Consider the following 53,882-nt stretch of genomic DNA (forward strand, 5'->3'; position numbering starts at 1 on the left):
CGTCGTCCGCGCTCCTGCTGGCGGGGGGTGTGTTGTCCCGGGTGGAGACACCCCGCCGGGACGCGCCCAGGCAGCACCGGGCGGGTAAAGGGGCGCGGGGTTTCGCGACAAGCCTCCCGCCATATCCGATGGATATGGCGGGCGCATTTTTTGGGATTTGTCGCGCCAGTGCGGCGGGCGTAGAGTGCTGGACAGTCCAAATGCCGCAAGGAGCCGTCATGACCAGCTGGTCCGCCAAACAGTATTCCGCCTTTGAAAACGAACGCACCCGCCCGGTGCGGGACCTGGTCGCTGCCTTGCCCAACCAGGACGTGAGGCGCGCGGTCGACCTGGGCTGCGGCCCGGGCAATTCCACCGAGGTGCTGGCCAGCCGCTATCCGGACGCCGAGGTCAGCGGCATGGACAGCTCGGAGGACATGCTCCAGTCGGCGAGAAAGCGCCTGCCGGGGATGCAATTCGAACTGGCCGACATCGCCACGTGGAATCCGCCCGGGACCTACGACGTGATCCTGGCGAACGCCGCCTTGCAATGGGTGCCGGACCACGCGACGCTGTATCCGCGCCTGGTCGGCAAGCTGGCCCCGGGCGGCAGCCTGGCCGTGCAGACGCCCGACAATCTGGAGGAGCCGGCCCACCGCCTGGCGCGCCAGGTGGCCGGCGAAGCGCCCTGGGCCGCCGCCATCGGCGGCTTCAAGCATCCGCCGCGGCATAGCGCCGCCTGGTACTACGAACTGCTCAAGCCGCATTGCGACCTGCTGGACGTGTGGCGCACGACTTATCACCATCCACTGGCGGGCGCGGCAGCCGTGGTGGAATGGTTCAAGGGCACGGCGCTGCGGCCTTACCTGGATCGGCTGGACGCGGCTGGACAGGCCAGTTTCCTGGCCCGTTACCAGTCGCTGATCGAAGAAGCGTATCCAGCTCTCGCCGACGGCACGGTGCTGCTGCCGTTCCCGCGGCTGTTCATCATTGCGGGGCCGAAGCAGGGCTGAGATCCCCGGCAGGGGGCTCCCAGCCGCCGCCCAATGACCGGTACAGGTCCACCAGCACCAGCGACACCGCGGCCTGGGTCGACACGCGCTCCTGGTCGCTGGCCAGCACTGCGTTCTGCGCGCTGAGCACATTCACGAAGTCCGACGCGCCCGCGGCATATTGGCGCTGCGCGTTGAGCAGAGCCTGGCGGGCGCTCTCGGAGGCGCGCTCCAGGCTGGCGCGGGTCAGCTGCTGCGCCTGATAGGCGGTCATGGCGTTGTCGACCTCGTGCCAGGCGTTCAGCACGGTTTTTTGATACAGCAGCGCCGCCTCTTGAGCCTGCGATTCGCGCAGCCGCAGCCTGCCTCGCAGCCGGCCGCCCTGGAAAATGGGAATCTGCAATGCGGGGCCGACGCCGAAGATGCCGGCGTTGTCGGTATCCAGGTCCCGCAGCTGCAAGGCTTGCAGGCCAAGGTTGCCGGAGAGCGTGATGCGCGGATAGAAATCGCCCTCCGCCACGCCGACCGCGGCCACGGCCGCATGCAGATTGGCTTGCGCGCGCCGGATATCGGGCCGGCGCCCGGCCAGTTCACTGGGCAGTCCGACGGGAACCTGCAGCGGGCCGCCGGGTATCGGCCCGATGGCGGCCAGGCGTTCCTGCAACGCGCCTGGCGGCTGCTCCAGCAGCAGCGCCAAGGCATTCATCAACTGGTCGACGCGCAACGCCAACGGCGGCACCCGGGCCTCGATGGCGGCGGCCTGCGCGTCGGCTTGCGACACGTCCAGTTCGGTGGCCACGCCTTCGCGCTGGCGCAAGCGGGTCAGCGCCAGGTTGCGTTCGGCATTGGCGAGCGTCTTGCGCAGCACGTCCAGCTGGTTCTGCGCGCCGCGCAGCAGGATGTAGTTGCGTGCCGTTTCGGCGCGGATGGCCAGGACCACGCCGCGTTGCGCCTCCAGCGCCGCCTGCGACTGGGCGCCGGCCTGCTCGACTTCGCGCCGCACGCGGCCCCACAGGTCCAGTTCCCAGCTGGCGTCCACGCCGGCCTGCCACAAATTGAATGAGGATTTGCCGCCGCGCCCCGAAGGGTCCGCCAGGCCGACCTCGCTGTTCTGGCCGCGCTTGTAGCTTGCGCCCGCGCCGATTCCAGGCAGGCCGTCGGCCTCGGTCACGCGCAGGGCCGCGCGGCTTTGCAGCAGGCGCTCGTGGGCGATGCGTATGTCCAGGTTGGCCGCGGTCGCTTCGATGATCAGGGCGCTCAGGGTGGGATCGCCGAAGCTGTCCCACCAGGATGTGTTCACGTCTTGGGGTACTGGGACGCTGCTTGCGGCGGACTCGTCGGGCATACGCCATTGCGCGGGCAACTGCGGCTGGGGAGCTTGAAAGTCGGGACCCACGGCGCAGCCCGCCAACACGGAAAGGGCGCAGGTAAATGCGGTATGGACCAAGAGGCGCGGGGTCATTGTGTGGACTCCTCTGCCGCCGCCGTATCGACCAAGGCTTCGACGGACATGCCGGCGCGCAGCGGCGGCGCGCCGTCGGCCGGCGCATCCAGCATGATCTTGACGGGCAGGCGCTGCGCCACCTTGGTGAAGTTGCCGGTGGCATTGCTGGGGACCACCGGCGAAAAGCTCAGGCCCGTGGCCGGCGCGATGCTCTGCACGCGGCCGCGCAGCGGCGTATCCGGATAGGCGTCGACCATGATGACTGCGGGCTGCCCCGGGCGCATGCGGGTCAACTGCTTTTCGCGGAAGTTCGCCACAACATAGGCTTGCTGCAGCGGCACCACCGCGAGGATGGGCGTGCCGGGGCTGACGTAGGCGCCCACCCGCAGCGAGCGCCTGCCCACGATGCCATCGATAGGGGAGACGACCTGGGTATGCGACAGATTGAGTTGCGCCCGGTCCTTCAGGGCCTGCGCGCGCAGCAGCCCGGCCTGCGCGGCCTCGCGATTGGCTTGCAGCACTTCGCGCTGCTTGCGGGCGGCCTGCAAGGTCGCCGTGTGTTCGGCCTGGCGCGCCTGTGCCATGTCCAGACGGCTGCGGGCCTGTTCATAGGCCTGCTGCGTGCCGGCACCCTCGCTGGCCAGCCTGCGGTGGCGCTGGGCTTCGCTTTCGGCATAGCGGATATCGGCCAGGTCGGCGCGCGTGACGGCGATGGCCTGGTCGATCACGGCCTGCTGGCGTTCCAGCGTTGCGGCCGCGTCCGACAGGCGCGCGCTGGCCACCGCGAGTTCGGCGCTTGCGGCCGCCAGCGCGGCCCGATGGTCGCGGTCGTCGATGCGCGCGAGCAGCTGGCCTTGCTTGACGGGCTGGTTGTCTTCGACCAACACGGCGTCGATGAAGCCGGATACCTGCGGCGCGACGATGGTGTGATCGGCGACGACGGTGGCGTCGTCGGTGGATTCGGTGGCGCCGGTGGCGGACCATGACCAGCCTGCATAGGCCAGCAGGGCCAGGGCGCCGAGGGCGCCGGCGCGTGGAAGGGGAGAAGTCAAGAGAGAGAAGGACATGATATGGACTCGATTTCAGGCCGCGGCGCGCGGAGGGTAGATCCGGGTCGCGACGAAGGGGATCAGCAGGATGAGGAGCACGGCGACGCCGGCCATGCACAGATAGAGATCGGCGGAGGTCAGCACGGCGGCCTGCTCCTGGATGCGGCGGGACAGCGCTGCCGCGCTTTCGCCTGCCGTGCTCAGCGGAAAGTTGCCCAGTTGGTCGGCCAGCATGCTGGAGTGGTAATTGCGGCGCGCGGTGGTCAGCGCGTCCAGCAGGCCGGTGGCGGCGACTGCGGCAAAGCCCTTGATGGTGTTGAACCAGGACGAGGCCCAGGGGCCGTCCTGCGGCGCCAGGCCACCGGTGGCCAGCATCAGTAACGGGATCACGGCCATGGGCTGGGCGAAGATCTGCACGGCTTCGAGCAGGTAGAACTGCTCGCGCGACCAGACCGGCGTCAGTTGCGACCCGAGCAGGCAGGACAGCGCCAGCAGTCCGAGCCCAGCAGCCAGCACCCAGCGGCAATCCACCTGGCGCAGGTTGCACAGCGCGGCGACCAGCGGCAGCGCAATCAACTGCGGCAGGCCCATGGTCAGCAATACCGGCGCTGTTTCCAGCGGGCGATAGCCGCGCAATTGCGCCAAGAAAGTCGACGGAATCAGGATCACGCCCAACAGCACGATCAGCACGCCGCCCAGTGTCAGCAAGGCATGGCTCAGGTTGCGGTGGCGCAAAAGCTGGATCTTGAAAAACGGCAAGGGGTGGGACCATTCGTTGATCATGAACAGCACCATCAGCGCGCTACCGCCGCCCAGCAGCACGGAGATCAGCGGTGAGTTCAGCCAGTCCAGCCGGTCGCCCTGCAACAGGCCGATGACCAGCATGGACAACGCCGGCGCGCCCAGCAGCAGGCCGCGCCAGTCGAACAGGCGCAGCCGTTCGAGCTTGAGCGGGTCCTGGGGCAGGCCGCGCCAGACGGCCCAGGCGGCGAGCGCCGCAGGGCCGACGATCAGCCAGAAGGCCCAGCGCCAGCCCAGCACCTCGGTGCAGAAGGCGGCCAGCGGTATGCCCAGGCTGGGGGCGAAGGTGGCGGTGAGGGCGTAGCCGCCCAGTCCGTAGAGCTTGATGCCTGGCGGCAGGAAACGCAGCGCCACTGTCATGAGCATGGGTGGCAGCGCGCCGCCCGCGAGCCCTTGCAGGGTGCGCAGGAGCAGCAGTACGGGCAGGTTGGGCGCAAACGGGCAGAGCGCGCCGAACAGCGCGAAGGCGGCCAGCGCCGCGACCGTGAAGCGGCGCAATGAAAACGTGACCGAGCACCAGGGCGCGAAGGCCATGGCGCATACCGAGGCTGCGGCGTAGACGGCCCCGAACCAGGTGCCCTGGTCGTAGCCGATGCCCAGCGCGCCGCGGATGTCCGGCAGCGCCATTTTGGTCACGTTTTCATTGAGCCCGGCGAGGATCACCGCCAGCAGCACGCCTAGCAATCCGGTCAGGATGCGCCAGCCGAAAGCCGCCGCGGCGGGCGGGGCGGGGGGAGCGGCGGCCGTCATGATCGTGGGCCGCTCCTGCCCGGGGATGAGGAAGACAACATGGAATAGCGTCCTTGGATAACAGGAGCTATTCAGTCTAGGTAGATGCGGGCGGCGGAAAAACCATTCCTGGATCAACCCACCCTTGCATGGGACGCAAGGGTGCGCGTGGCGCGGCGTCGGCGTGCGTAGAGGTTTGCACGCGGCACAACCTTCGATTGCGCCGCGCGGGATTTATCCCGGCGGGCCGCCGAACGAATAATGCGGCACTCGTTAACCGCAGAGGATTTCATGAATACATTCCGACTCTCCGTTCTGGCGCTGAGCATGGCGCTCGTGGGCGCCGCCGCGCATGCCGAAGGCAAGACCCGTGAACAGGTGCGCGCCGAATTGATGGAAGCCAAGGCCGCCGGCCTGGTGACTTACGGCGAACAGCAATACCCGGTGGATCTGCCTCATGTCAGCACCAAGACCCGCCAGCAGGTGCGTGAAGAACTCGACGCCGCGCGCGCGGCGGGCTTGGTCACGTATGGCGAACAAGACTATCCGCCCGCGCTGCCGTCGCAATCGGACCAGACCCGTGATCAGACGGTCGCGGAACTGCACGAGGCGCGCACGCGCGGCCTGATGAAATCGGGCGAACTGGACTACCCGCCCGTCGTCAATTGATACCGTCGGCCTTGTCCGCGAAGTAGCGGGCAGGCGTCTTGCCCAAGGTCTTGCGGAACATGGTGATGAAGGCGCTGACGGACTCGTAGCCCAGGTCTTCCGCCGTGCGCTGCACCGAAACGCCGGCGGACAGGCGCTGCAAGGCCTGGATGATGTGCATCTGCTGGCGCCAGCGGCCAAAGCTCATGCCGAGCTCCTGCCGGATCAGCCGCGCCAGCGTGCGCTCGCTCATGGCGACGCGGCGGCCCCATTGCGCCACCGTGCTGCGGTCGGCGGGATCGGCGTGCAGGGCGTCGGCGATCTCGCGCAGGCGCGGGTGTTCGGATATGGGCAGGTGCAGTTGCTCGGCCGGCATGCGCGCCAATTGATCTAGCAGCACCTCGGCCAGCTTGCGGTTGGGGGCCGTTGCCGTTTCCTCCGGGGGCAGGTCGGCCAGATAGGCCACCAGCTCGCGCACCAGCGGCGAGATGGCCAGTGTGCAGCACTGCCCGGGCAGACCCTGCGCGTCGGGCGGCACGAACAGGAAGCAGACGCGTCCGTTCTGCGTGACCCGGTTGCTGTGCGGCACGCCGCCAGGAATCCAGACGCCGCATTGCGGCGGCACCATCCACAGGCCCTGCGGCACCGAGCAGGTCACGCCGCCTTGCAGGGACAGCACCAGCTGGCCCATGGCGTGCCGGTGCGGCGGCGATTCCTGGTCGTTCTCGTCCGCATGCACGCGCATGGCATAGGTCCATTGCGAGCCGGTATCGGGATTGAAGAAGGGGGCGGGGTCGTCCAGGCGCTGCATCGAATGTGCTTTGACCGAATTTAGGGATAATTTGTCATTATCTCGAAATTCGGCGAGGACGGCGATGCTTAAGCTGACGGCATGAACTCGCATCCTCTCGCTTCCAAACACCCCGCCGCCAATCCCGTGTTGTTGATCGCGGGCATACTCTGCATGTCCATGGCGCTGCGCGCGCCCATTACCGGCGTGCCGCCGCTGACAGGCATGCTGCGCGAGCAGCTGGGGCTGAGCTCCATGGCCGCGGGCATGCTGATCACCTTGCCTTTGCTGGCCTTTGCCGTGGTGTCGCTGTTCGCCGCGGGCATGGCGCGCCGCCACGGCCTGGAGCGCAGCTTGTTTGCCGCCATGCTGCTGATCGCGGGGGGCATCCTGGTACGCACGCTGGGACCGGCCTGGAGCCTGTTCCTGGGTACCGCTGTCATCGGATCCGGCATCGCCATCGGCAATGTGCTGCTGCCCAGCCTGCTGAAGCGCGATTTTCCGCAGCAGCTCGCAAGCCTGACCTCGGCCTACGTGCTGACCATGAGCCTGGCCGCAGGCCTGGCGTCCGCTGTTGCCATACCGCTGGCGAACCTGTCCGACGCGACCTGGCGCTTTTCCACCGGCTGCCTGCTGCTGTTGCCACTGGCCAGCGCTCTGCTGTGGCTGCCGCAGCTGGCCAATCGCACCGCGCCCGCGGCATCCACGGCGCATGCGCCGCATGGACCCCGCCTGTGGCGCTCTGCGCTGGCGTGGCAGGTGACGCTGTTCCTGGGCATCAATTCATTCGTGTTCTATGTGGGCGTGAGCTGGCTGCCAGCTATTCTGCGTGACGCCGGCTATACGGCTGAACGCGCCGGTGCGCTGCATGGCCTGCTGCAGCTCATGTCGGCCGTCCCGGCGCTGTTCCTGGCCCCCGTGGTGCGGCGCCTGAAGGACCAGCGCGGTGCCGCCTTCTGCTCTGCCGCAGCCTCGTTCGTCGCGTTTGCTGGCCTGATCGCCGCGCCCGGCTGGGCGACACTGTGGATCGTCCTGATGGGCCTGGGGACGGGCGGCGGCATTATCCTGGGCCTGGCATTCGTGGGCTTGCGCGCCAGCCATGCGCAGCAGGCGGCGGCGCTGTCGGGCATGGCGCAATGCGTCGGCTACCTGTTCGCCGCCAGCGGACCGGCGCTGGTGGGCACGCTGCACGACGCGCAAGGTGACTGGGGCGTGGCGCTGGGCCTGTGCGCGGCCTTGTGCCTGGCGATGGCGGCCGTCGGCCTCTATGCGGGCCGCGCCATCCAGATCGGGCAATACCGGGACGCTGCGCTCAAGCCTGTCCGGCCCGGCTTTTCCACAAGCGCACCAGCGGCTCGGGCGCGTCGGTCTCCGGCACGTCGAAGCTGATGTCCGCCACGTCGTCGCCTTCGTAGATGACCTCCACGTGGAAATAGCGCTGGTCGCCGCCCGCTTCGGCGCAGCGCGGGACGGCGACTGGAGCGGAACGTTGCAGGGCGTCGCAGACCTCCTGCCGCAGGTCCGGCGGGCAGGTGACGAGATCGATGCTGCGCGGTTTCGCCAGCGCCGGCACATAGGCCAGTCCGCCTTCGCGGGTCAGGCGCACCAGCATCGCAAGGTCCAGGGAGGGCAGTTCGATCATGTCTGGACTCCCACGCCGGCCCAGGCCCGCGCGACGGCATCGCGCACGGCTGGACCATGGCGTTCCGCCGCTACCGCCAGCGTCAGTTTCGCGAACTGCGCGAAGTCGGCGTCGTGGCGCAGGCGCTTGTCGCACAGCGCGTCGTACCAGACGCGGCCCGCGCCGGCCCAGGCGGGGCCTTCCAACGCGGTGGCCGCCAGGTAGAAGGCGCGGTTGGGAATGCCGGAGTTGATGTGCACGCCGCCGTTGTCGTTGGGCGTGTCCACGTAATCGCGCATGTGGGCGGGCTGCGGGTCCTTGCCCAGCAGGGGGTCATCATAGGCGCTGCCAGGCTCGGCCATGGAACGCAGCGCGCGGGCGCGGATCTTGGGCATGAACAGACCGGCGCCCACCAGCCAATCGGCCTGGCGCGCGTCCTGTCCCAAGGTGTATTGCTTGACCAGCGCGCCGAACACGTCGCACAGGGATTCGTTCAGCGCGCCGGACTGGCTCTGGTACAGCAGGGCGGCCTCGGCATCGATCACGCCATGCGTGAGCTCGTGGCCGATGATGTCCACCGCGACCGTGAAGCGGCTGAACACTTCGCCGTCGCCATCGCCGAACACCATTTGCGCGCCGTTCCAGAAGGCGTTGTCGTAGTCCTCGCCGTAATGCACGGTGCCGACCAAGGGCAGTCCCTGGCCGTCGATGGAGTGGCGCTCGTAGACGTCCCAGAACAGCTTGTAGGTCGATCCCAGGTGTTCATAGGCTTCGTCCACGGCCGCGTCGCCGCTGGCGCGGGCGCCTTCGGCGCGCACCAGCTTGCCGGGCAAAGTGGTGGTGTTGGCGGCGTCGTGCACCGCGCGCTGGGGGGTACCTGCGGGCGCCGCCTTCTTGGGGCGGGCCGGTTTGGCGCGTGGCGGCTGTACCGCCATTTCGCGCAGGCTGCGCTGCTGTTGGTCGATGATCAGCGTCTTGACCGCGGGCATGCTGACCCGCGAGTCGGCGTGCTGCGCCAGTCGATCCAGCATGTAGGGGGGGATCACACCGATCAAGGGCGCGGATTCGGAAGGACGTGGCATGCGCGGTCTCCGTCGTGGACGCCGGGCCAGGGCCGCGGCGCGAGGCCATTCAACGGTAGCAGATAGGTCTGGCGCAGGGACGTAACAGTGTGCGGCCTGATGCTAGGAACTATGGACGCCGCGGCGCGGCGTCCGGCGCGCGTTCACGCCTAATTGAACACGCCCGTGAGTACGTCCGCCACGACGGCAGTGGCGATGGCGATGAGGATCAGGTCGCTGCCCGCGACGCGCCATTCGTATCCGGGATGCACGGGCAGGCGCGCCAGCATGGGGCCGGGCACCATCTTCTTGGCGATCCCCGGAGGCAGGGGCTTGCCGCGCGCCAGATTCTTGCGTATGCCCGGGGGCAGCGAGCCGTAGCCGGTAGCGCCCGCCTGCACGGCGTAGCTGCGCGCGGTGGAAACGGTGATGCCGGCGGTGCTGAGCGTGACGCTGACGCCGTTGTCCTGGCTCTGTTGGCCCTTGTTCTTGCCGTTGCCATTGCCCTGGCCTGCATGGTCCGGCTTGCCCTTGCCTTCGGGTGGCGCGGCATGCGCCGGCGCGCCGAGCGCGGCGGCACAGGCGAGGACGGCAATGATCATCGAGCGTTTGCGGCGCATGGTTTCGGCTCCTGCTGTATAGAGGAGCCTAGCGTAGCGCCGTCGTTGGGCAAGCGCTACTTCTGCGGGCCGGTTCAATCGCAACAATCGCCACAATTCATTTGATCTTCCACTCGCGATAGAATCCCCTGCTTATTTTCCGGGGGGGAACGCACGATGAGGTATTTCCTGATCTTGGTTGGGGCGGCCGTGGTCGCCTATCTGCTGGCGCGCGGCATCGCCGCCGTGCTCTCGGACCGTAAACGTTCAAAATCAGAAAGGGATTCGAAGTGAAGCCGACAGATATCCAGATGGTCAAGACGATTGGTGCTGTAAAGCCGCGCGGTATCAAGATCGCGGTGATTACGGCGGTGTTGTTTGTGCTGATCCTGTTCCTGGCGTTCGATTCCTGGTTCCAGGTCGATCAGGGCGAGCGTGGCGTGGTGCTGCGCAACGGCAAGCTGGTGCGCGTGTCGGAACCGGGCCTGGATTTCAAGACCCCATTCATTGACAACGTGATGACGGTGTCGGTGCGCGACCACACGTTCGTGTTTGAAAAACTGGAAGCCTACAGCTATGACCAGCAGCCGGCCACGCTGCGCGTGTCGGTGACCTACCGTGTGCCGCCCGAGCACGTGGCCGAGCTGTATTCGGAGTACGGCACCATCAGCAATCTGCAGATGCGCGTGCTGGAACGCAAGACGCCGGATTCGGTGAAGAACGTGTTCGGCCAGTACACCGCGGTGCGCGCCATCCAGGAACGCCAGAAGCTGGGCCAGGACGTGAACTCGGCCGTGCTCAAGACGATGGAAGGCGCGCCGGTGCAGGTGGTGGGCGTGCAGATCGAGGAAGTCGGCTTCTCGCAGGCCTATGAACACTCGATCGAACAGCGCATGCTGGCGCAGGTGCAGATCGAGACGACCCGCCAGCAAAAGGAAACGGCGATGATCACGGCCGAGATCCAGGTGGTCAAGGCCAAGGCGGAAGCCGACGCGCGCCGCCAGCAGTTCACGGCCGAGGCCGACGGCATCCGCATGCGCGGCGACGCCGAAGCTGCCGCGATCCGCGCCAAGGCCGAGGCCCTGGCCGCCAACACCAATCTGGTGAGCCTGAACGCGGTGGAAAAGTGGGACGGCGTGCTGCCGGCCACGCAGGTTCCGGGCTCGGCGCTGCCGTTCATCGGCATCAAGTAGGCGCGGCGGGCGAGGGCTGCGCAGGCTCCGGCGGCGCAGCCTGGCGCCGGCGCGCGTAGTCCATGAGGCTGTCGCCCGACAAAGCCTTGCTGTAGTACCACCCCTGCACGATGATTTCGGCGGGGGATGCCAGCGCCTTCAGTTGCTGGTCCGTTTCCACGCCTTCCACCACGATCTGCAGGTTCAGCGCTTCGCAAAAGCGCAGCAGGCCGTTCAGGACCAGTGCGCCCCTGTCGCTGTCTTGCGCCACGACGAAACTGCGGTCGATCTTGACCGCGTCGATCTCGAACTGGTGCAGATAGCCCAAGGCAGAATAGCCGGTGCCGAAGTCGTCGATGTAGACCCGCGCGCCTATGGCGTGCAGGCGGTCGAAGGCGGTGTGCAGCGCCTGGGTGTCCTCCACCAGCGCGTCTTCGGTCAGCTCCACCGAGATCTGCCCGCCGGCCTGCGCCAGCACCTTGATCAGCTTTTCCAGGTAGTCGCCAGACGTCAGCGTGCCAGCCGTGACGTTGATGGTCATCGGCAAGGCGAAGTCGCGCTTGCGCCATTGCAGGCATTGCTGCACGGCCTGCCTGGCCACCCATAGATCCACTTCCCGCATCAGGTCCGCCTGTGCGAGCCAGCGCAGGAACTCCACCGGCGTCTGCCGCGCGCCGTCGGGGCCGGTGGCGCGCAACAGGGCTTCGCAGCCGGTGCACAGTCCGCTGCGCAATGACACTTGCGGCTGGAATTCCAGATGGAAATCGTATTGGCTGATGGTGCGAATACGGCTGTTCTCGGCGTTGCGGCGCGCGCGGTCGGCGTAGGTCTGCACCACCGGATCGTGCGCGTACAGCAGCGATTCCTCTTGCAGCCGGGTGAAGGTGGTATCCAGCGATTTGAAGTAGACGGTGGCGCTTTCCTGGCGCTGACGTTCCAGCGCGACCACATAGGGCGCATACAGGCACACGCCTATCGCCACCAGCGTGAGCTGCAGCGCCACCCCGCCCAGATGGCCGCCAGCGGCGACATAGGCGTTGAACAGCACCGGCGAGGTCAGGGGCAGGGTGGTCGTCGCGGAGGGCAGCCAGCCTAGCTGCACCACGGCCAGCGCGAGGATGACGTTGGTCACCGGCGCCAGGATGAACGGCACCAGCAGGCGCGGATTCAGGATCAGGGGCAGGCCGAACAGCAGGATTTCGTTCACGTTCAGGAGCGCCACCGGCAGGCTGGCCAGCGCCAGCACGCGCAGGGATTCGCTGCGCGCGAACAGCAGCATGGCCACCACCAGCGACAGCGTCGCGCCCGCGCCGCCGATGAAGACGAAAGCGCCCAGCAGCGTGCTGTTCAGGGCATACATGCCTTCGTAGCCGGCGGACTGGCTGGCGGAGTTCAGCATGGCCGCCTGGTCCATCACGCTCATCAGGGGGGCGAGGGCGTGGTAGCCGTGTATGCCGAAGAACCACAGCAGGGAGTTCAATCCCGCCATCAGCGCGCCCGAGGTGAACGGGCTGTCCAGCGATGCCAGGCTCAAGGGAATGTTGAATTGCGCCACGGCGGGGATTTGCAGCGCGGCGGACAGCGCCAGCACGACCAGGCTGGCCGTCAGCAGGCCAGGTACGACCATGTTCAGCGTGTCGCGGACGTTTTCAGTGATCAGCCCGTCCGGCGCCAGTTGGGTCCAGCGGCGGCGGTGCAGCCAGGCCATCAATGGCACGGTCAGCAGGGGCGAAACAATGGCGATGAAGAGCACCAGGGTGGCGGCCGCCTGGGGATAGGGCGCCATCAGGCCCTCGGCGATCATCACGTAGGACAGGCACAGGAATGCGGTCGGCAGATGCGGCACGCGGTGGCGGAACGACAGCATGTAGCCGATGGAGGTGCCCGCCAGGATCGGCATGATGCCTGAGAGCTTGTCGTGGACGCCGGTCAGCAGGTCCACCACGGAGGCGGGCAGCCCCAGTTGGCGGGCGACGACCGACAGCACCAGGAACAGCGCCGTGATCAGCAGGCAGGGCAGGGTCCAGAGCAGGCCTTCGCGTATGGCGCGCAAGCCGCTGGCGCCCGCCAGCGCGGCCAGCCGATCTTTTGGATAACGCATCAGGGCCAGTTTCGGCATGGCGGTTCGCCCCAGAGTCCGTGCAAGCGAAGATCGCCGCTCCCGTGTTTGTAAGAATATTTTGCTACATCCTAGCCCCGGTTTTCCAGGTTTAGCAATCGGCACCTATCAGAATGTCAGGGATTCCCCTCTATCAAGAATTGCAAAGCGGGCGCAAGGTGGCAGCACGGGCGCGAAGGGCCGCTATACGATCAAGGGGCTCGCCCGGTGCGCGGGACAACAAGCTTCAGATTGAGGAGACATGGATGTCTCAGTTGGATTGGACGTCCGGCGATACCAAGCCGGATCGGCAGGGCTACTACGAAACGCGGTTCGACACGGGATGCACGGCAATCACGCTGTACAGCGTGCTGGGTTGGATGCCGGTGAAGACGCCGGGCAACATGGTGAGCTGGCGGCCTTTGCCGCCCGCCGTCGAGAAGCAAGAGGCCGAACGCCACATACAGGAACTGCGAGAGGCGCAGAGCCACATCCCGATGGATTACTAGCTGGGCGAGCCGGGGATGCTAGCAAGAGTCTTGGCACGTAGTTGCGATAATGAGAATTATTTGTAAAATTCGCGGCGTCGCCATCTTCGCTGTCCGATCGGTTCATGTCCCGCTCTCCTCCGCCCCGCACCGGCTGGCTCGCCTACTATGACGAGCTGGTTGGGGTATGGAGCCGGCGGGTCGGCAACAGGCATGACGCGGAGGACGCGGCGCACGATGCCATCGAACGCCTGCTGAAGGCGGACGCCAGCGTCGCGTTGAAGGCGCGCAGCTACTTGTTCCAGGCTGCCGGGCATCGCTTGATCGACCGCTGGCGCCGCCAGGAACGGACCGAGCATGTGCCGCTGGACCTGCTGGACGAAGCCGACCAGCCTGCCTGGACCGACCCGGAATCCCCGGTGCGCGCGTCGCGCCTGGCCGATGACCTGGCCCAAGTCCTGGCAGAATTGCCGCCCAAGTGCCGTGAAGCCTTCGTCCTGAATCGCATCGAAGGCTGGACGCAGGCCGAGGTGGCTCAGCATATGGGCCTGTCCAAGAACATGATCGAACGCTACGTCATGCGGGCGATCGAATTCGTGCGCGACCGCATGCGTGAACACAATCCATGACGATGCCTTCCCCCCATGACCCCAGCGAGCAGCGCGAGGCGGATACTGCGGCGCAGTGGTTCGCCCGCTGGCATTCGGGCGAACTGACGCGCCGCCAGCGACGCGACTTTGCCCGGTGGCGGCGCGACCACTCCGAGGCCGCGCGCGAATTCGACCGCATGCAGCAGTTGGGGCGGGCGGCTGCCGGACTGTCCCGCGATCAAGTCCGGACGCTGCTCGGAGGGGAGGTCCCGCCGCGACCCAGGCCGCAGCGCCAGGGCCGTCTTGCGCTGCGCTTTGCCGCGGGCTGTGCGGCCTTGGGCGCAGCCGCGCTGGTGGCTTGGTGGAGCCTGCCGGCAGAGGTGCCGGCGTACACCGCAACGCTCAGCGCGGAACGCGGCGAACGCCGCCAGGTGACGCTGCCTGATGGTTCCATGCTGGAGATCAATGGCGCCACGCGCGCCGACGTAAGGCTTTATGCGGAACGGCGGGAAGTGGCGCTGGACCGTGGCGAGATCCTGTTCACCGTTAGTGCCGATGCGGCCCGTCCATTCATCGTGCGGGCCGGCAGCGGCGTGGTCCGCGTGACCGGCACGGTCTTCGATGTGCGGCGCGATGAAGAGCAGGTGGCGGTGCTGGTGGCGTCCGGCACGGTGGAGGTGTCGGGCGGCCGCTGGTGGAACATGGGCCATGCCGTGCTGCGAGGGGGGGACGGCATCCGTGTGCCGGGCAGCGGCGCGATCGGCGTGCCTGCGCCCGCCGATGTCCAGAGCGCGATCGCCTGGCGCGAAGGGCGGGTGGTGTACAAGAACGCGCCGCTGGCCGAGGTGGTGCGGGATATGAACCGCTACTTGTCCACGCCATTGCGGCTGGCGGACGACAAGGTGGGGCGCTTGAGGGTGTCGGCGTCATTCAGCCTGGATCGCCCTGAAGCCCTGGTCGACGCCTTGCCGGCGGTGGCGCCTGTAAAGCTGACGCCGGGACCGGACGGCGCCCTCGACATCAGCGCCAGGTAGGTCCTGCGCCACAGTTACAAAATAAATGAGAATGGGATTCAGGTTTATCTTGGGCTGATTCGTTCTACGAAGGAAGGCGGCAGCCGCCGCGTTTCCATTTCGGGAAACGTTCCCCGTATCGTCGAACAGAACAGCAGGTACTTGTGACTATTCCAGCAGCCCGGCATTTCCCCGTGGCCACGCGTTTCGCGTGCGCGTCTCCCCGTTTCATGCTTTCTTCCTTGGTGTTGGCCTTGAGCCTGGTGGCGGCGGGTGCGCCCGCGAGCGCGTGGGCCCAGGCGCCTGCCGTGTCGATCGATATCGCGGCACAGCCGCTGGGAGATGCCTTGATGCAATGGGCGGCGCAAACCAAGGTGCGTGTCTTCTACGCGCCCGAGGTGGTGGCCGGAGTCAGCAGCAAGGGCCTGCGCGGCAGGCTGGATCCGGAGGAGGCGTTGCGCAGCCTGCTGCAGGGTTCGGGCGTGACCTACCGATGGCAGGGCGACAGCATCATCCTGTCGCGCGATGGCGGCGTGGCCAGCCTGGCGCCGGTCACGGTGCTGGGCAGCATGGATCCGGCGGTGACCGAAGGCACCGGTTCCTATACGACGCCGGCTTCGGCCGCAGCCACCGGGCTGACCCTGTCCTTGCGCGAAACCCCGCAGTCCGTCAGCGTCGTGACGCGTCAGCGCATCGATGACCAGAACCTGCGCTCGCTGGACGAGGTGATGGGCAATGTGGTCGGCGTGCAGGTGGTCAGCGAAGATACCGATCGCACCGATTTCTGGTCGCGCGGCTTCTACATCGACAGCCTGCAGTACGATGGCGTACCCACCACCATCGGCCTGTCGATGTATGGCGAATCCGACAATGATTCGTTCATCTACGACCGCATCGAAGTCGTGCGCGGCGCCACCGGGCTGATGACCGGTGCGGGCAACCCGGGCGCCTCTATCAACCTGGTGCGCAAACATGCCAACAGCCGCGAATTCACCGGGATGGTCAGCGCCGGCGCGGGTTCGTGGAATCAATACCGGGGCACGGTGGACATGTCCACGCCCTTGAACCAGGAAGGCACCGTGCGCGCGCGCATGGTGGCGCTGTATCAGGGGCGCGATTCCTATATCGACCTTTATCATGCGAACAAGAAGGTGTTCTACGGTGTCATCGATGCCGATCTGACGCCATCGACCCGGCTGAGCGTGGGGGCGGATTATCAGGACAAGCGTCCGCGCGGATCCACCTGGGGCAGCCTGCCCGTGGTGTTCAGCGACGGCACGCCGACCGACTGGCGGCGTTCCAAGACCACGGCGGCGGATTGGACCTATTGGCACACGACCAACCAGACGGTGTTCGCCACGCTGGAGCATCGCTTCGCCAACGATTGGGAAGTCAAGGCCGACTGGTCGCAGCGTAAAAGCAAGTACGACGCCAAGCTCCTGTACCTGTACGGCGATCTGGATCAGGCAACGGGAACTGGCCTGGCGGCACTGCCGGGGTACTGGAATTCCTACGCGCAACAAACCTCGCTGGACTTGCAGGCCACGGGGCCGTTCAGCCTGCTTGGCCGCAAGCATGAACTGGTGGTGGGCGCCATGCGCAGCCGCTACGGCGAGGACTTCTACCGTTATGGTTTCGACCGCGCTTCGCTGGCGGACACCGGCAACTTCTACGAGTGGGACGGATCGTACGCGCAGCCGACCTGGACCGAGGCCAGCCTGCGCGATACGGTCACGCACCAGCGCGGCGTCTATGCCGCGGCGCGGTGGTCGTTGACCGACAACCTGACCGCCATAACCGGCGGCCGCTACGCGACCTGGGAATCGAAGTCGCCCACGCGCGATCAAAAGGACTCCCAGTTCATTCCATACGCTGGCCTGGTGGTCGACCTGAACGACACCTACTCTGCCTACGCCAGCTATACCGACATCTTCCAGCCGCAGGACAATCGCGACAGCAGCGGCAACTATCTGGACCCGGTGCAGGGTCAGAACTACGAGGTGGGCCTGAAGGGCGAATACCTGGACGGCAGGTTGAATGCGTCCGTTGCGCTGTTCAAGGTCAAGCAAAGCAAGGTGGCGGTGCTGGACGGCGACAAGCTGGTGCCGGGCACGCCGGATCAAGCCTACACGACCGCCGATGGCGTCACCACCAAGGGCATCGAGCTGGAAGTGAGCGGACAACTGGCGCAGGGCTGGAATGCCTATGCCGGCGGCACCTACTACACCAGCCGCGACGCGCAGGGCGTATCGGTCAATCCCGAGCGTCCGCGCGCGGTGGCCAGGTTGTTTACGACTTACCGACTGCCGGGGGAATGGAGCCGTCTGACGGTGGGCGGCGGCGTCAACTGGCAACTGTCGAGCTATTCCGAAGTCAGCGCTGGCGACAACATGGTCACGGTCAAGCAGAAGGCCTACGCGATCTACAACCTGATGGCGCGCTACGACTTCAATTCACGCCTTTCCGCGCAGATGAACCTGAACAATCTGTTCGACAAGAAGTACTACCTGGGCGGCGTCGGCAACCAGGTCTATTACGGCGAACCCAGAAGCGTGTTCGTCAACCTGACTGCCAAGTTCTGATTGTGCAGCGCGCGCCGGGGCGGGCCCGGCGCGGCTTGCGGCGTGCCGCCGCGGGCTTCCAGCCATGGTTCTTGTAAAGAGGCCGAAGATAATTATAATTGCGAATCATTTTCATTAAGTGGGAACGTCTGGCCGCGACGCCCGGGCGCACCATCATGCCATCCTCTACCTTCGCTCCTCGCGCCGAGGTGCAATCGGTCTATCAGGCTCACCATCAATGGTTGCGCAGCGTGCTGCAACGCAAGCTGGGCAATGTGTCCGACGCGGCCGACGTGGCGCACGACACGTTTGAACGGCTGATCCGCGCCGACCTTCGCGAACCGCTGAACGAACCGCGCGCCTATCTGCGCACCATCGCCACGCGCCTGCTGATCGGCCGAGCCAGGCGGGCCGCGCTGGAAGCGGCCTATGCCGAATCGGTGGCGTTGCAGCCGGTGGCGGTGGAGCCCTCGGTCGAAGCGCGCGCCCTGATCCTGGAAGCCTTGGAACAGGTTTGCGAACTGCTCGACAGCCTGCCCATGAACAGCCGCCGGATCTTCCTGATGGCGCAGGTGGACGGCATGTCCTATGCCGAAATCGGCGAGCGGCTGGGCCTGACGCCCAACGCCGTGCAGAAGTCCCTGGCCCGCGCGCTGGTGCATTGCTACACGGCCGTCTACGGTTGAGGCCGGGCCGGATGGAAAACGCCAAGCTGCTGCGGCCGCATGCGCCGGAAGCGGGAACCGTCGATCCCAAGATCGTTCGCCAGGCCGCCGATTGGTGGTCGCGGCTGCGCGAGGACGCGACCGACGAAGACCGCAGGCGTTTTGAAAACTGGCGCCTTGCGCAGCCCGCGCACGAGCTGGCCTGGCAACGGCTGAACGCCTTGACGCGCGATGTGGCGGCGGGCGTGGCCGGAGCCGGCGGCGAGGTGGCCGCGCGCACGCTGCGGCAAGCGCCGTTGATCCAGTCGCGCCGCAACGCCATCCGCTGGATGGTGTCGGCGGCCGGCCTGGGCCTGGGCGGCTGGGCCGTGAGCCAAAGCGGCGCCGCGCGTGCGCTGTCGGCAGATATGCGGACCGGCACCGGCGAGCGGCGCGCAGTGAGGCTGCCGGACGGCACGCTGCTGGAACTGAACACCGCCAGCGCGGTGGATCTGCGCTACACGGCGAGCCGGCGCGAACTTGTCCTGCTGGAAGGCGAGATCCAGGTGACTACCGGGCGCGATCCGCTGGGCCGGCCTTTCACGGTGCGCACGCGTGCCGGCATGCTGACGCCGGTGGGCACGCGTTTCGTGGTGCGCGGTCTGGAAGATGGCCGCATCCGGGTGGCGGTGCTGGAAGGCGCGGTGGACGTGCGCGGCCTGGATCCGAACGACTTGCCGCGGCGGGTGCCGGCCGGCGCGCAGGCGGAGTTCTCGGCTGCTGGCGGCTTTGCCGCCGGGCCTCTGGAAGCGGCTAGCTCGGCGTGGCTGGACGGAATGCTGATCGCCGACGAGATGCCGCTATCGGACTTTCTGCGCGAACTGGGACGTTATCGTCCGGGCCGCTTGAGCTGTTCGGGCGAGGCGGCCGGCCTGCGCGTAGTGGGGGCGTTTCCGCTGGCGGACAGCGACCAGGTGCTGGCCATGCTGCAGGAAGTCCTGCCGGTGCGCGTGCGCCGCTATACCCGCTACTGGGTCACGGTGGGACTGGCGTGATTCGTGCGCGGCCGGACTATTGTGTAACAGCGGCGGCGGATATCCCGATCTCGCGCTTCATGTAAAGAATGCAGCCGGTCTTCAGGCTGCGCCGATTCTTCATGAGCCAGGGAACCCATTCATGTCTTCTCGTCTAGTCCGCGCCGCGGCCCTCGTCCGCCTTCCCTTGCCGCGCACGGCCTTGAGCGCCGCGCTGCGCTGCGCCCTGCCTGGCGTGATGGCCGTCGCCTTGTGGCCGGCGGCCGCGTTTGCCCAGGCGCCGGCGTCCGGACAGCGCGTCGTTGCCTTCAGTATCGAAGCAGGCCCGCTAGGCGCGGCGCTGGGCGCGTTCGGCGTGCAGGCCGGCGTCATGGTGGCGTCCGATCCCGCGTTGACGGCGGGCGCGGCGACGGGGGGCGTGACGGGTTCCTATGCTGTCCACACGGCGCTGCAGCGCCTGCTGGCAGGTACCGGGCTGGAAGCCGTGGCGCGCCCCGAGGGCGGCTATCGCCTGCGACAAGCGGCGGCGGCGGGGGCGGCCGCGACCTTGGCGCCGGTCACGGTGACGGGCAGCTACGCCACCACCACGGATGGCACGGGCTCCTACACTTCGCCGGCCGTCACCATCGGCAAGACGGCGCAGGCCTTGAAAGACATTCCGCAATCCATCACCGTGCTGACCCGGCAGCGCATGGACGATCAGGACATGGTCAGCCTGCCGGACGCGGTGAACAACACCACCGGCATGGTGGGCGTGCAGGGCGTGGGTCCCGGGGTGGCGATCAACGCCCGCGGCTTCCCCGTGGACCTGCTGCAATACGATGGCGTGTCCTTGCTGCGGAACAGCTACAGCCTGGGCAACTGGGAGCAGGACTCGCTGGTGTTCTATGACCGCGTGGAAATCCTGCGCGGCGCCGCCGGCCTGCTGCAGGGGGCGGGCAGCCCGGGCGGCGCGATCAACCTGGTGCGCAAGCGCGGCGGGGCGGAGCCTGCGGTGGTGGTGACAGCCAAGGCCGGCTCCTGGGATCACTACGGCCTGCAGTTGGACGCGGGCAGTCCCTTGAACGAATCGGGCACCTTGCGCGGCCGCGTGGTGCTGGATGAAGACCAGAGCCATTCCTACATCGACTATGTGTGGGAAAAGACGCGCAACCTGTACGCCGCGCTGGACTATGACATCAGCGATGACACCACGGTAGGCATCGGGATCAGCAACCGCTACAGCCGCTCGCGGCCGATGTTCGTGGGTTATCCCCGCTACGCGGACGGAGGCGATATCGACCTGCCGCGTTCGACCTTCACGGGTTCGACCTGGAACCGCGCGAAGAACGACCAGACCATTTTTTACGCCGACCTGGCGCATCGCTTCAACGACGCATGGCGCTTCAAGATGGTCGGCGTCGCCATGAATGAAAAGAACACGACCGTGCATCAGCGCGTCGCGGATTCCGTGCAGCCGGATGGCAGCGGACTGTCCTATGGCGATTTCGGCGTGGACTTCCACAGCAAGCAGCGCGGGCTGGACATGTCGGTCAGCGGCGACTTCACCGCCCTGGGGATGAAGCAAGAGGTCGTGGTCGGCGCCAACTATTCCAAGCTGACCACGCAGGACCGGTTCACGCGCGTCTGGCAGGACGGCGGCAATATCTTCGATATCGACCACCATCGTCCGTGGCAGGACATCGACACCATCGCCCAGGCCAGCGGCTATGACTCGCGCAGCGCCTACGACATCCGCCAGAAGGGCATTTACGGCACCTGGCGCGTCAAGCCCACTGAATCCCTGGCGCTGATTGGCGGCGGGCGCGTCGGCTGGTACGACTACACCTACAGCGGCGGCGGCAGCACCACCACGTCCAGCACCTCGGGACGTTTCATCCCTTACGCCGGCCTGGTGTATTCGCTGAGGGACAACTGGTCAGCCTATGCCAGCTACACGACGGTGTTCGAACCGCAGACCGAGCGCAGCGTAGCGGGCAGCCTGCTCAAGCCCATCGAGGGCAACAACTACGAAATCGGCGTCAAGGGCGAACTCGCGGAGGGCCGCGTCAATACGCTGCTGGCGCTGTTCCGCTACGACCACAAGAACCGCGCGGTCAACGACTACGACGCTGGCTTTGCGTGCGATGGCTGGTATTGCTCGCGCGCGGCGGGCAAGGTGCGCAGTCAGGGCCTGGAGGCCGAGGTCTCGGGCGAAGTGGTCAAGGGCCTGGAGCTGTACGCCGGCTATACCTACAACACCACCAAGTATCTGGACGACCCCGACAACCAGGGCAAGGTCTTCAATACCTGGACGCCCAAGCACATGCTGCGCCTGTGGGCCAACTACAGGCTGCCGGGTTCCTTGAACCGCCTGAGCGTGGGCGCCGGCGTCAACACGCAGACGCATACGATCAGTTCGGACCGCAAGTTCACCATGGCCGGATTCTCGATCTGGAATGCGCGGCTGGGTTATCAGGCCACGCCGGAACTGAGCATCGGGCTGAACCTCAACAATGTGTTCGACAAGAAGTACTACGTGCCTTCGTACAACACGCTCAGCAGCAACAATTACTACGGCGAGCCCCGCAACGTGATGCTGACGCTGCGCTACGCGCCCAAGCTGTAGGCGGGCATGGCGCCCGGGGTGGGCGAGGCGGGGCGCGTACATACGATAGAATATGAATGGTTCCTATTTACATTCTATTGCCAGGTGCGCCTTGCCCACGCCCGATTCCCCGCCCGCCGATCCCGTCGCGAAGCTCTATCGTGACCATCACGGCTGGCTGTCGGTCTGGCTGCGCAAGAAGTTGGGCAATTCCTTCGACGCGGCGGACCTGGCCCACGATACCTTCGTGCGCTTGATGGCCGGGCGGCGCCGGACGGAAGCAGGCGCCGAGCCGCGCGCGCTGCTGACCCATATCGCGAAGGGCTTGGTGGTGGACCACTGGCGCCGCCGCGCGCTGGAAGAGGCTTATCTGGCCGCCGTCGCGCAACTGCCCGAGCAGGAAGCGCCTTCGCCGGAGGCCCGCGCCTTGATCCTGGAGACCCTGGGCGCCATCGACGCCGCGCTGCGCAAGCTGTCCGCCAAAACCCGCGAGATCTTCCTGCTGTCGCAATTCGAGGGCATGGGCTATGACGCGATCGCGCAGGGCCTGGGCGTGTCGCTATCCACCGTCAAGCGGCATATGCAGGCGGCGCTGACCGCTTGCCTGATCGCCAGTCAGACCGACCTGTGATCGATCCCGCCATCCTGAAGGAAGCGGCCGGCTGGCTGGTGCGCTTTCAATCCGAGACCTTGTCGCCATCGGACCGCGAAGCGTTCGAGCGCTGGCGCGCACGCAGCGCTGCGCATGCCGCCGCCTGGCAGCGGGCCGAGGACATGTTGCGCGGCTTCGGGCAGGTCCCGCCGAGGATCGCCGGAGATACCTTGCGGCGGCTGGATCGTCCGGGACGCCGGCAGGCGCTGCGGGCGCTGGCCGGCCTGCTGGTGCTGGGGCCTGCGGCCTGGCTGGGCGGACGCGAGCTGCCCTGGCGGGAATGGAGCGCGGATGCGCGCACCGCGACCGGCGAGCAGCGCCGCATGGAACTGGCCGACGGCACGCAGCTGGTGCTCAACACCGCCAGCGCGGTGGACATCGACTACACCGCGCAACAGCGCACGCTATGGCTGCGGGCAGGCGAAATCCTGCTGACCACGGGCCGCGATGCGCCGCAGCTGCAGCGGCCCTTTGTGGTCCAGACCGCGCAGGGAGCAATCCGCGCGCTGGGCACGCGCTTCATGGTGCGCGACGAAGGGAGCGTTGTGCGCGTGGCGGTGTTCGAGGGAGCGGTGGAGATCCGGCCCATGTCGGCAGGAGGCAGCGCCACGGTGCTGCCGGCCGGACAGCAGACCGTCTTCAATGGCCGCGAAGTTCAGCCCCAGGCGGCGGTGGATGCGACGGCGGCGTCCTGGGAGCAGGGCATGCTGGCCGCGCGCAACTGGCGGCTGGCGGACCTGGTGGATGAACTGGGGCGGTATCGGCGGGGCGTGCTGCGCTGCGATCCGGCGGTGGCGGGGTTGCGGGTGTCGGGGGCTTTTCCCTTGAACGACATCGATGCCAGCTTGCGGCTGCTGGAAAAAACCCTGCCCGTGAGGGTGAGCCGGATCACGCCGTACTGGACGACGGTTGCTCCGCGCGCCGGCGTTACAAACTAATCGCGAATGGGCTGACACTTTTTTCTGCTTCGTCCGGTGTACCGGGTGAACCGCCGCGTACCGCGCGCCACCCCGACCCTTACGAAGGATAGCTTCATGGTTTCCCGCAACTCCCGTTCGCCACGCCCGGCTCGTGGAACAACCGTTTTGCCGCCCCTGGCGGCGGTGGCCCGGGCCGTCGGCATGGGACTGGCGCTGTTGGCCGCGGCGGGGGCGGCGGCGCCTGCCACGGCCGCCGAAGCCGTCAGCGTCGCGGCGCGTAAATCCTACGCGATTCCGGCGGGACCCCTGGGCGACGCGCTGGCTCAGTTCGCCGCCGCCGCAGGGGTGCCGCTGTCGTTCGATCCGGCGCTGGTGTCGGGGCTGCGCAGCAACGGGCTGGACGGCGCCTATACCGTGAAGGAAGGCTTCTCCCGTTTGCTGTCGGGGTCGGGCTATGCCTTGTCGGAGCAGGGCGGCGGCGCCTATTCCCTGCGCAAGCTGCCTTCGGGGCAGGATGAATCGGCGACCGTGCTGCCGACGGTCACCGTCGCCGGCGCCAGCGCGGCCCCGTTCGCCTTGCCAGCCGAATACGAGGGCGGCCAGGTAGCCAGGGGCGGACGTCTGGGCCTGCTGGGCAATCGCGACGTGATGGACACGCCGTTCAACGTCACCAGCTACACCTCGGAGCTGCTGGCAAACCGCCAGGCGGTAACCTTGGCCGACGCGCTGAACGTTGAACCTTCGGTGCGCTTTACGGGGCAGATCGGCGGCGTGACCGACTCGTTCTACATCCGCGGCTTTCCCATCGGCGAAGGCAATCTGGGCGAGATCGCCTTTGACGGGGTCTACGGCGTGGCGCCCAACTATCACGTCTTCACCGATTACATCGAACGGGTCGAAGTGCTGAAAGGGCCGGCGGCGCTGCTGTACGGCATGTCGCCCAATAGCGGCGTGGGCGGGGTGATCAACATGGTGCCCAAGCGGGCGCTGCCGGAGGACCTGAGCCGCGTGTCCGCCGACTATGTGGGCGATTCGCAATTCGGCGCGCGCGCGGACCTGAGCCGTCGCTTCGGCAAGGATGGCGAATGGGGCGTGCGCATCAACGGCATGCACCGCCAGGGCGATACGCCGCTGGACAACCTGTATTCGCGCACCGACATCGGCGCCTTGTCGCTGGACTACCAGGGCGAACGGCTGCGCGCCTCGCTAGACCTGCTGACGCAGAATGAGAAGATCGACGCGCCCACGCGGCCTTTCCTGGTGGCCACCGGCATAGACGTGCCGCATGCGGCGGACGGACGACGCAACGCCACCCAGCCCTGGGGCTGGTGGAAGTCCGATGGCCAATCGGCGCTGCTGCGGGTGGAGTACGACATCAGCGACCGCCTGACGGTCTTTGCCGACGCAGGCGGCTCGGACACCAATGTTTCGCGCCTGTCGGACCAGACGCCCACCATCGTCAACGCGGCCGGCGACACGGTGGTCACGCCGAACAACTTCCGGTTCGAAGTCAACCGCAGCACCTACAACGCGGGGCTGCGCGCCAAGCTGGACACGGGGCCGGTGCGCCACGCCATCAGCTTCATGGGCAGCCTGTACAGCGACCGGAACAAGCAGGCCAGCGTGATGGGCACGCCGCTCACGTCCAACATCTATCATCCGATCACGCGCCCGGAGCAATACATTCCCGCTCCGGCCTATGTGCCAAAGATTTCGTCATCGGATCTTTCCGGCCTGGCGCTGGCCGATACGCTCAGCATCCTGGACGAGCGCGCGCAGCTGACCTTGGGTGTGCGCCAGCAGCGCATCGAATCGCGCAACTTCAACGCCACAACCGGCGCGCGCACCGTCAGCTATGACGAGAGCGCGACCACGCCGCTGGCGGGCATCGTGGTCAAGCCCTGGAGCAATGTCTCGCTGTACGCCAACTACATCGAAGGCCTGAGCAAGGGCGATGTGGCGCCTGCCACCGCGTCCAACGCGGGCCAGGTGTTCAAGCCCTACAAGGCCAGGCAAAAAGAGGTGGGAGTGAAGGTGGACCTGGACGGCGCCATGCTGACCCTGAGCGCCTTCGAGATCACCAAGCCCAGCGGCCAGCTGACCAACGGCGTGTACGGCGCCGATAGCGAGCAGCGCAACCGCGGCCTGGAACTGAACCTGGCCGGCGAACCATGGCGCGGCCTGCGCCTGCTGGGCGGGGTGACCTTGCTGGACGCGGAACTGACGCGCGCCGGCAATAGCGCCGTGGTGGGCAACCGGCCCGTGGGCGTACCCAAGGTGTCGCTCAACCTGGGCGCGGAATGGGATACGCCATGGGTCGCGGGCCTGACCTTGACCGGCAGCATGATGCACACCGGCAGCGAGTACATCAATCAGGCCAACACGCAGTCGGTGCCTTCGTGGACCACGTTCGATCTGGGCGCGCGTTACGCCACCAAGGTCTACGGCAAGGACATCACGCTGCGGGCGAATGTGGTCAACGTCTTCAACCGCGCTTATTGGTCGGGCGTGGCGTCGTACGGCACGATTTCCCAGGGCGTGCCGCGCACGCTGATGCTGTCGGCGTCGATGGACTTCTGAGCGGAACTTGCCGGCCTAGGACGCCAGGATGCCGCTGATGCGGGCCAGGTTGTCCAGCGTGCTGCGCAGATGGCTGGCCAGTTCCGCTGCGGCCTCTTCATTGCGTTCGCGTTCCAGCAGATCCAGGATGGCCAGGTGCTGGTCGCAATGCTGCCGGTAGCGGCTGCGGTCCTGCATGGAGCGGTAGGACAGCAGCCGGCGCACGCGGTTGACGCGCTTGATGGTGTCGATGAAGAAGGGATTGCCCGAGGCTTCCACCAGCGATTCATGAAAGCGCACGCCGCGCTCATGCAACTGGTCCGCGGTGTCGGTGGCGATGCCACCGTCCAGCAGGTGCTTTTCGGCGGCGCGGCAGCGCGCCAGCACTTGTTTATCGATGCGAAAACCCGGTTCCAGCAGCGCCGCCGGCTCCAGCGCCAGGCGCAGGCGGTAGGACTGCAGCAGGCTGTCGGGCGTGGTCATCATGGATGAAAATTCCCAGCCATAGCCCGGTCTGCGCTCGGCCCAGCCTTCCTGCGCGATGCGGCCCAGCAGGGCCTGCATCTGCGCCGCCGTCAGGCCATAGCGCGCGCGCAGCAGCGCCTCGCTGCACTGCATGGGCAGCGCGCCGCGCAGCAGCTCGTCGGCCAGCTTGAAGTAGCTGTGCGTGACGATGTCGTCCACGGAGGGCGGCGCCAGATCCTCATGCGCTTGCGCCAGCGTCGCGTGATCCTGCGCCAGAAAATAGCCGCGGTTGGGCTTGCGCGAAACGACGCCGCGTTGCTCCAGGATGTCCAGCGCGTCGTTGACGGGCGAGCGCGACAGTCGCAGCCGGTCGGCGAGCTTCTGCGCGGTCAGGTGCGCACCCGCGGGCAGGCGGTCTTCCTGGATCAAGGCCAGGATTTTCGCGGCGGTATTGGTTTGGGCGCTCATGCGTGGCGGGCGGCGGAATGGATGGTGTCCGAGAGGATAGCGGGAATGACGCCGCCCATGCGCAGCAGCCTGACTTCCAGCCGGGTCTCGACCGCTGCCGTGGCCTGTAGCGTTTCGACGGCGCCGCCGGCGCGCAGGATGCGCACCGCCACGGCCATGCGCGGCGCCAGTGCGGCGGCCTGGGCGTCGATCTCGATCCGGTCGCCGGGCCGGACCCGCAGCGTGGCCGGCGTGACGCCCGCAGGCAGGCGCAAGGGCAGGATGCCCATGCCTATCAGGTTGGAGCGATGGATGCGTTCGAAGCTGACCGCCAGCACCGCGCGGATGCCCAACAGCCGCTGGCCCTTGGCGGCCCAGTCGCGTGAGGAGCCCGTGCCGTAGCGTTCGCCCGCCACCAGGACCACGGGTTGGCCGGCCCGGGCGTAGCGGCCAGCGGCCTCCCAGATCGGCTCCACCCGGCCGCTGGGCGCGTGCAGCGTGTGGCCCACCGGCGCGCCGGGGCAAAGCAGATTGACCAGGCTCTTGCTGTAGAAGGCCGCGCGCAGCATCACCTGCCAGTTGCCGCGCCGCGAGGCGAACACGTTCAGGTCGTTGCGGTCGTCGCCGCGCTCGACCAGGAAGTCGGCGATCGGGCTGTCCGGCGGTATGGCGCTGGCGGGCGACAGATGATCGGTGGTCACATCGTCGCCCAGCACCAGCAGCGGATGCGCCGTGTAGCGGCCCAGTTGGCCGGCCTCGTCGACGCTGGCGAAGGGCGGGCGGCGCAGGGCGGTGGAGGCAGGGTCCCAGGGAAAACGCGCCGAGTCCGGCGATTGCAGGGCCTGCCATGCCGGGTTGGCGCTGGCGATCTGGAAGGCGTGGCGGTAATCAGCCGGTTGCTGGCCGGCGGCCAGCGCGGCGTCGATGTCGGCGTCATCGGGCCAAAGTTCGCGCAGATGGATGGCGCGGCCATCGGGTCCAGTTTGTACGGGTTCGCGGCTCAGGTCGCGTTCGGCATCGCCGGCCAACGCGAACGCGATGACTAGCGCTGGCGACATCAGGAAGCCCAGGTCCAGGTCCGGATGGATGCGGCCGGCGAAGTTGCGGTTGCCGGACAGCACCGCCACGGGATGGACCGAGCCGGCCGCCATGGCCTCGCGCACGGCTTCAGGCAGGGGGCCGGAATTGCCGATGCAGGTAGTACAGCCGTAACCCACGATGTCGAAGCCCACGGCGGCCAGATCGTCCAGCAGCCCGGCGCGCGCGAGGTATGCGGCGGCCGCGGGCGAACCCGGGGCCAGCGAGGTCTTCACCCAGGCGGGCACGCGCAGGCCGGCTTGGCGCGCCTTGCGGGCCAGCAGGCCGGCGGCGGTCAACAGGCGTGGATCGGAGGTGTTGGTGCAGCTCGTGATGGCGGCGATCGCGATGGCGTGGCGGGGCAGGCCGCCAGCGGCGGCCGAGGGCGTGAAGGCCAGTTCCGCCAGGATCGCCCTGGTGTGGCCGTAGGGATGCAGGTCTTGCGGCCGCCTGGGGCCCGCCACATGCATCTGCACGCGGTCCAGCGCGATATCGACGACGCGGGTGTAGCGCGGCTCGGCGGCGGGGTCGTAGCCGATGCCGGTGTGTTCGGCGTAGGCCTGGACCTGCGCGATCAGCGCTTCGGGCCGGCCTGTCTGGCGCAGGTAGGCCAGCGTTTGCGTATCTATCGGGAAGTAGCCCGTGGTAGCGCCGTACTCGGGCGCCATGTTGGCGACCACGCAGCGGCTGCCGGCCGGCAGCGTGGCCACGCCCGGCCCGTAGAACTCGACGAATTCCCCGGATACCCCGATTGCGCGCAGGCGCTGGGTTACGGTCAGCGCCAGGTCGGTGGCGCTGACTCCCGGCGCCAGCGCGCCGCTCAGGCGCACGCCGATGACATCGGGAATGCGCAGCAGGGTGGGCAGGCCGAACATCACGGTCTGCGCTTCCAGGCCGCCCACGCCCCAACCCAGCACGCCGATGCCGTTGACCATGGGCGTGTGGCTGTCGGTGCCTATCATCATGTCCGGATGCAGGGCGATGGCGTCGCCGTCTTCCCGCGCGCAGACCACGGTAGCCAACTGCTCCAGGTTGATGGTGTGCATGATGCCCGTGCCTGGCGGATGGATGCGCACGTTGGACAGGGCCTTGGAGGCCCAGCGCAGGAAGCGGTAGCGCTCGGCGTTGCGGCGCAGTTCCAGGTCCAGGTTCAACGACGCCGCATCGGCGCGCGCATAGGACTGCACCGCCAGCGAATGATCGACCGACACGTCCACGGGCAGCACGGGATTCAGCGTGGAAGGATCCACGCCGGCTTCGGCCAGGGCATCTCGCATAGCGGCGATGTCCACCAGCGCCGGGGTGCTGGTGGTGTCGTGCATCAGCACGCGCCCGGGCTGGAAGGCGATCTCGGCCTCGCTGGTGCCGTGCTCTAGCCATTCGAACAGCGCCGCGGTAGCGGCGTCACGTTCCGTGCCTTGCATGTTGCGCAGCGCATTCTCCAGCAGCAGCCGCAGCACCACCGGCAGGCGAAAGTACTCGGCGCCGTACATGCCGGGCAGGTCCAGGCAGGTATGGCTGGCGCCGTTCAGGGTGAAGCGGGCATGGCGGGGCGTGGCGGTGATGGTGTCCATGGCCGCCATTTTGCATATTGAATTGCCAAAATGCAATTAAAGAGAATGGGGGACGATTTGACCCGATGTCCCCGGAGAGGCTGGCGCCCCAGGGCCAGGGCTAGCGCATGACGGCGTCCAGCGCGCTCAGGGCAGGCGGGATCATGGCCAGGAGACGGGCCCGGCCGACGCCGTCCCGCGCTTGCACCGACAGGCCGTGCAGCACCACGGCGTAGTAGTCGCCCAAGGCCTGTACATCGGTGCCGGGCTTGAGTTCGCCCGCCTGCAATGCGGCCTCGAGGCGGTCGATGATGGACTGCGTGCGCGCCTTGCGATGGCTGGTGAGCCATGCCATGACGGCTTCGTTTTCAGCGGCGTAATTGGTGGCGGCCGACACCACCATGCAGCCTTGCGGACGGCCGCGTCGGGTGTAGGTGCCTACCGCGTCGGCCAGCAGTTTGGCGATGGCGTCGCGCACGCCTTCGGTGTCTTCCAGCGCCTTCTCGGCGAAGGCGCCGTCGCCTGCCTCGTAGCGCGCCACGGCTTCGCGGAACAAGTCCTGCTTGGAACCGAAGGCGGCGTAGAGGCGCGCCGAAGCCAGTCCCGTTGCCGCCACCAGGTCCGCCATCGACGTGCCCTCGTAGCCTTGCTTCCAGAACGCAAGCATCGCTTGCTGAAGCGCCAGATCGCGGTCGAATTCTCTGGGTCTGCCTGCCATGACGGTCTCGTTGAAATGAACTGAGGCGCAGTGTAACGCCGCGCCTGCGCGGCTATGTGCGCGGAGCCGGCGCTTGCAGTCGCACCTGTTTATCGTCTATTCTTTGTCGTTCAACAAACAATTAGGTTTAAAAAATCATGCAAACGATCAAAGGTCCCAGCCTGCACCTGGCCCAGTTCAGCGACGCCGTCGCTCCCTTCAACAGCCTGCCCGCCATCGCCGAATGGGCGGCGGGCGTGGGTTTCAAGGCCCTGCAGATTCCGGCCTGGGACCAACGCTTCTTCGACGCCGCGACGGCGGCCGCCAGCCAGGACTATTGCGATGAGATCAAGGGCACGCTGGCCGAGCATGGCCTGGTGGTCAGCGAACTGACCAGCCACATCTATGGCCAGTCGCTGGCGGTGCATCCCGCCTACGACGCCATGGTCGACAACTTCGCGCCGCCCGAGGCTCGCGGCAATCCGCAAGCCCGGACGGCTTGGGCGCGGCAAGGCCTGCTGGACACGGCGCGCGCATCGCGCAGGTTGGGGCTGACCGAGATGGGCACGTTCTCGGGTTCGCTGGCCTGGCCCTACCTGTTCCCGTTTCCGCAGCGTCCCGAAGGCTTGATCGAAGCGGCCTTCGATGAACTCGCCAAGCGCTGGCTGCCGGTCCTGGACGAGTGCGAAGAGCAGGGCGTGAACCTGTGCTTCGAGATCCATCCCAGCGAAGACCTGCACGACGGCATTTCGTTCGAGATGTTCCGTGAGCGCGTGGGCGGCCATGCGCGTTGCGCCATCCTGTTCGACCCCAGCCACTTCGTGCTGCAGCAGCTGAACTACCTGGAGTACCTGGACATCTACAAGGATCACATCCGCATGTTCCATGTGAAGGATGCGGAGTTCAATCCTACCGGCCGGCAAGGCATCTATGGCGGATACCAGTCCTGGATCAACCGGGCCGGACGCTTCCGCTCGCTGGGCGACGGGCAGGTGGACTTCAAGGCGATCTTCTCGAAGCTGGCGCAGTACGACTACCAGGGCTGGGCCACGCTGGAATGGGAGTGCTGCCTGAAGGACCAGGAGACCGGCGCGCGCGAAGGCGTGGAGTTCATCAACCGCCACATCATCCCGGTCACGTCCAAGGTGTTCGACGACTTCGCTGGCGCCGCCATCGACAAGCAACAGATCAACGCCCTGCTGGGCATCGCATGAGCGGCCTTGCGCCGGATCGGACAGCAACAATGACACACCAGAATTCTTCCTTCGACGCCTTCGCGCACCAGTACGTCCTGGTCGACGGGCACCGCATTCACTGCGCCACGGCGGGCGCGGGTACGCCGGTGCTGCTGATTCCGGGCTGGCCCCAGACCTGGTACACGTGGCGTCACGTCATGGCGGCGCTGGCGCAGGCAGGCTACATGGCGATTGCGGTGGATCCGCCCGGGACAGGCGATTCCGACCGTCCTGCATCCGGCTATGACACCGGCGCGATCGCCGCCACGCTGCACCAGCTGATGGCGCAGCTGGGCCACGCGCGCTACCAGGTGGTGGGCCACGACATCGGCATGTGGGTGGCTTACGCGCTGGCCAGCGATTTTCCGCAGGCGGTGAGCCGCTTGGCCCTGACTGAGGCCGTCATCCCGGGACTGGCGCCGGCGCCCACCATCTTCGCGCCGCCGCAGGAGAACATCTTCCTGTGGCACTTCATGTTCAATCAGTTGCACGATCTGCCCGAGACGCTGATCGCGGGCAGGGAGAAGGCCTATCTGACCTTCATGTTCGACAAGTGGTCGCATCGCCGCGACCGGGTCGCGGCCGAGGTCTACATCGACGCTTACGCTGCGCCTGGCGGGCTGCGCGGCGGATTCGCCTACTACCGCGCCATCCCGGAGACCATCCGGCAGAACACGCTGCGCGCCAAGCGCATGCTGGAAATGCCTACGCTGGCCATCGGCGCCGAGCATGCGACCCGCGATGCGCCGTTGGTCACCATGCGCGGGAATGCCAGGAACTTGCAGGGGGCGATCATTGCGGATTGCGGCCACTTCGTCACCGAGGAATGCCACGAAGCCTTCCTGGAGCACTTGCTGCCGTTCCTGTCGCCGGAGGGGTGAGCGCGGCGGCGCTTCGACCTGGACGCGGGGAGGCTTGCAGTATGCTTACCCGCTTCATGGACCTTCCCGATGTTGCCGCAATGACTGATTTCCCTTTCGATGCCGTGTTGTTCGACTGCGATGGCGTTCTGGTCGATTCCGAACCCATCACCAGCCGCGTGCTGACCGAGATGCTCAATGAATTGGGCTGGGGCATTACGCATGCGGAAACCATGCAGATCTTCACGGGCAAAGCCGTCAGGGACGAACTGCCGTTGATCGAGTCCCGCACGGGCGCCAAGATCACCCCCGACTGGTTCGACCAGTTCCGCCTGCGCCGCAATGCCGCGCTGGACCGGGATCTGCTCGAAATTCCGGGCGCGCCGGATGCGGTGCGGGCCCTGCATGCGGCCTTGGACGGCCGCATTGCCGTGGCCTCGGGCGCGGACCGCCGCAAGGTGGAGTTGCAACTGGCCAAGGTCGGCATTGCCGATTGCTTTCGCGAACGCGTCTTCAGCGGCCACGAAATGCCGCGCAGCAAGCCCTATCCGGACGTGTACCTGGCGGCCGCTCAGGCGCTGGGCGTGGACCCCAGGCGCTGCGCCATCGTGGAAGACACGGTGACTGGCGCCACCGCCGGAGTGGCCGCCGGCGCCACCGTGTTCGGCTACAGCCCGGACGCCAACGGCCATAGCGGCGCCGAGGCCTTGCGCGATGTGGGCGTGGCCCACGTGTTCACCGACATGGCCGCACTGCCCGGGCTGCTGGCGGCTTGGCGCCAGGCCGCCTAATCCGGCCTGCGCGCGCGCCGGACGGGCTTCAGCGCGCGTACTGTTCGCCGCCGTCCAGGTCTATCACCGTGCCGCTCAGGTAGCCGGCGCGCGGCGAGGCGCCGAACACGATCATGTCGGCCACTTCGCCGGGTTCCATCAGGCGTCCGAAGGGCAGGTCCGACAAGGTTTCCTGCCAGCGGCTTTCGTCGCCCCAGCGCGCCTGGGCGCGCTGTTTGGCCAGCGTCAGCACCCGGTCGGTGCGGGTGCGCGAGGGGTTCACGCCGAATACGCGCACACCGTGGCGCGGCGCGTCCCCGCCCAGGGCGCGGGTGAAGGCGATGAGCGAGGCATTGCCCGCCGCGCCGCAGATGTAGTCGGCGCGCGGCGCCGAGCCCGCCATGCCGATGATGTTGGCGATGACGCCCGCGCCGGCTTCGCGCATGCGTGGGTAGTAGTGGCGGGCCAGATCGATATAGCCGTGGACTTTCAGTTCCCAGCCGGCGCGCCAGCGTTCGTCCTGAACCTGGTCGAGGGCGCCGCCCGGCACCGCGCCGGCATTGTTCACCAGGATGTCGATATCGCCTGCTTCCTGGCTCAGGCGTTGCGCCGCGCCGGGTAGGGCCAGGTCCAGCGTGACGGCGCGAGCCTGCTTGCCGGTCTGCTCGCGTATGGCCTCGACCGCCGCGCGCAGCGCAGCGTCGTCGCGCGCCACCAGTACCGGTTCGGCGCCTTCGCGGGCGAAGGCCAGCGCGCAAGCCAGGCCTATACCCTTGGATGCGCCCGTGATGAGCACGCGTTTACCGTCTAGCTGCAAATCCATGTAACCCTCCGGTCAGTTCCATCCGCGACCCAGCGCGGCGTCTGCTCGGTTGTAAACCAGTTGTGCCCACATGTGCCAGTGCGTGCGGCGCATGGCGGCGGTCGGGCGGCGCCTGCTATGCTGGTCCGACCATTTCCCACGAGGGGGCGGCGATGACGGAAATCTGGCTGGAAATCTGGTCCACCGTGCGCAGTGAGTTCGCCGACATCCCCGATGTGGGCGAGGCGACCCGCATCGTGCTGCGCCTGAGCGTGGCGATGCTGCTGGGCGGCCTGCTGGGCTATGAGCGCGAGCGCAGCGGCAAGGACGCAGGCCTGCGCACCCACATGCTGGTGGCGCTGGGGGCGGCGATCTTCGTGCTGGTGCCGTTGCAGGGCGGCATGCAGGTCGGCGACCTGAGCCGGGTGCTGCAAGGCGTGATCGCCGGCATCGGCTTCCTGGGCGCGGGCGCCATCATCAAGCTCAGCGGCGAACGCGAGATCCGCGGGCTGACCACCGCGGCCGGCATCTGGATGACGGCCGCGATCGGCGCGGCGGCGGGCATGGGGCGCGAGGCCACCGCCGTGGTCAGCACGCTAATGGCCCTGTTCGTGCTGGCGGTGCTGCGCCGGGTCGAGGCGCGCATCGCCGCCCGGCAGGAGCACGGCGTCATTTCCACCGACGCCAAGTAGCGTCGGAGCTGGCGCCTCAGCTGCCGCCGGACACCTCGATGAAGGAGCCGCTGGTGTAGCCGGCCTCGTCCGAGAACAACCACATGACGGCGCCCGCCACTTCTTCCACGGTGCCGCCGCGGCGCAGCGGAATTGCGCTCTTCAGGCGGTCCACGCGGCCGGGTTCGCCGCCGCTGGCGTGCATGTCGGTGTAGATGGTGCCGGGACGCACGCTATTGACGCGGATGCCTTCGGGCGCGACTTCCTTGGACAGGCCTATGGTCATGCTGTCCATGGCGCCCTTGGACGCGGCATAGTCCACGTATTCATTGGGCGAACCCAGGCGGGCAGCCGCGGACGAGACATTGACGATGGCGCCGCCTGGGCCGCCGTGGCGCGTCGACATGCGGCGCACCGCCTCGCGGGCGCACAGGAAGGCGCCGATCACATTGGTGGACAGGACGCGCAGCAGGCGATCGGCGCTCATCTGGTCCACGCGCATCTGCTGTTCCAGGATGCCGGCGTTGTTGACCAGCGCGTCGATGCGGCCCAGCTTCCGATCCAGTTCGTCGTACATGCGCAGCACCTGGTCCTCTTGCGAGACATCGGCCTGCAGGGCGACGGCGCGGCCGCCGCCTTGCACGATTTCCTCGACCACCGCTTGCGCGGCATCGGCGTTGGCGTGGTAGTTGACGCCTACCGCGTAGCCGCGGCGGGCGGCCAGCTTGGCGACGGCGGCGCCGATGCCGCGGCCGCCGCCGGTGACGAGCATGATTCTGGACATGGCTTACTCCTTGTGGGCTTTCACCTTAGCAGATGGCGGCCGGCTCAGATCCAGACGTCGTTGGGGGCGCTGCGCTGACCGCCCTGGTCGCCGGTATTGCGCACGCCGCGCGGCTCGATCAGCAGCATTTTGACTTCTTCGCGGGCACAGGGCTTGTGCTCCACGCCCTTGGGGACCACGGCCATTTCGCCGGGGCCCAGGTCGATATGGCCGTCGCGTAGCTCGATGCGCAGGCGGCCTTCGATGACGATGAAGGTCTCGTCGGTGTCGGCATGGCTGTGCCACACGAACTCGCCCTGGATCTTCACCAGCTTGAACTGGTAGTCGTTCATTTCGGCGACGACCTTGGGCATCCAGTGTTCGGAAAACAGCGCCAGTTTGTCGGCGAAGTTGACGGGGCGGATATCGGACATGGCGCGACCTTCATGGAGGGTTGAACAAACCCCAGGATAGAAGGCCGCGCGGGCGGCGTCTTGTACGATCGAGCAGCTTTGCGGAGCCGGAGGCCTAGCGGCTCAGCATGCGGCGCCAGCGGTCGGGGGCCATGCCGTAGGTCTGGACGTGGCGGTGCGTCAGGTGGCTCTGGTCGGTGAAGCCCGACGCGGCGGCCGCTTGCGCCAGCGGCATGCCCGCGGCGATCAGGCGTCGGGCCTGAGCTAGGCGGCGCAGCATCACGTAGCGGTACGGGCTGGTGCCGAACAGTGCGCGGAAGTCGCGCGACAGGCTCCAGCGGTCCGTGGCCGCGGCGCTGGCCAACTGTTCCAGGGTGATGGACTGTTCGAGCGAGGCGTGGATGTACTGGCGCGCGCGCTCGGCGGCGGCGTAGTCGGCGCTGCGGCGTCCCGGCTTGGCGCCGGCCGCGGCGCACAGGGCATGGCTCAGCTCGTACAACGCATCGTCTTCCTGCAGCGGGTCGATGGGCTCATGCGTGTCTTGCAGCAGGCTGGCGCTGGCCGCGTACAGCCGCGGATCCGCCGAGATGCCGCCCGGGATGAATGGCAGCGGCCGTCCGCCCAGGATTTGCTGGATGAGTGCCGGCTCCACGTAGATCATGCGGTAATGGAAACCGGCCTCGGTGCCGGCCTGGCCGTCGTGGACTTCGTCCGGATGCAGCACGATGGTGCCGCCGGGCAGGCTGTGCCGCAGCCCGCGGCGGTAATGGAAACTCTGCACGCCGGACAGGGTGCGGCCGATGGCATAGGTATCGTGGCGGTGCATGCCGTAGCCATGGCCACCGAAGTAGGCCTCGATGCGCTCCAACTGGCCCGAGGGCGCGGCGCGCAGTATCCAGTCCTGCTTGGGCGTGGCGGGCGGCATGGGGAACTCTTTTTGAATACGTGCTGCGGCCTATTCTAGACCCAGGCCAGGCCTCAATCCGCCTCCCGCAGCAGCCGCAGGCCCACCAGCGGATAGCGGGTTTCCTGCGTGTTCCAGTTGCGGTAGGAGGCGCGCGTGTACAGCGCCCAGGTATGCCAGGAGCCGCCGCGGCGCACGCGCACGTTGCCGCTGGCGGGGCCTTGCGGGTCGTCCACCGGCGAGTGCGCGTAGTAGTCCTCGCCATACCAGTCCGAGACCCATTCCCAGGCGTTGCCGTGCATGTCGTACAGGCCGAAGGCATTGGGCGCGTAGCTGGCGACCGGGGCGGTGAAGGCATGGCCGTCGGCGCGGGCGGAGGCGTGCGCCTGCCATTTGGGCCACAGCGGCGCGGCGTCCGCATCGAAGCCGTTGCCGATGTCGGGCATGGCGGCGGGATCGTCGCCGTTCTGGTAGCGGGTGCGCGTGCCGGCGCGGCAGGCGTATTCCCATTCGGCTTCCGTGGGCAGGCGGTAGACCTTGCCTTCGGTCTGGGTCAGCCAGCGCGCCAGCGCCGTGGCGTCGTTCCAGCTGATGTTGACCACGGGGTGGTCGTCGCCTTGCGCGAAACCCGGATTGCGCCAGGAATAGCGGCGGTCGCGCCCTTCGAAGGCATCGCCGCGTTCGGACTTGTCGGCATCGTACTGCGGGTTGTAGCCATAGCCGCCGGTGCCGTCGGCTTCCGATTCGGGCACGTAGCCGGATGCTTCGATGAAGCGTCGGAACTGGCCCACGGTGACTTCGGTGCGCTCCATGTAGAACGCGCGGGTGATGCGCACGGCATGCACGGGCGCTTCGTCGGACAGCTGGGCGTAGCGGTCCGCTGGATACAGCGGATAGGCCTGCGCGAGCGCTTCGGGCGCCTCGTCGCTGCCCATCCGGAAGGTGCCGGCGGGCACGCGGACAAAGGTCATGCCTAGCGAATTTTCGATCACGGCGGGCGGTTCAGCCGCCCAGGAAGGCGCCGATATCAAGGTGCAGAGCAAAGCCAGGGCGGTGCGTGTGCGCATGGGATTCCGGGTGACGGGGCATGAGGGTGCGCAATAGTAGAGCCGCCGCGTCCGGCCGGCCAGACGCGGGGAACCCTCATGCCGGAGCGGCTCTGTTCAGCCGGCGCGGCGGATGGTGAAGTTGATGCGCTGGCTGCCCAGCCGCGGGTGCGGCAGATCCTTGATGGGCATGATGCCGTGGTAGCGCAGGCGGTCGACGCCGCCCCACACGACGACGTCGCCATGGAACAGCGGCGTGCGGCTGGCCTTGTCGGTGCGCTGGTCGCCGCCGAAGAGGAACATGGCGGGCATGCCCAGGGATACGGAGACGATGGGCGCGCCGTAGTCGCGCTCGTTCTTGTCCTGATGCAACGACAGCCGCGAGCCGGGCTCGTAGCGGTTGACCAGGCAGGCGTCCGGCTCGAAGCCGGGAAAGCCGGCCTCGGCCGCGGCGGTCTGCGCCAAGCGCAAAAAGGCCTCGGGCATGGCGGGCCAGGGCTGGCCGGAGAGCGGGTCGATGCGCGCATAGCGATAGCCGCGCGCGTCGCTGGTCCAGCCCAGCTGTCCGCAATTGGTCAGCGCGACGGACATGGTGTAGCCACCCGGCGTGTCCATGTGGCGGAAGGGCGCTTGCGCAGCCACGGCGTCGACCCCGGCGAGCAGGGCGTCCACCACCGGCAGGGCAAAACCGCGCAGCACCACGGCTTGCGGGCCGAGCGCGACGCGTCCGCCTTGCGCCGCGCCATCGTCGCCAAACAGGTCCAGGTTGGTCGCCATGTCAGCCTACAGCAGCGGTTCCAGCGGCAGCAGCGACACGAACCATAGCGACAGGCGTTGCCACACCGTGGTGCCGGGTTCGGTGTCATGCCGTATGGTTTCGCCGTTGCGCTGTTCCAGCCAATAGAGCTGGCCCTTGTCATCCAGGCAGACGCGGTAGGCGGACTTGGGTATGTCTTTCTCGAAGGCGTCTGCAATGTGCCGCGCCAGCGTGGGGCTGTCTATGACGAAGCCCAGTTCGGTGTTGAGCTTGGCCGAGCGCGGGTCGAAGTTGAAGGAGCCGACGAAGATGCGCTTGCCGTCGACGGCGAAGGTCTTGGCGTGCAGGCTGGAGCCTGAGCTGCCGAACGGACCCATGCTCTTGTTGCGCTCGACCTCGCTGCCCTGGCGCTTCATCTCGAAGAGCTCGACGCCGGCGGCCAGCAGGTCCTTGCGGCGCTTGGCATAGCCGGAATGCACCACCGCCACGTCGGTGGCTTCGAGCGCGTTGGTCAGCACCTTGACCTTGACGCCGCTTTGCGCCATCTGCGCGAAGGACTGGGTGCCGACCGCGGTCGGCACGAAGTAGGGCGATACCAGTTCCAGGTCGGTGCTGGGCGTGCCCAGGATTTCATGCAGCTGATGCGGCAGCATTGCCTCCGGCGGGGCGGTGCCTAGCGTTTTGCGCGGATCGTCGCTGACCATGCGGGTGTCGGCCCATTCCAGCGTCAGGTCGCCGCGCAGCAGCTGCTGGATGAAAGGCAGCTTGCGCATGGCCTCGGCGTAGGCGGCGGCTTCGGGAGAGCGCTCGACCTGGGCGGCGGCCTGCTCCAGTTCGTCCAGCTCGCCGGGGGCGGTTTTCTTCAGGATGCGGTCTACCGGGTAGGCCGAGTCGCTGGCCCAGTAGCGGTCGAAATCCACCGACACGTCATTGACCGCGGCGCCGATGGACAGCACGTCCAGGTCGGTGAACAGCACGCCGCTGGCCGCGCCGAAGTACTCGTCGCCGATGTTGCGGCCGCCGATGATGGTGGCCTGGTTGTCGGCGGTGAAGGACTTGTTGTGCATGCGGCGGTTCAGGCGGCTGAAGTCCGTTACGTAGCCCAGGGGCTTGGGCCAGCGCAGCACGAAGGGGTTGTACAGCCGCACCTCGATATTCGGGTGCGCATCCAGCGCCGACAGTTCCTGGTCCAGCCCGGAGGTGCCGTTGTCGTCCAGCAGCAGCCGCACGCGCACGCCGCGGTCGGCGGCTTCATGCAGGGCCTCCAGCAGCATGGTGCCGGTCATGTCCTTGTGCCAGATGTAGTACTGAACATCGAGGCTGCGCTCGGCGGCGCGCGCCAGCAGCATGCGGGCGGCGAAGGCGTCGTAGGCGTCGGGCAGGGGGTGGATGCCGGATTTGCCGGGATGTGCGGCGGCCAGCGGCGCGATGGCCCGGCCCAGGGCGGTATCCTGCGCCGCCTCGGGCGTCAGGGCGCGGGATTCGCTGCGGTTATCCAGCGGCGGCAAGCCGCAGCCGCTCAACAGGCTCAGGCAGAGTGCGGTCATCATCAGGGGTTTGGCCAGGTACATGACCCGTATTGTGCCGAAATCGCGCAACGCGCTGGTTTCGGCTCCTGTCTTCCCATGGGGCTTGACCATTTTCCGTATTTGAGAGAAATTCTCTTATATGGAAAACAATGCTATCCCCGAAGCCGATCTGGACCGGCGCATTGCCGGCCGGCTCAAGGCGCTGCGCCAGGAGCGCGGCTGGTCCCTGGACGAACTGGCCGGCCGCGCCGGTCTCAGCCGCGCCACCTTGTCCCGCCTGGAAAACGCCGAGGTCAGCCCCACCGCCAGCGCGCTGGGCAAGCTGTGCGGGGCCTATGGCCTGACCATGTCGCGCCTGATGCTCATGGTCGAGGACGATTTCGCGCCCTTGGTGCCGCAGCAGGCGCAAGCCGTGTGGGTGGATGCCAGCGCCGGCTTTCGCCGCCGCTCGGTGTCGCCGCCGGCGCAGCGGCTGGCGGGCGAGGTGCTGGCCTGCGAACTGGCCGCCGGCGCGCGCATTGCCTATGACAGTTCGCCCCGGCCGGGGCTGGAACATCATCTGCTGATGCTGGAAGGCGAGCTGGCCATCACGGTCGACGGGCAGGCGCATAGCCTGTCCCAGGGCGATTGCCTGCGTTATCAGCTGTTCGGCGCCAGCGAATTTTCAACCCCGCCGCATTGCGGCGCCCGCTACCTGCTCTTCATTGTCTGAGCCCACCATGTCCCATCCCAATCCCGAATTGATCCTTCTGTCGGCGGATGCCGCCGACGCCCTCGTGCCCGAGCTGGCCGAACTGCTGCGCGCCTGCGTGCAGGACGGCGCCAGCGTCAGCTTCGTCCTGCCGTATTCGTCCGAGGAGGCGCAGGCCTTTTGGCGCGCCAAGGTGCTGCCGGCGATCGCTGGCGGCAAGTCGGCGCTGTGGGTGGCACGGCAGGAGGGACGCATCGCGGGATCGGTGCAGCTGGATTGGGATACGCCGCCCAACCAGCCGCACCGCGCCGAAGTGCGCAAGCTGCTGGTGCATCCGGATTTCCGCCGCCGCGGTATCGCCCGGGCCTTGCTGGCCGAGACGGAAGCCATGGCGCGGCGCCAGGGCCGCAGCCTGATTACGCTGGACACGCGCACGGGCGACAGCGCCGAGCCGCTGTATGCGTCGCAGGGCTATCAGACCGTGGGAGTGATACCGGGTTTCAGCCGCGACCCGCATGATGCCGCCAAGCTGGACGGCACCACCATCATGTACAAGCAGCTGTAGGGGACGCTGCCGCCGCGGGCGGCAGCAGGGCTCAGGCCAGGGGCTTGATGCCCACGCTGTACGGCGGAGCGTTGCCGCGCGCCGGGGCCTTGATCTTCAGCATCGAGCCGCCGGGCGTGAATTCGAATTCCTGGTACGGCACTTCGAACCACTGATGAAAACTGGTGCGGGAGAATTCCGGCACCCAGACCTTGGCGCGCTTGGGATCGCAGTGGAACTCGACCAGCGTGCGGTCTATGCCCAGCGGACGGGTATTGCCGATGCGGTAGCTGACTTTCAGCTCGGCGCGCTCGGTCGAGCCGGGGCGCCAGGCCAGGCCGATGGATTCCATGAATTTTTCGATCGCCTCGATACCGCGATGCATGACTGACTCCGAATGCGGGCGGGCGCAAGGCCCGAAAAAAGTGCTGTTTCCCGCGGCGCCGCGGAAAACACCCGAATTATCCGTCATTCCGGCCCCGGGCGTCTCCCGGCTTGCATCCCGTCAATCGGCGCCATTGAACAAAGCAAATGGACGGCCGGCGGGCAAGCCCGCACCATGGCATCCATGTCCTCTATAAGACCTGCGCGGCCCGCGCTGGTCCGGACGCGAAATCCAAGGAGTCATCATGGCAAATTTCATACTGGCATTGGTCAACGCGGAACTTTCCCTTTTCGGCGTCGAGACGCCGGGTGCGGTGGCGCAGGCGCCAGCCGCGGCGCAGGCGGCCAGCGCGCCCGCCTTCGACAGCGAGCACTACCGCAGCGCGCTGGGCTGAGGCCTGTGCAAGGCTCCATGCAGTGTGCAGGGGCCGGGCTGGCGCGGAACACAGCGTTGCAGGAATAGGCAGGTTTCACGCAAGAACGAGCCTGTACGCGCAGACTCGCGATTCTTACCATCTCTTCCAAGGTCGGGGCGGCGCATTCATTGCGGATGCGCGGGTTCCGCCGGGCTGCCGGGCGCGTTGCCGGCAGCGTACGCAAGGGAAGGGAATCGCATGAATACCGAAAAAATCTGGTTGGTGACGGACGCTTCCGCGGGGTTGGGTCTGGTCCTGGTGAAGATGTTGCTGGATAGGGGCCATAAGGTGGCGGCGACGTCGCCGGATGGCGATGCGCTGCTGGACGCCGTGGGCGCCAAGTTGGAGGGGCAGTTCCTGCCCCTGACGGTGGATCTGGCCGATGCGCGCAACGTGCAGCGCGCCGTGGATGCCACGGTGACGGCCTTCGGCGGGTTGGACGTGGTGGTGAACAACGCCGGCCATGGCCTGCGCGGCGCATTGGACAGCCTGCCGGACGAGGACCTGCGCGGCACGTTCGACATCAATGTATTCGCCACGCTGAACGTGATCCGCGCGGCCCTGCCGCGCATGCGCGCGCAGCGCAGCGGCCACGTGTTCAATATTTCTTCGATCCTGGGCTTCGATGGCGGCCGCGCCGATTGGGGGGCCTACAGCGCCGCCAAGTTTGCCGTCAGCGGCCTGACCGAAGCGCTGGCCGCCGAGGCCGCGCCTTTCGGCATCCGGGTGTCGCTGGTGTATCCGGGGGCGCTGCGCGCGCCCCGGGCCACGAGCGGCGAGGCGACGCCGGAACTGGCGGCGCGCAATGCGCAGGCGCGCGATGCGGAGGGCGATCCGGCCAAAATGGCCCAGGCGCTGATCAATGCGGCGCAGGCGCAGTACGCGCCCCTGCACCTGTTCCTGGGCCGCGACGCCTTCGATCAGGCGCGCGCCAAGATCCAGTCGGTGCAGCAGGAACTGGCCCGCTGGCGCGAAATGTCCGTGTCGATCGGCTTCGTGGACGAAAGGCGCATGGCGGCCTGACTGCCGGGCTCAGGCCGTCCAACCCTGGACGGCCTGGTAGGCGCCCAGCAGCGCCAGGCTCACCATGAAGCAGCGCTTGAAGGCTTGCTGCGACAGCTTGCCGCGCAGCCATGTGCCCAGCGCCATGCCGATCAGCGCGGGCAGCAGCATCAGCACGGATGCGCCGGCGGTTGCGGACGTGTAGCCGCCATTGAGGCCCAGGCCGGCCGCCAGCGCCACGGTGGACACCGTGAACGAGATACCCATGGCTTGGATCAAGCCATCCTTGCCCAGGTTCAGGGCCTGCAGATAGGGCACCGCGGGGATCACGAACACGCCGGTGGCAGCAGTGATCACGCCGGTGACGGCGCCGACCGCGGCGCCCGCCAGTCCTTGATGCCGCTGCGGCGCCTTGGGCGGCGAGCCGAACAAGCCCCAGGCGGCATAGGCCACCAGCGCCAGCCCCAGGCACACGCTGGCCCAGTGTCCCGAGGGCGGCCCTAGCCACAGCGCGCCGCCTATCGTGCCTGCGCAAATACCCGCCTGCATGGCGCCGATGCGGCGCAGCATCGTGGGCAGCGTGGGCCATGGCTGCGCTTGCCAGAGATTGGTGATGAGCGACGGCACGATCAGCAGCGCCGCGGCCTGCGCCGGCGCCATGATCAGCGCCAGCATGGCCATGGAAATGGTGGGCAGGCCCAGTCCGACCACGCCCTTGACCACGCCGGCCAGGATGAAGACGGACACGGCGATTGCAAGCAGCGCGGGCGTGCTGCCGGGAAACAGATCCGGAAGCGTCATGCTGGCTCGCAGTGGGCCGTGAGGCCGGCGCGGGGGCGGCCGAACAAGGCATAGGCGACGTCGTCAGTACCCGCGCCGTCCTGGCGCGCCGCGCGCAGCAGCCATTGCCGTCCTTCGCACAGGTCGGCGCGCAGGGACTCCCCATACAGGGCCGGGCCGCCGAGCAGCGCAATGCCCAGCATGCGCTGCGCGGGCGCATGGCCGTCGCCCGCGGCGGCGCGCAGCCACTGCGCCATGGCGGCATAGTCGCCCTGGGTCTGGGCTTCCAGCGCCAGCGCGTATTTCTGCGCGGGCGTGGTGTGCGGGTCCAGGCTGCCGGCTTCGGCCATGCCTGAGCCATGCAGGGTCAAGGCCAGCAGGGCGAGGGCAGGCCAGTGAACGGGGGCGCGTCGTGGTTTGAGGATATTCATGGATTTTTCCCGGATTGAAAGGGCTGGGGCTTCATTTTGGTCCCCTGCGTCCTTGAATCTGTATCGGGATCTCGCGTAGCGATCCTATGGCTCAGCCTGAGGATCGCCGTGCTACGCTTTTCGCATGCGATTCGACCTTACCGATCTGCGGCTATTCCTCAATGTGCAGGAAACCGGCTCCATCACGGCCGGGGCCCGGCGTTCCCACATGACGCTGGCGTCGGCCAGCGAACGCATCCGCGGCATGGAGGACACGCTGGGCGTGCCGCTGCTGCTGCGCGAGGCGCGCGGGGTCGAGCCCACGCCGGCGGGCCGCACGCTGGCGCATCACGCGCGCGTGGTGCTGGCGCAGATGGACCGCATGCGCGGCGAACTGGACCACTACGGCCTGGGGTTGAAGGGGCATGTGCGCGTGCTGTGCAACACCACCGCGCTCAGCGAGTATCTGCCGCCGGTGCTGGGCGCTTTTCTCAAGGACCATCCGCGCGTCTCCGTGGACCTGGAAGAACGGCTGAGCCACGAGATTGCCGATGCGCTGCGCGCGGGGACTTGCGACATCGGCGTGCTGGCCGATACGGCCGATCTGCACGGCCTGCGCACGCAGACCTTCCGGCACGACCCCTTGACGCTGATCGTGCCGCCGGACCATGCGTTGGCGGGCCGCGCGTCGGTGCTGCTGGCCGATGTGGCGGACCAGGAATTCGTGGGGCTGGTCGAAGGCAGCGCCTTGCAGGAGCACATCGCGCATCATGCGCGCCGCGGCGGCAAGGCCCTGTCGTACCGGGTGCGGCTGCGCAGCTTCGACGCGGTGTGCCGGATGGTGGGGCAGGGCGTCGGCATAGGCATCGTGCCGCGCGTGGCGGCGCTGCGCTATGGCCGCGCGGCGGGCGTGCGGCGCGTGGCCCTGGCCGACGACTGGGCCGCGCGCGACCTGGTGCTGTGCGTGCGCGACACGCTGCCGGCCTATGCGGCCGAACTGGTGGAGTACGCGCTGCGCGACGCGCCTGCATCCTGAGAAGGTATTGCGTGACGCTCACGCCTCCCGAGATATGTTGCAGGCGCGCGCATCCGCGGCGCGGGCATTATGAACGCGCGAACAGCCGGCGCTTGCGCAACGGCGCGCGTTCGAACCAGGAGCCCGACGCGACGGCGCCCAGGATGACCAGGCCGTAGACGCACATCGCCACTGCCGCGACCGCGAAGAACAGGCTCAGCGATCCCGTCAGGCGCAGGGCGATGCCGCCGGCGCCTATGGCAATCAGCAGGCGCAGGAACCCCGCGATCAGCGGCCATTTCAGGCGGCCGGCACCCTGCGAAGCGAAGTACATCGAGAAGCCCAGGGCAAAGAAGCCGTAGACCGGACCGACGGTGCGCAGGTAGTTGGCGCCGGCTTCCAGCATGTGGTCCTGCGCGCCGAACAGGCGCAGCCAGGCCTCGGGAAAGAACGCGGCCGCCAGGCCGATGGCCTCGGCCAGCACAAAGGCCATTGCGCCGCCGGTCAGGGCGATGCGCAGGGCGCGTTCGAGCTGGCCCGCGCCGATGTTGGACCCCACCATTGCCACCATGGGCGCGCCCAGGCCGAAGGCGATGGGCATCAGCAGGTATTCCAGGCGCACGGCGATGCCGTAGCCGGCGACCGCCGCGGTGCCGGCATAGGCGCCGACCAGGGCGGCCGTCAGCGCTACCAGCGCATTGGTCAGGAACGGGTTGATGGTGGCCAGCGCGCCCACGCTGAGAATGTTGCGCATCAGGCCCGGGTACAGGCGGCTGGGGACCAGCCGCGCCGCATTGCGTCCGCTGGCGCAGTACAGGCCCAGGATCAGCGCGCCCACGGCGTAATAGATCACCAGGGCCCAGCCGCCGCCGGCCACGCCCAGCGCGGGGAACGGGCCCCAGCCGAAGATCAGGCAGGGCGACAGCGGGATCAGCAGCAAGGCGCCGCCGCAGATCACGGCGCCAGGCACCAGCATGTTGCCGGTGCCGCGTATGGCGCTGGCGAACGCGTTCATCAGCCACATCAGGACGATGCCGCCGAAGATGACGTCGGAATAGGCCAGGGCTGCCACCAGCGCCTCGCCCTCGGCGCCCAGCTTGCGGTACAGCCAAGAACCGCCCAGTAACAGCAGCGCGCAAAAGGCCAGGCCGAGCAAACCGTTGAGCACCACGGCATGCAGCACCAGCTGGTCCGCTTCGCGTTGCCGGCCGCCGCCCAGCGCCCTGGCCACCGCGGCCGAGATGCCGCCGCCCATGGCGCCCTGCGACATGTTCTGCATCAGCATCAGCACCGGCACCACCAGGGCCACCCCTGCCAGCACCGGCGTGCCCAGGCGCGCCAGGAACCAGGTCTCGATCAAACCCGTGGACGATTGCGCCAGCATCATCAGGATGTTCGGCCACGCCAGGCGCGCCAGCGTGGGCGCGATGGGCGCGTGCAGCATGGCCTGCAGGCGCGCGTTGGCGGGGCGAGGAGCAGCGGGCGCGGACATAGGGAAGGAACCCGTGGATGGCGTTGGGATATTTACGTGCATATGCCAATAAAAGTCAAGAATGGGCTAGACTCGGACCCAACCCGGCGGTAGCGTTGAGTCCTTGCCGTCCTCCACTTTTTTGCGCCTCTCATGTCTGACGAACAGCCTGCCGCTACAGCCGCCCCGATTGCGCCCGATCCGCTCATCTGCAACGGCGCGGCGCTGCGCAAGGCCACCCGGCGCGTCTCGCAGCTGTACGACACGGTGCTGGCGCCTTGCGGCCTGAAGGTGTCGCAGCATTCCATCCTGGTGCACATCGCGCGCGCCGGCACGCCGTCCATGACGGACCTGGCGCGCATCATGGTGCTGGACCGCTCGGCGCTGGCGCACAACCTCAAGCCCCTGGAGCGCGACGGCTACGTGCAGATGTCACGCGACCCCTTGGACGGCCGCAGCCGCCGCGTGGCGCTGACCGAGGCGGGCCGCGCCAAGCTGGCCGAGTCCAAGCGCCTGTGGAAGGACGCGCAGCGCCGCTTCGAGGCCGCCTATGGCGCCGAGCGGGCAGCCGCGTTGCGGCGCTCGCTGGCTGATATTTTTTCCGACGAGTTCGCGCTGGCGTTCAGCCGCGGCTAGGGCCTGTGTGAGCTTGCTGGCCGTGGCGGGGAGCCTCGGGTCCGGCGCTTGGCGGCTTGCCGCGCGAGCGGACCCCGGACCAGCCCAGCGCCACCACCGCGCCCAGCACGCACGCCATGCCCGCTAGTTGCGCGGGAGCCAGGGATTCGCCCAGCAGTCCGGCGGCCAGCGCCACCGCCGATACCGGTGCAAGCGCGGTGAACAAGGCGGCTTCGGCGCCGTTGACGCGGGCCGCGCCCGCATACCAGAGCAGGAAGCCGCCTACCGTGGGCACCAGCGCGTAATAGGCTACCGCGGCCAGGGCCGGCGCGGGCAGGCCCAGGGTCCAGGGTGCTTCCGCCACGCTGGCCACGGCCGAGAACGCCAGCCCGAAACCTGTCATGAGCGTGGATAGCGCCAGCGGCGCCACCGGCTGGCGCAGCCGCTTGTTCAACAGGATGAACAGTCCCTCGCACAGCACTGCGCCCAGGATCAGCGCATTGCCCACCAACGAGCTTGCGCCGCCCGCGCCGGCCGAATGGCGCATCATCAGCCAGACGCCGAAGGCCGCCGCGACGATGGCGGCCAGCGTGGCCTTGCCGGGGCGTTCGCCCAGCAGCAGCATGGCAATGGCGGCGGACACCAGCGGCAAGGTGCCCAGGATGATGCCGCCGTCCACTGCCGATGCGCGCTGCAGGCCGGCGATCAGCAGGGTGGTGTAGCCGACGCTGCCGGCGGTGGCCTGGGCCACCAGCAGCAGCCAGTCGCGCCGGTCCAGCCGCGGCAGGCGCGCGCCGGTCAATGCCATCAGCAGGACGAAGCAGGGCAGGGCGATCGCGAAGCGCAGGGCGGTCGCGGTGAAGGGGGGCAAACCCGTTCCGATGATTTTGCTGGCGGCCACCGTGCTGCCCACCAGCACCATGGCGGCTGCCAGATAGCAATAGCCCCGCATCCGATTGTTCATGACCCGATCCACGCCTTTGTGAGAGCAAGGCGCACAGGCTAAGCCGGTCGGCGAGCCCGGGTCTTGAACGAAATTGCAGCGCTCAGCTGGCGGCCAGCGCGTAGCGCCGCGGCGATACGCCGTAGGCGCGCACGAACAGCCGCGTCATGTGGCTTTGGTCGGCGAAACCGACCGCGGTTGCGGCATCGGCCAGGGGCGAGCCCTGCCGGATCAGGCTGCGCGCCAGCAGCAGCCGGCGTTGCACCTGGTAGGCGTGAGGCGTGAGGCCGGTGTCGCGGGCAAAGGCCCGCAGCACCTGGTAGCGGCTGAGGCCGCTGGCCGCGGCCAAGTCGGCCAGGGACAGCGCGGCAGCCGGGTCGTCGTCGATCAGGGCGCGGGCATGCCGGATGGCGTCGGGAGCGGCGCGCAGCGGCCGGGCCAAGCGCGCTGCGTCGCGGTCGCGCGCCTGCGCCAGGATGCGCAGCAGCAGCGCGTCGCAGGCCAGAGGCGTCGCGCCGGCGGTGGCCTGCGCATACAACGCCAGCACGTCGCGCGCCAGCGCCGGGCGGTCCTGCGCCGGGTGTTCGAATTCGTAGCTGGCCCCGCTTGCACCCAGTTCGGCCGCGGCCTGGGCCACCACTTCGGCATCCAGGTACAGCATCTGCCAGGCGCGCCCGCCGTCGCCGATGGGGGCGCCGTCATGCACTTCGCCGGGGTTCACCGTGATGACGTGCCCGGGGCCGGCCTCGACCTGGCCGCGGCCGCTGGCCGAGACCTGCGCGCCCTGGCGCATGACGCCTATGCCGAACTGCTCGTGCGTGTGGCGCGCGAACGCGTGCCGGCTGTGCGCGGCCACGGCCTGCACGCCGGCGAGCGCACTGCGTTGCATGACGAACTGGCCTGGGCTCATGGGGAGTGGGGAGGAAAGGGCTTGCGGCCAGTATCGCCCGCCGGCCCTGGGGGGAGCAAGCGGCAGGCGATCCTGCGGCAGGTGACCCTGCGGCAGGCGCTCCTGCGGTCCGCGCGTGGGCTCAGCCGTTCACGCTATTGCAGCCCGTTCCAGCGCGCCACCGCGGGCTCGGCCGCGGCCCACTTCCATTGGCCGCCTGGCTGTTGGCAGATCATGCTGGCATAGGCGGGCGCGGGCGCGTCCTTCTGCTCTACCGTGAATAGCACTTCGCGGCAATGGGTCAGTGGCGTGGCGATGTCGCGCACCACCTGGATGCCGCCGCGCTCATTGCCCACGGACAGCGGTTGGCGGATTTCCCATTGCCGCACCTGGCCGATGGGCAGGGCGCCGGCCGCATTGGCCATGACGTTCTGCTGGTCGTTCTTCCATTCGCGCAGCACGTACTTCACCGTGGCGTCCACCGCCGCCTGCACCGTGACGCCGATGGCGTAGCCCGCCACCGGATTGGCGGTGGCGGCGCCGCTGATGGTGCCGACCACGGCGCCGGTGGCGCCGCCGATGGAGGAACTCTGGCAGCCGGCCAGTCCCAGGCAGGCGGCCAGCGCCAGCAGACTTGCGGCGCGTCTCACTGCAGGGAACCCCAGCGGGCGGTGGCGGGCTCGGCGCTGGCCCAGCGCCAGTGCTCGCCGTCGCGGCAGACGGTGGTGACGTAGAACTCGCGCAGCGGATCGGCGCCGGCCTTGTCGGCGGGCGTGTCGATGGAGAAGACCACTTCCTTGCATTCCAGGTTCACGCCGCCGATCAGCCGGCTGACGGTGACCTGGCCCTGCGCATCGCTCTCGATGGGCAACTGGTGCTTGACCTGCCAGTTGGCGACCTTGCCCACTGCCAGCGGACCGGCGGCCATGGCGATGGCGTCCTGCTCTTCGCCGCGGGTCTTGCGTTGGGCATAGGCCAGCGCGGCTTTGGCGCCGGCCTGCACGCCCAGGCCGATGCCGGTGGCGACGGTGGCATTGTCAGTGACCTTGTTGGCGATGGCGGTGCCGGCGATACCGGCCGCGGCGCCCGTGCCTTCGCTCAGCAGCGAACTGCAGCCGGACAATCCGGCGAGCGCGGCCAGAGCGATGAGGGCAATCGCGCCGCGGCCCGGGTTGATAGGCGGAAGTGTGAACAAACTGCGTGCCCTCCTGCTTGTTGCTTGGCGCGGGAAGTATAGGAGCGCGCGCCGCCGCGGCGCGAGCGTATTTGCATTTGTTGGCAATTCTCTTGCCGCGCGCGGTTCAGACGGACGCGCGCGCACCCTTGGTGTACGCCTCGCGCAGCGCGGCGGCGAACAGCGCGTCGACGTTGCGGCGCAAGTCTCCGGCGCGCGTGAACAGGGCAATAGGCGGCAGGGTCCAGTCGAAGGAATACGGCACGATGGCCGCGCCGGCAATGCGCACCAGTTCGTCGGCGATGTCGGCGGGCAGGATGGCGACGGCGCGGTCGCTGGCCACGATCATTTCGCCGATCAGCTTGGCTGAATCGCTCTGCACCGACGGCGTGGGGGGCGCCAGCCCGGCGCGCAGGAAGATCTCGGACACTTGTTCGCGGATCGGGCTGTCCGGCGTACCCAGGATCCAGTCCAGGTCGGCCAGCCGGTTCCATTCCAGCTTTGACCGGCCCAGGCGGGCGGCCAGCCGGCGGCTGGCGATCAGGCGCGGCTGCTGGTGGTACAGCACTTCGAAGCCCAGGCTTTCCATGTCGACCGAGGGCGTGGCCCAGCCCACCACCATGTCCAGGGTGTGGTCGCGCAACTGACGCAGCAGCGCCGGTCCCTGGCCTTCGTGAATGGTGGCGGTGATCCGGCGGCCTTGGGGCAGGGTGCGGCTGATGGCGGTCGACAGCATCTGTCCGGACACGAAAGGGATGACGCCGATATTTAGATGGGCGGCGTGGCCGGCCGCCACGGCCTCCATTTCCTGGACCAGATGGCCCAGGTCGTGGACCAGGGCGCGGGCCCGCGCCAGCACCACGGCGCCCAGGGGCGTGGGCGTCATGCCGCGCACCGAGCGTTCGAACAGGGGCACGTCGAACATGCTTTCCAGTTCCGCCAGGGCATTGGTCACGGCGGGCTGGCTGGTGGCCATGTGCTCGGCCACCCGGGTCAGCGAGCCGTGCTGCTCGATCTGCAGCAGCAGCACCAGGTGGCGCATCTTCAGCCGCGAGGTCAGTTTCCGGATAACGAGGTCCGGATCAAAGGCTGTCATAGGCAATGCATAATATAAAGATTATGGAACGATATTAAAAAGTAATGATCTGCTTATGTATTGAAGCCTAGAATTTTTCCTATATCAAGACAAGGAGGCTCTGCCCCATGAATACGCAATCGGACCGCCAGGCAGCACTGGACTATCACGAGTTCCCCACCCCGGGGAAGATCTCCGTCGTGGCGTCCAAGCCGCTGGTCAACCAGCGTGACCTGGCCCTGGCGTACTCGCCCGGCGTGGCGGCAGCCTGCGAAGAAATCGTGGCCGATCCGGCCAATGTGTACCGCTACACCGGCCGCGGCAACCTGGTGGGCGTGATCACCAACGGCACCGCGGTGCTGGGCCTGGGCAATATCGGCGCGCTGGCCTCCAAGCCGGTGATGGAAGGCAAGGCGGTGCTGTTCAAGAAGTTCGCCGGCCTGGACGTGTACGACATCGAGATCAACGAGACCGACCCGGACAAGCTGGTCGAGATCATCGCCGGCCTGGAAGCCACCTTCGGCGGCATCAACCTCGAAGACATCAAGGCGCCGGAGTGCTTCACCGTGGAGCGCAAGCTGCGCGAACGCATGAAGATCCCGGTCTTCCATGATGACCAGCACGGCACGGCCATCACCGTTTCGGCCGCCTTCATCAACGGCCTGAAGGTCGTGGGCAAGGACATCAAGCAGGTCAAGGTGGTGACTTCCGGCGCAGGCGCGGCCGCGCTGGCCTGCCTGGACCTGATGGTGGACCTGGGCCTGCCGCTGGAAAATGTCTGGGTCACCGACATCGAAGGCGTGGTCTACGAAGGCCGCACCGTGCTGATGGACCCGGACAAGGCGCGCTTCGCGCAGAAGACGGACGCGCGCAAGCTGGCCGAAGTGATCCAGGACGCCGACGTATTCCTGGGCCTGTCGGCCGGCGGCGTGCTCAAGCCCGAGATGGTCGCGGCGATGGGTCCGCGCCCGCTGATCCTGGCGCTGGCCAATCCCACGCCCGAGATCTTGCCGGAAGTGGCGCAATCGGTGCGCGACGACGTGGTCATGGCGACGGGCCGTTCGGACTATCCGAACCAGGTCAACAACGTGCTGTGCTTCCCCTATATCTTCCGCGGCGCGCTGGACGTGGGCGCCACCACCATCACGCGCGAAATGGAAAAGGCGGCGGTCTACGCCATCGCCGAGCTGGCCGAGGAAGAGCAGAACGAAGTGGTGGCGGCGGCCTATGGCACCTACGATATTTCGTTCGGCCCTGAGTACCTGATTCCCAAGCCTTTCGATCCGCGCCTGATCGTGCGCATCGCCCCTGCCGTGGCCAAGGCCGCGATGGAAGGCGGCGTGGCCACGCGTCCGCTGGCGGACCTGGAAGCCTACGAAGAGCAGCTCCAGCAGTTCGTGTACCACTCGGGCGCCTTCATGAAGCCGCTGTTCTCGGCGGCCAAGCGCATCGTGCGCGAAGGCGGCAAGGCCCGCATTGTGTTCACGGAAGGCGAAGACGAACGCGTGCTGCGCGCGGTGCAGGTGATCGTGGACGAAGGCCTGGCCCGTCCCATCCTGGTGGGCCGCCCCGCGGTCCTGTTGTCGCGCATCGAGAAGTTCGGCCTGCGGCTGCGCCTGGGCGAGGACGTCGAGGTCACCAACCCGGAATACGACGAGCGCTTCCACCAGTACTGGACCACGTACTGGGAACTGATGTGCCGCCGCGGCATCACCAAGGAAATGGCGCGCGTGGAAATGCGCCGCCGCCTGACCCTGATCGGCGCGATGATGGTGCACCTGGGCGATGCCGACGGCATGGTCTGCGGCACCGTGGGCGCGTATCACGACCATCTGCGCTTCGTGGACGAAGTCATCGGCCGCCGCCCTGGCCACAATGTGTACGCCGCCATGAACATCCTGCTGCTCAACGAGCGTACGGTGGTGCTGGTGGACACGCACGTCAATGACGAGCCCTCGGCCGAGCAGATCGCCGAGTTCACGGTGATGGCGGCGCAGGAAATGGCCCGCATGAACCTGGCGCCCAAGGTTGCGCTGCTGTCGCGTTCGAACTTCGGTTCGGGCAGTTCGGCCTCGGGCGCGAAGATGCGCCGCGCGCTGGAACTGGTGCGCCAGGCCGCGCCGGACCTGGAGATCGACGGCGAGATGCATGGCGACTGCGCGCTGGATGAAGCGCTGCGCATGCGTATCCTGCCCTCGTCTTCGCTCAAGGGCCAGGCCAACCTGCTGGTGTGCCCGAACGTGGACTCGGGCAACATCGCCTACAACCTGTTGAAGACCGCGGCCGGCGGCAACGTGGCGGTGGGTCCGTTCCTGCTGGGCGCCAATGCACCGGTGCACATCCTGACCTCCAGCTCCACCGTGCGCCGCATCATCAACATGACCGCGATGACGGTGCTGGACGCCAACCGGACCGAAGCCTCGGCCTGATCCTGTTCTTGCGCGCGCCTATTC

General features: G+C 67.6%; 52 protein-coding genes. 25 read left to right on the forward strand and 27 right to left on the reverse strand.

Annotated features, from left to right (window positions below):
• The first annotated feature begins 218 nt into the window (after nucleotides 1-218).
• Entirely contained in the window at nucleotides 219-992 is a 774-nt protein-coding gene (gene tam / locus AC6LKD_RS19065) for a trans-aconitate 2-methyltransferase (RefSeq protein WP_498117102.1), read from the forward strand.
• Here tam and AC6LKD_RS19070 read toward each other — a convergent pair.
• From AC6LKD_RS19070 to AC6LKD_RS19080, 3 genes are read right to left on the reverse strand one after another with little or no spacing between them, the layout of a single operon-like run.
• Nucleotides 967-2,433, reverse strand: a complete 1,467-nt coding sequence (locus tag AC6LKD_RS19070; protein ID WP_498117103.1) for an efflux transporter outer membrane subunit — start codon at nucleotides 2,431-2,433, stop codon at nucleotides 967-969. The two genes, tam and AC6LKD_RS19070, sit on opposite strands and share 26 nt — an antisense overlap.
• The gene (locus AC6LKD_RS19075) at nucleotides 2,430-3,482 is read right to left on the reverse strand and encodes an HlyD family secretion protein (protein WP_498117105.1); all 1,053 of its coding nucleotides are present in this window, start codon (nucleotides 3,480-3,482) and stop codon (nucleotides 2,430-2,432) included. The genes AC6LKD_RS19070 and AC6LKD_RS19075 overlap by 4 nt, the downstream gene beginning before the upstream one ends.
• A gap of 15 nt (nucleotides 3,483-3,497) precedes the next feature.
• Entirely contained in the window at nucleotides 3,498-5,015 is a 1,518-nt protein-coding gene (locus AC6LKD_RS19080; RefSeq protein ID WP_498117106.1) for an MFS transporter, read from the reverse strand.
• Between the two features lie 270 nt (nucleotides 5,016-5,285).
• On the opposite strand from AC6LKD_RS19080, the gene AC6LKD_RS19085 reads away from it, so the two are divergent.
• Nucleotides 5,286-5,663: a DUF4148 domain-containing protein gene (locus tag AC6LKD_RS19085; RefSeq protein ID WP_498117108.1), complete on the forward strand. Its 378-nt coding sequence runs from the start codon at nucleotides 5,286-5,288 to the stop codon at nucleotides 5,661-5,663.
• Here AC6LKD_RS19085 and AC6LKD_RS19090 read toward each other — a convergent pair.
• Nucleotides 5,656-6,453 (reverse strand): AraC family transcriptional regulator, encoded by a 798-nt coding sequence (locus AC6LKD_RS19090; RefSeq protein WP_498117110.1) that lies wholly within the window; start codon nucleotides 6,451-6,453, stop codon nucleotides 5,656-5,658. The two genes, AC6LKD_RS19085 and AC6LKD_RS19090, sit on opposite strands and share 8 nt — an antisense overlap.
• Nucleotides 6,454-6,534: 81 nt before the next feature.
• Here AC6LKD_RS19090 and AC6LKD_RS19095 point away from each other — a divergent pair, with 81 nt between their 5' ends.
• Nucleotides 6,535-7,821, forward strand: coding sequence for an MFS transporter (locus tag AC6LKD_RS19095; protein ID WP_498117112.1), 1,287 nt, complete (start codon nucleotides 6,535-6,537; stop codon nucleotides 7,819-7,821).
• Here the strand turns inward: AC6LKD_RS19095 and AC6LKD_RS19100 are convergent.
• The 3 genes from AC6LKD_RS19100 to AC6LKD_RS19110 all read right to left on the reverse strand — a co-directional run bounded on the left by AC6LKD_RS19100 (nucleotide 7,745) and on the right by AC6LKD_RS19110 (nucleotide 9,734).
• Nucleotides 7,745-8,074, reverse strand: coding sequence for a protealysin inhibitor emfourin (locus tag AC6LKD_RS19100; protein ID WP_498117113.1), 330 nt, complete (start codon nucleotides 8,072-8,074; stop codon nucleotides 7,745-7,747). The two genes, AC6LKD_RS19095 and AC6LKD_RS19100, sit on opposite strands and share 77 nt — an antisense overlap.
• Entirely contained in the window at nucleotides 8,071-9,135 is a 1,065-nt protein-coding gene (locus AC6LKD_RS19105) for a M4 family metallopeptidase (RefSeq protein ID WP_498117114.1), read from the reverse strand. The genes AC6LKD_RS19100 and AC6LKD_RS19105 overlap by 4 nt, the downstream gene beginning before the upstream one ends.
• A 149-nt stretch (nucleotides 9,136-9,284) precedes the next feature.
• The gene (locus AC6LKD_RS19110; protein ID WP_498117115.1) at nucleotides 9,285-9,734 is read right to left on the reverse strand and encodes an anti-virulence regulator CigR family protein; all 450 of its coding nucleotides are present in this window, start codon (nucleotides 9,732-9,734) and stop codon (nucleotides 9,285-9,287) included.
• A 290-nt stretch (nucleotides 9,735-10,024) separates the two neighbouring features.
• Between AC6LKD_RS19110 and AC6LKD_RS19115 the strand changes: the two genes are divergently transcribed.
• On the forward strand, nucleotides 10,025-10,906 hold the full coding sequence (locus AC6LKD_RS19115; protein ID WP_041654296.1) for a prohibitin family protein: 882 nt from the start codon (nucleotides 10,025-10,027) through the stop codon (nucleotides 10,904-10,906).
• On the opposite strand, the gene AC6LKD_RS19120 is transcribed toward AC6LKD_RS19115, so the two are convergent.
• Nucleotides 10,899-13,004 (reverse strand): PTS sugar transporter subunit IIC/EAL domain-containing protein, encoded by a 2,106-nt coding sequence (locus AC6LKD_RS19120; RefSeq protein ID WP_498117116.1) that lies wholly within the window; start codon nucleotides 13,002-13,004, stop codon nucleotides 10,899-10,901. The two genes, AC6LKD_RS19115 and AC6LKD_RS19120, sit on opposite strands and share 8 nt — an antisense overlap.
• 245 nt (nucleotides 13,005-13,249) lie before the next feature.
• Here AC6LKD_RS19120 and AC6LKD_RS19125 point away from each other — a divergent pair, with 245 nt between their 5' ends.
• The 10 genes from AC6LKD_RS19125 to AC6LKD_RS19170 all read left to right on the forward strand — a co-directional run bounded on the left by AC6LKD_RS19125 (nucleotide 13,250) and on the right by AC6LKD_RS19170 (nucleotide 26,052).
• A complete protein-coding gene (locus AC6LKD_RS19125) occupies nucleotides 13,250-13,492 on the forward strand; it encodes a hypothetical protein (RefSeq protein WP_498117117.1) in 243 nt (80 codons plus the stop codon).
• A gap of 104 nt (nucleotides 13,493-13,596) precedes the next feature.
• Entirely contained in the window at nucleotides 13,597-14,100 is a 504-nt protein-coding gene (locus AC6LKD_RS19130) for an RNA polymerase sigma factor (protein ID WP_013395938.1), read from the forward strand.
• Nucleotides 14,097-15,095, forward strand: a complete 999-nt coding sequence (locus AC6LKD_RS19135; RefSeq protein ID WP_498117118.1) for a FecR family protein — start codon at nucleotides 14,097-14,099, stop codon at nucleotides 15,093-15,095. The genes AC6LKD_RS19130 and AC6LKD_RS19135 overlap by 4 nt, the downstream gene beginning before the upstream one ends.
• A 209-nt stretch (nucleotides 15,096-15,304) precedes the next feature.
• Entirely contained in the window at nucleotides 15,305-17,656 is a 2,352-nt protein-coding gene (fhuE, locus tag AC6LKD_RS19140) for a ferric-rhodotorulic acid/ferric-coprogen receptor FhuE (protein ID WP_498117119.1), read from the forward strand.
• 155 nt (nucleotides 17,657-17,811) lie between these two features.
• Nucleotides 17,812-18,321: a sigma-70 family RNA polymerase sigma factor gene (locus AC6LKD_RS19145; RefSeq protein WP_013395935.1), complete on the forward strand. Its 510-nt coding sequence runs from the start codon at nucleotides 17,812-17,814 to the stop codon at nucleotides 18,319-18,321.
• A gap of 11 nt (nucleotides 18,322-18,332) precedes the next feature.
• Complete coding sequence (locus AC6LKD_RS19150; RefSeq protein ID WP_498117120.1) at nucleotides 18,333-19,334, forward strand: FecR domain-containing protein; 1,002 nt, start codon at nucleotides 18,333-18,335, stop codon at nucleotides 19,332-19,334.
• A 121-nt stretch (nucleotides 19,335-19,455) separates the two neighbouring features.
• Nucleotides 19,456-21,921 carry a TonB-dependent siderophore receptor gene (locus AC6LKD_RS19155; RefSeq protein ID WP_498117121.1) on the forward strand — a complete coding sequence of 822 codons (2,466 nt, stop codon included), beginning with the start codon at nucleotides 19,456-19,458 and terminating at the stop codon, nucleotides 21,919-21,921.
• Between the two features lie 91 nt (nucleotides 21,922-22,012).
• The gene (locus AC6LKD_RS19160) at nucleotides 22,013-22,531 is read left to right on the forward strand and encodes a sigma-70 family RNA polymerase sigma factor (RefSeq protein ID WP_041654293.1); all 519 of its coding nucleotides are present in this window, start codon (nucleotides 22,013-22,015) and stop codon (nucleotides 22,529-22,531) included.
• Nucleotides 22,528-23,490 carry a FecR domain-containing protein gene (locus AC6LKD_RS19165; protein ID WP_498117122.1) on the forward strand — a complete coding sequence of 321 codons (963 nt, stop codon included), beginning with the start codon at nucleotides 22,528-22,530 and terminating at the stop codon, nucleotides 23,488-23,490. Before AC6LKD_RS19160 ends, AC6LKD_RS19165 begins: the two co-directional genes overlap by 4 nt.
• A gap of 96 nt (nucleotides 23,491-23,586) precedes the next feature.
• Nucleotides 23,587-26,052: a TonB-dependent siderophore receptor gene (locus AC6LKD_RS19170; protein ID WP_498117123.1), complete on the forward strand. Its 2,466-nt coding sequence runs from the start codon at nucleotides 23,587-23,589 to the stop codon at nucleotides 26,050-26,052.
• Nucleotides 26,053-26,067: 15 nt separating this feature from the next.
• Here AC6LKD_RS19170 and AC6LKD_RS19175 read toward each other — a convergent pair whose 3' ends face one another.
• The 3 genes from AC6LKD_RS19175 to AC6LKD_RS19185 form a co-directional block, all read right to left on the reverse strand.
• A complete protein-coding gene (locus AC6LKD_RS19175; RefSeq protein WP_498117124.1) occupies nucleotides 26,068-26,964 on the reverse strand; it encodes a GntR family transcriptional regulator in 897 nt (298 codons plus the stop codon).
• Nucleotides 26,961-29,594: an aconitate hydratase AcnA gene (acnA, locus tag AC6LKD_RS19180; RefSeq protein ID WP_498117125.1), complete on the reverse strand. Its 2,634-nt coding sequence runs from the start codon at nucleotides 29,592-29,594 to the stop codon at nucleotides 26,961-26,963. The genes AC6LKD_RS19175 and acnA overlap by 4 nt, the downstream gene beginning before the upstream one ends.
• Nucleotides 29,595-29,694: 100 nt before the next feature.
• Nucleotides 29,695-30,291 carry a TetR/AcrR family transcriptional regulator gene (locus AC6LKD_RS19185; RefSeq protein WP_013395927.1) on the reverse strand — a complete coding sequence of 199 codons (597 nt, stop codon included), beginning with the start codon at nucleotides 30,289-30,291 and terminating at the stop codon, nucleotides 29,695-29,697.
• A gap of 137 nt (nucleotides 30,292-30,428) precedes the next feature.
• Between AC6LKD_RS19185 and AC6LKD_RS19190 the strand changes: the two genes are divergently transcribed.
• The 3 genes from AC6LKD_RS19190 to AC6LKD_RS19200 all read left to right on the forward strand — a co-directional run bounded on the left by AC6LKD_RS19190 (nucleotide 30,429) and on the right by AC6LKD_RS19200 (nucleotide 33,156).
• Entirely contained in the window at nucleotides 30,429-31,484 is a 1,056-nt protein-coding gene (locus AC6LKD_RS19190; RefSeq protein WP_498117126.1) for a sugar phosphate isomerase/epimerase family protein, read from the forward strand.
• Between the two features lie 29 nt (nucleotides 31,485-31,513).
• Complete coding sequence (locus tag AC6LKD_RS19195; protein WP_013395925.1) at nucleotides 31,514-32,386, forward strand: alpha/beta fold hydrolase; 873 nt, start codon at nucleotides 31,514-31,516, stop codon at nucleotides 32,384-32,386.
• Between the two features lie 80 nt (nucleotides 32,387-32,466).
• Nucleotides 32,467-33,156 (forward strand): HAD family hydrolase, encoded by a 690-nt coding sequence (locus tag AC6LKD_RS19200; RefSeq protein ID WP_498117127.1) that lies wholly within the window; start codon nucleotides 32,467-32,469, stop codon nucleotides 33,154-33,156.
• Nucleotides 33,157-33,184: 28 nt separating this feature from the next.
• Here the strand turns inward: AC6LKD_RS19200 and AC6LKD_RS19205 are convergent, their stop codons facing one another.
• The gene (locus AC6LKD_RS19205) at nucleotides 33,185-33,958 is read right to left on the reverse strand and encodes an SDR family oxidoreductase (protein WP_498117128.1); all 774 of its coding nucleotides are present in this window, start codon (nucleotides 33,956-33,958) and stop codon (nucleotides 33,185-33,187) included.
• A gap of 152 nt (nucleotides 33,959-34,110) precedes the next feature.
• Here AC6LKD_RS19205 and AC6LKD_RS19210 point away from each other — a divergent pair, with 152 nt between their 5' ends.
• The gene (locus AC6LKD_RS19210; protein WP_013395922.1) at nucleotides 34,111-34,629 is read left to right on the forward strand and encodes an MgtC/SapB family protein; all 519 of its coding nucleotides are present in this window, start codon (nucleotides 34,111-34,113) and stop codon (nucleotides 34,627-34,629) included.
• A 16-nt stretch (nucleotides 34,630-34,645) separates the two neighbouring features.
• On the opposite strand, the gene AC6LKD_RS19215 is transcribed toward AC6LKD_RS19210, so the two are convergent.
• The 6 genes from AC6LKD_RS19215 to AC6LKD_RS19240 form a co-directional block, all read right to left on the reverse strand.
• Complete coding sequence (locus tag AC6LKD_RS19215; RefSeq protein ID WP_498117129.1) at nucleotides 34,646-35,392, reverse strand: SDR family oxidoreductase; 747 nt, start codon at nucleotides 35,390-35,392, stop codon at nucleotides 34,646-34,648.
• A gap of 44 nt (nucleotides 35,393-35,436) precedes the next feature.
• On the reverse strand, nucleotides 35,437-35,805 hold the full coding sequence (locus tag AC6LKD_RS19220) for a cupin domain-containing protein (RefSeq protein WP_498117130.1): 369 nt from the start codon (nucleotides 35,803-35,805) through the stop codon (nucleotides 35,437-35,439).
• A gap of 94 nt (nucleotides 35,806-35,899) precedes the next feature.
• Nucleotides 35,900-36,709 carry an AraC family transcriptional regulator gene (locus AC6LKD_RS19225; protein ID WP_013395919.1) on the reverse strand — a complete coding sequence of 270 codons (810 nt, stop codon included), beginning with the start codon at nucleotides 36,707-36,709 and terminating at the stop codon, nucleotides 35,900-35,902.
• Between the two features lie 53 nt (nucleotides 36,710-36,762).
• Entirely contained in the window at nucleotides 36,763-37,755 is a 993-nt protein-coding gene (locus AC6LKD_RS19230; RefSeq protein WP_498117131.1) for a formylglycine-generating enzyme family protein, read from the reverse strand.
• A gap of 96 nt (nucleotides 37,756-37,851) precedes the next feature.
• Entirely contained in the window at nucleotides 37,852-38,511 is a 660-nt protein-coding gene (gene alkB, locus AC6LKD_RS19235; RefSeq protein ID WP_013395917.1) for a DNA oxidative demethylase AlkB, read from the reverse strand.
• A 6-nt stretch (nucleotides 38,512-38,517) separates the two neighbouring features.
• Nucleotides 38,518-40,062 (reverse strand): phospholipase D family protein, encoded by a 1,545-nt coding sequence (locus tag AC6LKD_RS19240; protein ID WP_498117133.1) that lies wholly within the window; start codon nucleotides 40,060-40,062, stop codon nucleotides 38,518-38,520.
• Nucleotides 40,063-40,159: 97 nt separating this feature from the next.
• Between AC6LKD_RS19240 and AC6LKD_RS19245 the strand changes: the two genes are divergently transcribed.
• Nucleotides 40,160-40,732 carry a helix-turn-helix domain-containing protein gene (locus AC6LKD_RS19245; protein WP_498117134.1) on the forward strand — a complete coding sequence of 191 codons (573 nt, stop codon included), beginning with the start codon at nucleotides 40,160-40,162 and terminating at the stop codon, nucleotides 40,730-40,732.
• Nucleotides 40,733-40,739: 7 nt separating this feature from the next.
• On the forward strand, nucleotides 40,740-41,276 hold the full coding sequence (locus AC6LKD_RS19250; protein ID WP_013395914.1) for a GNAT family N-acetyltransferase: 537 nt from the start codon (nucleotides 40,740-40,742) through the stop codon (nucleotides 41,274-41,276).
• A 31-nt stretch (nucleotides 41,277-41,307) separates the two neighbouring features.
• Here AC6LKD_RS19250 and AC6LKD_RS19255 read toward each other — a convergent pair whose 3' ends face one another.
• On the reverse strand, nucleotides 41,308-41,640 hold the full coding sequence (locus AC6LKD_RS19255; protein ID WP_013395913.1) for a hypothetical protein: 333 nt from the start codon (nucleotides 41,638-41,640) through the stop codon (nucleotides 41,308-41,310).
• Nucleotides 41,641-41,884: 244 nt separating this feature from the next.
• Here AC6LKD_RS19255 and AC6LKD_RS19260 point away from each other — a divergent pair, with 244 nt between their 5' ends.
• Both AC6LKD_RS19260 and AC6LKD_RS19265 read left to right on the forward strand, forming a co-directional pair.
• Nucleotides 41,885-42,034, forward strand: coding sequence for a hypothetical protein (locus AC6LKD_RS19260; RefSeq protein WP_498117135.1), 150 nt, complete (start codon nucleotides 41,885-41,887; stop codon nucleotides 42,032-42,034).
• Between the two features lie 219 nt (nucleotides 42,035-42,253).
• On the forward strand, nucleotides 42,254-43,078 hold the full coding sequence (locus AC6LKD_RS19265) for an SDR family NAD(P)-dependent oxidoreductase (protein WP_498117136.1): 825 nt from the start codon (nucleotides 42,254-42,256) through the stop codon (nucleotides 43,076-43,078).
• A 9-nt stretch (nucleotides 43,079-43,087) separates the two neighbouring features.
• Here the strand turns inward: AC6LKD_RS19265 and AC6LKD_RS19270 are convergent, their stop codons facing one another.
• On the reverse strand, nucleotides 43,088-43,858 hold the full coding sequence (locus AC6LKD_RS19270) for a sulfite exporter TauE/SafE family protein (protein ID WP_013395910.1): 771 nt from the start codon (nucleotides 43,856-43,858) through the stop codon (nucleotides 43,088-43,090).
• Nucleotides 43,855-44,268, reverse strand: a complete 414-nt coding sequence (locus tag AC6LKD_RS19275) for an SEL1-like repeat protein (protein ID WP_041654287.1) — start codon at nucleotides 44,266-44,268, stop codon at nucleotides 43,855-43,857. Before AC6LKD_RS19275 ends, AC6LKD_RS19270 begins: the two co-directional genes overlap by 4 nt.
• Nucleotides 44,269-44,392: 124 nt before the next feature.
• Between AC6LKD_RS19275 and AC6LKD_RS19280 the strand changes: the two genes are divergently transcribed.
• The gene (locus AC6LKD_RS19280; RefSeq protein WP_013395908.1) at nucleotides 44,393-45,283 is read left to right on the forward strand and encodes a LysR family transcriptional regulator; all 891 of its coding nucleotides are present in this window, start codon (nucleotides 44,393-44,395) and stop codon (nucleotides 45,281-45,283) included.
• A gap of 67 nt (nucleotides 45,284-45,350) precedes the next feature.
• On the opposite strand, the gene AC6LKD_RS19285 is transcribed toward AC6LKD_RS19280, so the two are convergent.
• The gene (locus AC6LKD_RS19285) at nucleotides 45,351-46,754 is read right to left on the reverse strand and encodes an MATE family efflux transporter (protein ID WP_498117137.1); all 1,404 of its coding nucleotides are present in this window, start codon (nucleotides 46,752-46,754) and stop codon (nucleotides 45,351-45,353) included.
• A gap of 132 nt (nucleotides 46,755-46,886) precedes the next feature.
• Between AC6LKD_RS19285 and AC6LKD_RS19290 the strand changes: the two genes are divergently transcribed.
• On the forward strand, nucleotides 46,887-47,369 hold the full coding sequence (locus AC6LKD_RS19290; RefSeq protein ID WP_013395906.1) for a MarR family winged helix-turn-helix transcriptional regulator: 483 nt from the start codon (nucleotides 46,887-46,889) through the stop codon (nucleotides 47,367-47,369).
• On the opposite strand, the gene AC6LKD_RS19295 is transcribed toward AC6LKD_RS19290, so the two are convergent.
• The 5 genes from AC6LKD_RS19295 to AC6LKD_RS19315 form a co-directional block, all read right to left on the reverse strand.
• The gene (locus AC6LKD_RS19295) at nucleotides 47,356-48,312 is read right to left on the reverse strand and encodes a DMT family transporter (protein ID WP_498117138.1); all 957 of its coding nucleotides are present in this window, start codon (nucleotides 48,310-48,312) and stop codon (nucleotides 47,356-47,358) included. The two genes, AC6LKD_RS19290 and AC6LKD_RS19295, sit on opposite strands and share 14 nt — an antisense overlap.
• 82 nt (nucleotides 48,313-48,394) lie before the next feature.
• Entirely contained in the window at nucleotides 48,395-49,201 is an 807-nt protein-coding gene (locus AC6LKD_RS19300) for an AraC family transcriptional regulator (protein ID WP_498117139.1), read from the reverse strand.
• A gap of 134 nt (nucleotides 49,202-49,335) precedes the next feature.
• Nucleotides 49,336-49,830, reverse strand: coding sequence for a hypothetical protein (locus AC6LKD_RS19305; protein ID WP_013395903.1), 495 nt, complete (start codon nucleotides 49,828-49,830; stop codon nucleotides 49,336-49,338).
• The gene (locus AC6LKD_RS19310) at nucleotides 49,827-50,375 is read right to left on the reverse strand and encodes a hypothetical protein (RefSeq protein WP_013395902.1); all 549 of its coding nucleotides are present in this window, start codon (nucleotides 50,373-50,375) and stop codon (nucleotides 49,827-49,829) included. The genes AC6LKD_RS19305 and AC6LKD_RS19310 overlap by 4 nt, the downstream gene beginning before the upstream one ends.
• A gap of 106 nt (nucleotides 50,376-50,481) precedes the next feature.
• Nucleotides 50,482-51,450, reverse strand: coding sequence for a LysR substrate-binding domain-containing protein (locus AC6LKD_RS19315; protein ID WP_498117140.1), 969 nt, complete (start codon nucleotides 51,448-51,450; stop codon nucleotides 50,482-50,484).
• Nucleotides 51,451-51,557: 107 nt separating this feature from the next.
• Between AC6LKD_RS19315 and AC6LKD_RS19320 the strand changes: the two genes are divergently transcribed.
• Nucleotides 51,558-53,858, forward strand: a complete 2,301-nt coding sequence (locus AC6LKD_RS19320) for an NADP-dependent malic enzyme (RefSeq protein WP_498117141.1) — start codon at nucleotides 51,558-51,560, stop codon at nucleotides 53,856-53,858.
• Nucleotides 53,859-53,882 lie beyond the last annotated feature (24 nt).

This window comes from Achromobacter sp. D7-1, from assembly GCF_059760445.1.

Coding starts and splice junctions, on each gene's coding strand:
- AC6LKD_RS19195 (WP_013395925.1), top strand. CDS start 31,514: ATGACACACCAGAATTCTTCCTTCGACGCCTTCGCGCACCAGTACGTC.
- AC6LKD_RS19240 (WP_498117133.1), bottom strand. CDS start 40,062: ATGTACCTGGCCAAACCCCTGATGATGACCGCACTCTGCCTGAGCCTG.
- AC6LKD_RS19110 (WP_498117115.1), bottom strand. CDS start 9,734: ATGCGCCGCAAACGCTCGATGATCATTGCCGTCCTCGCCTGTGCCGCC.
- AC6LKD_RS19285 (WP_498117137.1), bottom strand. CDS start 46,754: ATGTCCGCGCCCGCTGCTCCTCGCCCCGCCAACGCGCGCCTGCAGGCC.
- AC6LKD_RS19090 (WP_498117110.1), bottom strand. CDS start 6,453: ATGCAGCGCCTGGACGACCCCGCCCCCTTCTTCAATCCCGATACCGGC.
- AC6LKD_RS19100 (WP_498117113.1), bottom strand. CDS start 8,074: ATGATCGAACTGCCCTCCCTGGACCTTGCGATGCTGGTGCGCCTGACC.
- acnA (WP_498117125.1), bottom strand. CDS start 29,594: ATGGACACCATCACCGCCACGCCCCGCCATGCCCGCTTCACCCTGAAC.
- AC6LKD_RS19075 (WP_498117105.1), bottom strand. CDS start 3,482: ATGTCCTTCTCTCTCTTGACTTCTCCCCTTCCACGCGCCGGCGCCCTC.
- AC6LKD_RS19175 (WP_498117124.1), bottom strand. CDS start 26,964: ATGAGCGCCCAAACCAATACCGCCGCGAAAATCCTGGCCTTGATCCAG.
- AC6LKD_RS19190 (WP_498117126.1), top strand. CDS start 30,429: ATGCAAACGATCAAAGGTCCCAGCCTGCACCTGGCCCAGTTCAGCGAC.
- AC6LKD_RS19225 (WP_013395919.1), bottom strand. CDS start 36,709: ATGCCGCCCGCCACGCCCAAGCAGGACTGGATACTGCGCGCCGCGCCC.
- AC6LKD_RS19125 (WP_498117117.1), top strand. CDS start 13,250: ATGTCTCAGTTGGATTGGACGTCCGGCGATACCAAGCCGGATCGGCAG.
- AC6LKD_RS19250 (WP_013395914.1), top strand. CDS start 40,740: ATGTCCCATCCCAATCCCGAATTGATCCTTCTGTCGGCGGATGCCGCC.
- AC6LKD_RS19315 (WP_498117140.1), bottom strand. CDS start 51,450: ATGACAGCCTTTGATCCGGACCTCGTTATCCGGAAACTGACCTCGCGG.
- AC6LKD_RS19230 (WP_498117131.1), bottom strand. CDS start 37,755: ATGCGCACACGCACCGCCCTGGCTTTGCTCTGCACCTTGATATCGGCG.
- AC6LKD_RS19265 (WP_498117136.1), top strand. CDS start 42,254: ATGAATACCGAAAAAATCTGGTTGGTGACGGACGCTTCCGCGGGGTTG.
- AC6LKD_RS19290 (WP_013395906.1), top strand. CDS start 46,887: ATGTCTGACGAACAGCCTGCCGCTACAGCCGCCCCGATTGCGCCCGAT.
- AC6LKD_RS19320 (WP_498117141.1), top strand. CDS start 51,558: ATGAATACGCAATCGGACCGCCAGGCAGCACTGGACTATCACGAGTTC.
- AC6LKD_RS19080 (WP_498117106.1), bottom strand. CDS start 5,015: ATGACGGCCGCCGCTCCCCCCGCCCCGCCCGCCGCGGCGGCTTTCGGC.
- AC6LKD_RS19300 (WP_498117139.1), bottom strand. CDS start 49,201: ATGAGCCCAGGCCAGTTCGTCATGCAACGCAGTGCGCTCGCCGGCGTG.
- AC6LKD_RS19145 (WP_013395935.1), top strand. CDS start 17,812: ATGCCATCCTCTACCTTCGCTCCTCGCGCCGAGGTGCAATCGGTCTAT.
- AC6LKD_RS19200 (WP_498117127.1), top strand. CDS start 32,467: ATGACTGATTTCCCTTTCGATGCCGTGTTGTTCGACTGCGATGGCGTT.
- AC6LKD_RS19130 (WP_013395938.1), top strand. CDS start 13,597: ATGTCCCGCTCTCCTCCGCCCCGCACCGGCTGGCTCGCCTACTATGAC.
- AC6LKD_RS19245 (WP_498117134.1), top strand. CDS start 40,160: ATGGAAAACAATGCTATCCCCGAAGCCGATCTGGACCGGCGCATTGCC.
- AC6LKD_RS19280 (WP_013395908.1), top strand. CDS start 44,393: ATGCGATTCGACCTTACCGATCTGCGGCTATTCCTCAATGTGCAGGAA.
- AC6LKD_RS19295 (WP_498117138.1), bottom strand. CDS start 48,312: ATGAACAATCGGATGCGGGGCTATTGCTATCTGGCAGCCGCCATGGTG.
- AC6LKD_RS19135 (WP_498117118.1), top strand. CDS start 14,097: ATGACGATGCCTTCCCCCCATGACCCCAGCGAGCAGCGCGAGGCGGAT.
- AC6LKD_RS19120 (WP_498117116.1), bottom strand. CDS start 13,004: ATGCCGAAACTGGCCCTGATGCGTTATCCAAAAGATCGGCTGGCCGCG.
- alkB (WP_013395917.1), bottom strand. CDS start 38,511: ATGGCGACCAACCTGGACCTGTTTGGCGACGATGGCGCGGCGCAAGGC.
- AC6LKD_RS19255 (WP_013395913.1), bottom strand. CDS start 41,640: ATGCATCGCGGTATCGAGGCGATCGAAAAATTCATGGAATCCATCGGC.
- fhuE (WP_498117119.1), top strand. CDS start 15,305: ATGCTTTCTTCCTTGGTGTTGGCCTTGAGCCTGGTGGCGGCGGGTGCG.
- AC6LKD_RS19260 (WP_498117135.1), top strand. CDS start 41,885: ATGGCAAATTTCATACTGGCATTGGTCAACGCGGAACTTTCCCTTTTC.
- AC6LKD_RS19170 (WP_498117123.1), top strand. CDS start 23,587: ATGGTTTCCCGCAACTCCCGTTCGCCACGCCCGGCTCGTGGAACAACC.
- AC6LKD_RS19220 (WP_498117130.1), bottom strand. CDS start 35,805: ATGTCCGATATCCGCCCCGTCAACTTCGCCGACAAACTGGCGCTGTTT.
- AC6LKD_RS19105 (WP_498117114.1), bottom strand. CDS start 9,135: ATGCCACGTCCTTCCGAATCCGCGCCCTTGATCGGTGTGATCCCCCCC.
- AC6LKD_RS19205 (WP_498117128.1), bottom strand. CDS start 33,958: ATGGATTTGCAGCTAGACGGTAAACGCGTGCTCATCACGGGCGCATCC.
- AC6LKD_RS19155 (WP_498117121.1), top strand. CDS start 19,456: ATGTCTTCTCGTCTAGTCCGCGCCGCGGCCCTCGTCCGCCTTCCCTTG.
- AC6LKD_RS19210 (WP_013395922.1), top strand. CDS start 34,111: ATGACGGAAATCTGGCTGGAAATCTGGTCCACCGTGCGCAGTGAGTTC.
- AC6LKD_RS19085 (WP_498117108.1), top strand. CDS start 5,286: ATGAATACATTCCGACTCTCCGTTCTGGCGCTGAGCATGGCGCTCGTG.
- AC6LKD_RS19095 (WP_498117112.1), top strand. CDS start 6,535: ATGAACTCGCATCCTCTCGCTTCCAAACACCCCGCCGCCAATCCCGTG.
- AC6LKD_RS19275 (WP_041654287.1), bottom strand. CDS start 44,268: ATGAATATCCTCAAACCACGACGCGCCCCCGTTCACTGGCCTGCCCTC.
- AC6LKD_RS19150 (WP_498117120.1), top strand. CDS start 18,333: ATGGAAAACGCCAAGCTGCTGCGGCCGCATGCGCCGGAAGCGGGAACC.
- AC6LKD_RS19115 (WP_041654296.1), top strand. CDS start 10,025: ATGGTCAAGACGATTGGTGCTGTAAAGCCGCGCGGTATCAAGATCGCG.
- tam (WP_498117102.1), top strand. CDS start 219: ATGACCAGCTGGTCCGCCAAACAGTATTCCGCCTTTGAAAACGAACGC.
- AC6LKD_RS19270 (WP_013395910.1), bottom strand. CDS start 43,858: ATGACGCTTCCGGATCTGTTTCCCGGCAGCACGCCCGCGCTGCTTGCA.
- AC6LKD_RS19070 (WP_498117103.1), bottom strand. CDS start 2,433: ATGACCCCGCGCCTCTTGGTCCATACCGCATTTACCTGCGCCCTTTCC.
- AC6LKD_RS19185 (WP_013395927.1), bottom strand. CDS start 30,291: ATGGCAGGCAGACCCAGAGAATTCGACCGCGATCTGGCGCTTCAGCAA.
- AC6LKD_RS19215 (WP_498117129.1), bottom strand. CDS start 35,392: ATGTCCAGAATCATGCTCGTCACCGGCGGCGGCCGCGGCATCGGCGCC.